Consider the following 57,671-nt stretch of genomic DNA (forward strand, 5'->3'; position numbering starts at 1 on the left):
CTTGAGCCACTAACTCTAACCATTTTTGAATCAAGTTAGCATTAGTGGCATCGCGTCTATAAGCACCAAATAGTGGACGCTTTAATCCTTCAGCCCCTAATTTTACCGAGGTCAGACTTAAGCCTTGGCTTTCTTTAATCGACCATGTCGGCAATGCGGCTACACCATCATTACATGCAACGCGCTGAAGCAGCATTGAAGTCAAATCACATTGCTTCTGCTCACCAATTTCAATGCCTGCGGGTTCTAAAAAGTGCTTGTAAATATCTAAACGAGTCAATGGCACTGGGTAAGTTAATAGCGTTTGCTTTGCCAGGTTTGCTGGCGTAATAAATGCCTGCGCTGCTAAGGCATTATCGTTAGCAACAACCAGCTTCACTTCAAAATCAAAAAGATGTTGATAGGCGAGTGTATGTCCTGGTACCGGATCTGAGGTTAACACTATGTCTAACCCACCTGTTTCAAGCGCATTTAACGAGTCGAAAAGATGGCGGCTAGAAATATCTATTTGAGCATCAGGCGCTTGTAGCTTAAATGCCTCAATTACTGGCATTAACCATCTAAAGCAACTGTGGCATTCAATACCTAATTTCAGCTGCTGGTTTTCACCTTCTAAACCACGCTTTAAATCAGATTCGGTGGCAATTACCTTCGGCAGAATTTCTTCAGCAAGATTAAGTAGGCGGGCACCTTCGTGAGTGAAGGTTAGCGGCTTACTTTTACGCACAAAGATAGCGGAGTTAATTCGGGTTTCTAATTCTTTAATCTGATGAGAAAGTGCCGATTGGGTTACAAAGCGTTTCTTAGCCGCTCCTGCTAAGCTGCCACTTTCCTTTAACGCCATTAAGGTGCGAAGGTGTCTAAGTTCTATCATTACTCACTCCACATGAAACTTACTCAACTTACCGATGAAATCAATTCGATTGCTTGGTTGCAGGTTAGCACAATAAACTTCTAGACGTCCAGACGCCTGTGTAATTTTTTTACACCAAGGTAACAACTATTTGCTCATTCACAAGGAAAGTAGTATGAAAATTACAAATCTCGGTTTCCCTCGCATCGGTCGTCAACGTGAACTTAAATTTGCTTTAGAGAAGTATTGGCGTGGTGAAATTAATCAAAGTCAGTTGGTTCAAGTAGCTGATGAGCTAAAAAAGCTGCATTGGGATTGGCAATCTCAGGCAGGAGTTGAATTATTGCCTGTGGGTGATTTTGCCTATTATGATCAGGTGCTTACCCTTAGTGCTACATTGAATGCAATACCTAAGCGTCATCGAGATTTTGACAGCCAAGGCAACGAAAACCCTATCGACTTAGATACATTGTTTCGCGTAGCGCGTGGCAGAGCGCCGAGCGGTCAGCATGCTTGTGCGGCAGAAATGACCAAGTTTTTTAATACCAATTATCATTATCAAGTGCCTGAACTGAGCCAAGACCAGCGGTTTAATATTGCCTATACGCAGATTTTTGATGAAGTGACTCAGGCGCAATCTCTCGGTTACCAAGCTAAGCCAGTTTTATTGGGGCCGGTCACTTATTTGTATTTATCTAAAACAGTGGGCGAATTTGACAAGTTAAGTTTATTGCCGCAATTACTGGAAACTTATCAAAACATTTTGGCGCGCTTCGCTGAGCAAGGTGTGAACTGGGTGCAGTTAGATGAACCTATTCTAGCCGCCGATTTATCGGCTGATTGGCAAGAAGCGATACGCCATAGTTATCAGGTTTTCGCGCAGCATAAACCGCAAACAGTCCGTTTATTATTGGCCAGTTATTATGGTTCTATCGCCCATCATCACGCTTTGGTCAGTGCTTTACCTGTTGAGGGGCTTCACTTAGATTTAATCAGTGATAAAAATCAACTTGGGTTATTTTCTGCCACCTTATCGACCGATCAAGTGCTGTCGCTAGGGGTCATTAATGGCCGCAATGTGTGGGCTGCAGATGTTGATGTGATCGCCGAGCAAATCCAAGCTGTGGCAACTGATTTGGGTGATAGATTATGGATTGCGCCTTCGTGTTCATTGCTGCACTCTCCGGTTGATTTAGACAGTGAGCAGCAATTAATACCTGAGTTACAGGGGCAGCTAGCGTTTGCTAAGCAAAAGCTTTTTGAGCTAAATGATTTACAGGTTTTATTGGGCCATGATGATCTGCGTGCCAAGCAATTGATTATTGCACGCTGCCAGTCTCGCCGTGCAGCTAAAGCGGCTAATGCTGATCAGCAAGTTATTGACCGCGTTGCAAAACTTAAAGCTAACGATTTTGAGCGTGATAGTGAATTTTCAAGCAGAATATTTGCCCAACATCAAAAACTAAAATTACCCTTATTACCTACGACGACTATTGGTTCTTTCCCACAAACCCCTGCTATACGAGGTCTACGAAGCCGTTGGCGTAAGGGCGAGGTGAGTGATCAACAATATCAAAGTCAACTGCAGTTGGTGACCAAAGACACAATCGAACGTCAGTTAAAGCTAGGCATTGATGTGCTAGTGCATGGTGAAGCTGAACGTAATGATATGGTGGAATATTTTGCAGAATACCTTGATGGTGTAGGTTTTACCCAATTCGGTTGGGTACAGAGTTACGGGTCTCGCTGTGTTAAACCGCCATTAATTTACGGTGATGTAAGCCGTCCTCGCGCCATGACGGTTGAATGGGCTACCTATGCGCAAAGTTTAACTGAAAAGCCAGTGAAGGGGATGTTAACAGGGCCTGTGACTATCTTACATTGGTCGTTTGCCCGTGAAGATATCAGCCGCGAAACGATTGCTAATCAAATCGCATTGGCTATTCGTGATGAAGTGGTTGATTTAGAGCAAGCTGGCATAGGGATTATTCAAATTGATGAACCCGCGTTTAGAGAAGGCTTACCGATAAAGAAAACCGAGTGGCAGACATATTTAAACTGGGCTGTAGATGCATTTAAACTGTCCGCTGCAGGTGTCGAAGACCAGACACAAATTCATACCCACATGTGTTACAGCGAGTTCAACGACACCATTGAAGCGATAGCAGCAATGGATGCTGATGTGATAACCATCGAAACATCACGCTCGCATATGGAGCTGTTAAATGCATTTGAAAGCTTCGCTTATCCGAATGATATTGGGCCTGGGGTATATGATATTCATTCACCTAACATCCCATCGGTTGAAGAAATTGTCACGTTAATGACTAAAGCGGCTGATAAAATTCCTGTTAAACAACTGTGGGTGAATCCCGACTGCGGCTTAAAAACCCGCACCTGGGATGAAGTAGAACCCGCACTGAAAAATCTGGTTGAAGCGACTAAAATTTTACGTCGTCAATTTTAACATAAGCTGATTTTTGGTGTGGTGATACTGTTAAGCCAACTGCACCAAGATCTCATCTAATGCAAATTTGCTAAAGGCTTACGCATCCCGTGGTAAGCCTTTTTGAATACTGCGAATAACTCGTTGGGTTTTTCGATTAACAGGCGCGTTCGATGCGGCGGTTTGTAACGCAAGTTTAGCTTGTTGTTGCACAATGGCCCATTCAATGTGTTCTAGTACTAACTTCCCAATATCGGCTTCAAGTGCTTTTTGCTGCAGCGCTTCAATGATAGTCAAATTGGCGGGGGCATTGCCTAATGCAACAGCAATGTTTCGTAGCCACTGTTTGTGGCCAATTCGGCGGATAGCACTGCCTTCAGTGAGACTTAAAAAGGTTTTTTCTGACCATGCAAACAGGCTGAGTAAATCCGGTTGAAGTAAGGCTGGTCTTGTATGGAAATCAGTTTCTTCAGTTAATGGTGCTTTGGCATTGACAGGGCAAACAAGTTGGCAATCATCACATCCGTAAATACGGTTACCAATTAGTGGGCGAAATTCTTCAGGTATGGCAGTTTGCAGCTCAATGGTTAAATAGGAAATACAGCGTCTAGCATCAACGACATACGGCGCGACGATAGCATCTGTAGGGCATGATTTTATGCACGCTACACAAGTGTTACAACCCTCGGCTATTGGGATATCTGTCGGTAATGGCAGATTAATTAATAACTCGCCTAAAAAAAACCAACTGCCAGCATCTGGGTGCAAAATCAAAGAATGTTTACCTGTCCAACCTAGTCCAGCTTTTGCGGCAAGAGGGCGCTCTAATATGGGCGCTGAGTCCACAAAAGGTCGAAAGTCTGTGTCGTTAACATCAAGTGCTTTACAGTGGGCATCGATTTTATCGCCGAGTTTCTTAAGGCGTTGACGCATAAGTTTATGGTAATCACGACCCCCTGCGTAACGTGAAATATAACCTAAATTAGGATCGGTTAAGTTACTTGCAAAGCCCGCATCAGGAGGTAAATAATCCATGCGAGCACTAATCACCCTAATGCAACCGGGATGAAGTTCAGCAGGCCTCGCACGCATCATACCGTGATTAGCCATGTACCCCATGTCGCCGTGATAACCTTTATCCAACCAGACTTGAAGTTCGGCTTCATGTTCAGATAGGTCGACATCGGTAATGCCAATATGCGCAAATCCCAACTCTTTTCCCCATTGCTTAATTTGTCGAGCAAGCTTGGCAAGTTGGTTTACACTTAATACTGAATGTGGCATTTGAGACGTCAACGAGGCGGTACTATCAGACATGATTTATCGTTCAGTTTGAGTGAGTTTTCCTGCTGATTATACGCTATCTCTAACGGACTATCGTTTTTTTTCATCAAACGGAGTGATGAGGTTTCTGTCTTACAGACTTTGGAGTGGTTATTGAAGCAACTTATTAATTCGTTAGGGTGTATGCTGGTTTTATTGCATAGCAATCAAACCATAGCAGAAGAACCCTTGATGGTCATTGCCGAAGATTGGGCACCTATGAGTTACCGTATTAATGATAAACCTACAGGCTATGCGATTGAGTTAACTCAGACCTTGCAGCAACAATTATCCCACACTGAGCCAATTGTATTTTTGCCTTGGGCACGGGCTAATCAACTCGGGCAATCACGTAAAAACGTTTTGTTAATTGCCATGTCTAAAAATCAACAACGGCTTAATCAATTTTCATTTGTGGGCCCGATTGCAGAAGGCAGTATGGGGATATTTGTACGAAAAGATGATGCTATTCAATTGCAAGATTTAAATGGTATGACTAATCAGGGCAGTATTGGAGTATATCGCGATGGTGATTGCCAGCAAACCTTAGGGCAAACACATCCTAAACAGTTGGCCGTGGCCAGTTATCCAGAGCAAACGGCAAAGCAGTTATTGTTATCTAGAGTGCGCTTTTGGTGTCAGGCAGATTTAGGCGTGCCTTATACTTTAAATCAAATAGGTAAAAATAAATCAGATGTCAGAATGGCATATCAAATTAAACCATTGGCAATTTATTTGGCATTTTCTGACGGTACCTCACCTGAGCTTGTTCAGCAATGGCACCAAGCTCTCGTCAAATATATGCAAACCCCTGAATATACCGCGCTATATCAAAAGTGGTTTGAAACCGACTTACACCCAAATGAGCCCAAATTATTTGCTGTGGGTCATTAAGCACTTTTTACGCAATTTCTACCAGCAGATTTAGCTTTGTACAAAGCGGTATCTGCTTTCAACAACAACGGCGATAACTCGGCTTCATTCTCAAGGCTAGCAACACCGGCACTCACTGTTTGATGTAGGTCTGGTGCAATATGACTCCAGTCATAATTAGCAATGCAGTCTAGTAAGCGTTGAGCTATTTCCATTGCGGTATTGTGGGTAATATTAGGTAACAGAACTAAAAACTCTTCACCACCCACACGACCGACGACATCGGTTTCTCGCATCATTCCCATAGTTAATGAAGCCAACTTCACTAGCACTTTGTCGCCTATATCGTGGCCAAATTTATCATTCACTTGTTTAAAATGATCCGCATCAAATAAGATAATCGAAAATGGCTGACGCGACAGTTTTGCATGTTTAATAAAATTGTCACTTTGGCTATAGATAGCACGGCGATTTGATAAGCTGGTTAACTCGTCTGTTAATGCTAAGTTTTGGTATTTGCGCTTACGTTTTAACTGCTTATATGCAAATACTGATACTATGATTAGAATTATTGCAACCAGAATGATAATCACTATCTGTAAACTTTCGTTGCGCTGCATTATTTGCAACTGCAACTCTTTATCTGTGGTGGCTTTTAGTAAGTTTTCATTTTCATCAAGCACTTTATCTGTGTTAAATCGGGTCTGCATTTCTGCATTTCTATCAGACATAATTTGTTTGTCTAATGAAAGGTGCATCTCTAAAAAGGCCGTTAAGCTTTTATAGGCATTTTCAATATCACCTTTAGCATAATAAATTTGGCTTTGTAGTCGCAGATTTTTACTTTCGCCTCGTCGATTCCCCCCTCGTTTGAAATCGATAGAGGCTTTCTTGCTGTGCTCAAGTGCGTTATCCAGCTCATTTTTTGTGAAATAAGCTTCGGCAAAAAATAAGCTCAAAAAGCTATGCTGACCATCATATTCCACAGGTATATGAGGTTCAGCCTCTTTTAGCAGTGTTAAGGCTTTGTCTACTTGTCCTTGCTTAATAAGGTTGCCTGCAATATTCACTTTGGTGCTAGCGACGGCATTAGTTTCTTTTTTAGATTGCCAAAATTTTAACGATTTATAAAAACGCTCGGTGGATTCTTGTAAACGTCCTAGTTCTTCTAGTGAAAAAGCAATTTGCACATTAACGTTGTCGGCTTCAAATAGCATGCCGGAGGTTAAGTATGTTTGTTCCAGTTTCATTTGATATTTTATTGCGGTTTCAGGATCGCCAAAGCGACGATAGCTGGCCGCGAGATTGTTTAAATTATCATTTGCCCAGTAGGTTACATTGAGCTTTTCATAAAGGTGCTGTGCGGTAATCAGGTCTTCTAAGGCGGTGGCGTAATCGCCTTGATATGATTGCATTGCTCCACGAATACTGCGTCCATCGACAATTAATCTGGGGCTTTCAAGTTCATAAGCATTACTGATCGCAGTTGACAGATCTTTTAACGCGCCATCTAATTGACCCGCATATTGTTTGTAATTGCCTAAACAGAGAAGTAAATCGGTATTGATTTCAGAGGGGTAGGGTTCTGCATAAATAAGTAACTGTTGCTCAGCATACTCAATCGCTTTAAGAAGTTCTTCAGGCGTCTCTGAAGGTTGATTCCAACAGGTTAAGCGGATTAATAGTTTTTGACGGACTTCATCATCATTGGCAATAATACTCTTGTATTCAGCTAATAAGGCATCAACTTCTTTTTCATTGTAATTTACAAGTTCAAATTTTTGATAAATTTCATCCGCCCGAGCATTGTCATAATACTCAGCATTAACAGCTTGAGATGATAATAAAGTGAATAGCAAGGCGATGCTAAAAATACTTGAGATTCGATTATTCAATATTATTGGCCACTTAATGATTTTTATTTTTATTTTTATAAAACAATCAAAATTGTTCAAACATATTTAATGTTTAGCCTAACAATTGTAACTGCTAACCTGATACTTAACAAATTTATTACAAATATTGCCCTAATGTAACTGGTTGTAAAGCTGTTCAGCCTTTTGGTATTAAGGCGTCTGTTTGCAATTTAAAGCGCTGAAGCGTATAACGTCGCGATTATCTTACCTGCTGTTAAAAGAATACTGCTATGAATTTTACAATTATTGTGCGCCTGATCTTGATGGCTTTTTGTTTTACCTCATTTTCAGGAGTGGCTAAAGGCAATCTTGAAACCTCAGGTGATGCGCTTCATATCGCATTACCCGCAGCTGCACTAGCAGCGGCTTTAACGGTAGAGGATGACTATCAAGGAACGTGGCAATTAGTGCAAGCTGGTGTGTCTAGTCGAGTGGTTGTTGAAGCATTAAAGTGGGGCGTTGATAAACAAAGGCCCGATGGCAGTGGCAATGACTCTTTCCCATCAGGCCATACAGCGGATAGTTTTGCGGCAGCAACTTTTATCAATCAACGTTATGGTTGGGAATACGGCGTACCATCTTATATTGCCGCATCTTATGTGGCTTACACTCGGGTGGCGAGTGATAAACATCACATTGAAGATGTGTTAGCTGGCGCTGCAATTGGTATGCTAGCAGGGTGGTATTTTACCGATCCTTATGAAGATATTAGTATTATCCCCTTGGCGAATAATGGCACGTATGGTGTGTTAATTAGCGGGCGTTTTTAATTGAAAGAAGGTGTAATCATGGTTGAGCAAACCTATAAAGAAACGGCAAAAACAGTGTGTTATAACGTGGCAAACAAAGTGCTGCCAATGGATCAACTGCCTGATGGTTTAAAAGAAGCTTACGAAGGCATGTTTGAAGAGTTGATTGCTGATAAGGCGCACGCATTTAGTCAGGCATGGAACAAACTTCCCCCAAGCGCACAAAAGCTTATATCTCAGGCCGAATTTCATGGGTTTTACATTGCCAATGCCTGGATGCAACTGAGCCGTGTTGCCCAAGAAATTGCCGATAGTAATGATACTGAAGAAGAAATGAACGATAAAGAATATGATGGCGTGTTTGGTCGTTTAGCTGAACAATCATTACGCGAGTGTTTGCGCAAATTGAAAAAAGCTCGCACCGACAGAGTAATGCTCAATAGCTTTAAAAAGGTCATGGCCAAATAAGCTCTTTTTTAATATCTTGGTTTAAATAAAAATCCCAGTAATCAATTACTGGGATTTTTTATATCGCTATGCAGGCATTTTGATTAGAAGGCTGTACGGCGGTAACGACGATACTCAGGTTGCCAGAAATTATTATCAATGGCTTGCTGTAATAGTTCATCGGTGCAAGGTAAGGCTAAGCCTTGCTCAATAGCCACTTTTGCCACCGCAAACGCAATGTATTTACTGACTTTGTGAATATCTTCTAGTTTAGGCAGTAACGAACCTTCACCCGTTGTCCCCAGTGGAGAACATTCAGATAAGGCACGGCTAGAAGCCATCAGCATTTCATCAGAAACTCGTGTAGCGCCGCAAGATAACACACCTAAGCCAATACCTGGGAAGATGAAGCTGTTATTACATTGAGCTATTTCGAAAGTTTCCCCATTCACCACCACAGGTTCAAATGGACTACCCGTGGCAACAAGTGCTTGGCCAGATGTCCAATGTAAAATGTCTTTTGGCGTGGCTTCAACACGGCTGGTTGGGTTTGATAATGGAAAGACAATAGGACGCGGGCAGTGGCTGTGCATTGCTCTAATAATGTCTTCAGTGAATAACCCAGGCGCACCAGAAACGCCAATTAATACGGTTGGTTTGGCATTATTGACGACATGTAATAACGATACGTTATCGCTATAATTATCCCACTTTTCTACGGTATCTAACTTCTGTGCTAAGTTAGTTTGAAATGGGAGTAGGTTAGGCATGTTGTCAAGTAATAAGCCCCAACGGTCTACCATAAAGACTTGTGAACGAGCTTGCTGATCACTAATGCCTTCAGACACCATCTGGGCGATAATCGCTTCTGCAATACCGCAACCGGCGCTACCCGCACCTAAAAATACAATGCGCTGTTTGCTTAATTGAGTATTAGCCGCTTTACTGGCGGCTAATAATGAGCCAACCGTTACGGCTGCCGTGCCTTGAATATCGTCGTTAAAACAACAATATTGGTCTTTGTATCGCTCAAGCAGTGGCATGGCATTTTTTTGGGCAAAATCTTCAAATTGAATCAATGCATCAGGCCATCTGCGGTTAACCGCTTGCATAAATGCTTCAACAAACTCTTTATATTCATCGCCGCCAATACGCTGATGACGCCAACCCATATACATAGGATCTTCTAGTAATTGTGGGTTATCGGTTCCGACATCTAAGGTTACCGCAAGGCAGTAGGCCGGACTGATCCCGCCACAGCTAGTATAAAGTGACAGTTTTCCAATCGGAATACCCATGCCACCAATGCCCTGATCACCTAAGCCTAAAATTCGCTCGCCATCGGTTACCACTATCACTTTAACTTTGTGACGGGTTGAGTTATTTAAAATGTCATCGATGCGGTCTTTGTTTGGGTATGAAATAAATAAGCCACGATTACGACGATAGTTTTTTGAAAAGCGCTCACATGCTAAACCTACGGTAGGCGTATAAATGATAGGCATCATTTCACTGATATTATTACGTACCAGTGAGTAAAACAGTGTTTCGTTGGTATCTTGAATATTACGCAGATAAATGTGTTTATCTAGGTCATTGGTAAAGTTAGTGAACTGCTGATACGCACGGGCGACTTGTTCGTCAATGGTTTCAATTACCCAAGGTAACAAGCCTTCAAGGTTAAACGAAATTCGTTCATCTTCTGTAAATGCAGTGCCTTTATTCAGTAGCGGAGATTCTAAAATGGCAGGGCCGGCAAAAGGAAGATAGAGGGGGCGTTTAGTATCGTCCATGGGTAACCTTTATTGTGAGTTGTTTGATAGGTTCAATAGAGAAGTAGATTAACATGACTAGCATTTATTGTGGTCTGTTAAGTGATGAATTTCACACTTTTTTTGATAGCAGATTGTTTGAATTTAATCCAAAAGACAAAAATGCACAGCTCTGGCTGTGCATTTTTGAGTAAAACCTATTTACCGCGATGTTTGATTGATAATCCCTTTAGGAAGTTTCTCAATATTTGATCGCCGCAGGCTTTGTAGTTTTTATGCTCAGGATTACGGAACAGTGCGCCTAATTCAGACTTAGTCATGCTGAAATCTGCTAACGTTAGCATTGCTAGAATATCTTCTTCACGTAGGGTAAGTGCTACACGTAATTTTTTGAACATCAAGTTGTTGGTCAAGTTTTTAACGGGCTTAGGAACTTCAGCACCTTCTTGTAAACCACGATTATGGATGATAAAACCATCTAAAAACTGACACATTAATGTGTCGTTAATTGCTTGATATCCTTCCTCTTCTTCTTTTTTAAGCATCGCAATCACTTTATCAGTGGCGACATCGGCATTGGCTTTAGCAAAAACACTGCTAACCTGAGCGTTAGACAAGTCGAAGATGAATCGAATACGGCGAAGAATATCGTTGTTTATCATAGTTCTCTCTGGCGCGGCTGCGCGAGTTATGTGGATGCACTAATTTGCCGCTATAGTATATCGCAATTTACCCAGCTTGCTTATGTATTATGCCAATTTCTCAATAGTCAGGATTATTTAGTTCAGGTAACCGCGTCAGCGCTAAAGGTATGCACTCAATCATGCAGCTAAAATGAATATTGGTACGCGCTATGTTGTTGATGACCAATACCAGTTCAATGTGAAGTGCTATACCAATAAATAAATACTAAGGCGAAACCGATTAAGTAGAGTAATCCTACCCATGACAGGATACGCATTTTTGCACCATAGCGTTGTGCTTCGGGTAAATGTTTTGACACCATCAGTTTGAAATTGAGTCCCGCAAAAATAATCGTGGTCATAAACGCCAGTATCATTACAAACTCTAATAACGGAAGTAACGCGCCCTTAAAAAACAAGATTAGCCCTAAACCTAACGCACTGACCGCTATCATAATTAGATTGAGTCTGTTTGGGTTGTCTGGCTGTTTGGCTAAGAGTTGCCAGCCCATATTCAGGGTGCGGCTGTAACCGTCTATTACGGTAACAGTGGTACTGAAAATACATAAAAAAGCCACAATGCCAATTAAGTAGCGTGTGTCTTCGCCCATCACCTGACTGTATAAATGGATTAATTGATTGGCAAATTGAGCGCCGGAATTTGAAAACTGTTCGCCAGAGCCATGCATAACCAAAGCGCCTAATGCCAAAAACACAATCGCTAGAATAGCGGTGGTGATATAGCCTAAATTGAAGTCAAATAACGCCTGCTCTGGTGTAACCCATTGCGTTTTTTTCTTTTCGAGCAACCATAAAGAATTCCATGCGCTAACCTCTATAGGGGCGGGCATCCAGCCCATCATCGCAACCAGAAAACCGACATTTGCCCATTGCCAGGCGTCTGCGGCTGAAGTTGGCGTAGGTTGTCCCCATTGGTTAGTGAACGCCAGTGAAACGGCGATTAATGTGGTTAGAGTTAAGATAAGCATGATCACTTTAGTGACACCATCTAACCATTTGTAATGGCCTAAGATGAGTAGCAGAAGTGAGCTAATCAATACCAAAAAGGCCAGAATATCAATTGAAAGGGGAATAAATTGCGTCAACATGGCTGCGGTTAACATACAAACCCCAGCGGTACTCGCGATAGCAGCAATCACATTGAGCCCAGTAAATAGCGCCAGATAACTCTTTCCTTGACGTAAATATCCATGCAGCAAACTTTCGCCGGTTGCCGCAGTATAGCGAGCCCCTGCGGCAAAAAAAGGATACTTGAGCAGATTAACCGCCAATACTAACCAAGCTAATTGCCAGCCGAACTCGGCTCCTGCTCTGGTTGATGCAACTAAATGAGATGCGCCAATGGCAGCGGCCGCCATCAAAATACCTGGTCCAAGCCCAGATACTAAATGTAACAATTTTGTTTCCTTTGCTGCACGGGTTGAAGGGTTTGGCATTTCTATTGTCTGCTGTCTCATTTATTAATATTAAATTATCTTTTATTTTATAGTGTTAGCTTGCCACAACAAGATGTTAAGTAAAACCTCGGTTTGATACAAAAAGGCAACAATTTCTGTTTTAGATGATTGACTTTTTACCATAACGCTCTAGTTTAGTGGTGGCTTGGATTTTTCAGCAAGCCTTCACTTTACATCGCATTTAAGTGCAAGAATAAAAATACTAAATTATATTAAGGAAGATTATGAAAAGACCTCAACTATTGCGCAGTGCATCCGCTGTTGCTATCTCTTTGGCGTTAATGCCCATCTCTATTGCCACTCAAGCCGCTGAAGCTCAAGAAGCTAAAGTTGAACGTATAGAAGTGACTGGCTCTCGCATTAAGCGTACTGATGTAGAAGGCCCATCTCCAGTACAATCGCTCAATAAAGATGACATTGCTAACATGGGGTTTGATAACCTACAACAATTATTAGAGCGTATGCCAGCCAATGGCTCTGGTGCTTTTTCTACTCGCGGCAACAGTCAAGATTCAACCGCAAATGGCGGTGCATCTATCAGCTTACGTGGCTTAGGTCCTGATGCAACATTAGTATTAATTAATGGCCGAAGAGTTGGCAATAGTGCGTTTGCTGAAGGGATCTCAAACTCCTTCGTAGACATTAATAACATTCCAGTCTCGGCTATCGAACGTATCGACATTTTAAAAGATGGTGCTTCAGCTATTTATGGTTCAGATGCGATTGCCGGTGTGGTCAATATTGTATTAAAGAAAGATATTGAAGGTATTGAAGTTAATTTAGGTTACGGCGATGACAGTGGCACAGGATATGATGAAACTACAGCTAGCTTAGTGTGGGGCGTTAAAGCGGATAAAGGTAGTGCATCGATTATTTTAGATTACTTTACTAACGGTACTTTATCTGCGGAAGATATGGGACGATTTGGTACAGCGAATCAATCGCCATACGGTGGTGAAGATTATCGCTCATCACGTGGTTACCCAGGATACTTTTATGTTAATGGCGTAAAAACCATAGACCCTGATTGTCCTCCTGAAAATGCGACCGCAAGTGGTAGCTGTTTATTTGATTATGGCCCTTACAATTTAACCATTCCAACCTCAGAGCGCGTTGGTGCGATAGGCCAGTTTGATTATATGTTAGGTGAGGATTTAACAGCATTTTTAGAATTATCTGTACAACATAATACTTCTGAAGCGGGTGGTGCACCAACGCCATTAGATGAAGATGCAGGCTTGACTGTACCAGGTTCACATCCTAATAATCCATTTGGACAAGATATTGAAATCGGTCGTTATCGTACCGTCGATGCTGGAGCGCGTCGCTGGGATATTGAGTCTGATACTATGCGAATTGTCGCTGGTCTTCGTGGTGTTGTGAATGATTGGGATTGGGAGGTTTCGGCTCAACGCGGTCGTAGTGAATCAACTCAATCAGGTGACCGTTCGCAAGGATGGGTAAGAACCGACTATTTACAAGCAGAAATTGATGCCGGAAATTATAACCCATTTGGGGCAACGGTTAATTCGCAAGATGTAATAGATCGCATTACCACCAGTTTAGTTAGACAAGGTAAGTCAAGTATCACAGCTTATGATGCGAGCATTACAGGCCAAGCATTCACGATCGCTGATCGCGATATTATGATGGCTGCTGGTGCTGAATACCGTGAAGAGAGTGTCAGTGATGTTCCTGATGAACAGTTCCGACGCGGTCTGATTTTTGGTACTGAAGCGGTTTCAGCTTATGGTTCACGAGATCAATATGCGGCATATGTGGAGTTTTCAATTCCGGTTGCGGATAATTTTGAATTACAGTTAGCCGGTCGCTATGACAATTACAGTGATTTTGGTTCAACCACCAACCCTAAAGTCGCCTTCCAATGGGGTATTCTTGATGAATTAACGGCGAGGGGATCATGGTCAACTGGATTCCGTGCACCTTCATTAGCCCAAATTGGCTTAGGCCCATCAGAAAAAAGTGATTTCTTAGTTGATAGTTATCGTTGTGCTGCTGATAACGTAGATTGTGAGTTATTGGACTATAATTTTGTGTTTGCGGGTAACCCTAACCTAGATGCTGAGGAATCAGAAACTTGGAACATAGGGATGATTTGGGCACCAAGCCAAGCATTTGATATTGGTTTCGATCTATTTAATATTGTTCAAGACAATAAGATTGACTCTCTACAAAACCAAGATCTTTACGATGAAAATTGTAATGATCAAAACAGTTCTATTTGTTTACGCAATACTCCACAAGCTGGCGAAACTTATGGTTCAATTGATGTCATTAAATCTGCTTTTGTGAATATTGGTTCTCAAGAAGTTCAAGGTGTGGATTTATCTACCCATTATAACCTTGGCTTAAATAGCTTCGGCGATATTAAATTTGGCGTAGAGTACAGCTATTTAATCAGTTTTGAAAAAGAAGTGGATAGCAACACCATAGATTACACTGGTCAGTATGAATATCCACAGCACCGTTGGTTAGCAACAACCAATTGGAACAAAGATGACTTTGCCGCTAACATCAATTTTAGCTACACAGGCGAGTTTGAAGATTATAATAAAACGCGTACTGTTGATTCACAGTTGTTAGTTGATATGTCAGGTTCATATCGTTTCAATGACATGTTTAAATTGTCAGTTGGCGTGAATAACGTATTTGACGAGTCGCCATCATTTGCCATTGGCGATGGTGATGCCGATTTATACGGTTATGCAATGGGAGTTCACAATCCATTAGGACGATTTGTTTACACTAAAGTCAGCATGAAGTTCTAGAATTAACCTTGTATGAAAACGATTGCCCACATTAGCTTAACTCAGTAATGTGGGTTTTTTATTAATTCGAAACTAGGTAGATAAAATGATCACTTTACATGGCACGCCACGCAGTCGTGCATTACGGGTTTCATGGTTACTTGAAGAGTTAAACGTTGAATGGCGGTTTAGGTTCATTAATTTTGCAAAGGGAGATAATCGCAGCAAGGATTTTCTTGCGTTAAATCCTAGTGGCAAAATGCCAGTGATTGAAGACGGGAATCTAGTATTAACCGAATCGGCAGCTATTTTACGTTATCTAGCTGAAAAATATGGTAAAGGACAATTTTTACCTCAACCAGGTACTGAGCAATCTGCGAAACATGAAGAGTGGGTCAGCTTTGTTATCTGCGAGCTTGAGCAAGCATTATGGAGTATGGGTAAACATCGCTTTGCCTTACCAGAAGAGCAGCGATTAACCACCATGTTGCCGGTGGCCACATTTGAATTTGACCGGGCAGCAAAGATAGCTGAATCTTGGGTGCCTGAGTCGGGGTATTTATTAGGTGAGCAATTTACCGTTGCGGATGTGCTATTAACACAAACATTAATGTGGGCAACCGCCTTTAAACAAACGATTCCACCTAAACTGAGTGCTTATCTGGCGCGAGTACAAACTCGTCCGGCATTGGTGGCGGTATTAGAAAAAACAGAAGCTATTGCCAAAGCAGAACAAGCTGAATAATCTGCATTAACAATAAACAAGGGAAGCAAACGCTTCCCTTTTTGGGTTTAAGCAAACAAGGTTGTCGCTTATTAAAGCTGGGTTGCGGCCCATTTAGCACGGCTTTCACGACTTTCGCTCATGCCATTATCTGCTCGGTAAGCTTTATAAGCTTCTGCATCTAATGCGATTAAACTTACATCGACTTCAAGGACTAATTTACATTCTTTTTTAATCCGCCAAGCTGCAGTGTTATATAACTCAGTTAATGGCAAAGAGCTTAAAAACTCAGGGTTATATTGGTTATAAAGCGCTTGCGTTGGGTAAACCACAAACGCTAAGCGGCGCTTAGGTTCTTTTTTAAATAACTCTTCAATGCCATCAGTGGTGTTAAGTACCTGCATTTCAATAATATCATCTATTTCGAGTAGCTTTTTTTGAGCAGGAACAGGCGCTGAGGTTTCACCAGCTTCCCAAGCCGTTACAGCTTCTGCTGTGGTTTTAGTGATAAGGGCAACTTGCTCGATGCTTAATCCAAATGATTGGCGTAAACATAACATTTCAATGGCATTTAAGCCTGATTCTTTAGACATGATATTTCCTACAAAATTTTTAACCTCAACTCGGGTAAAGAGATGAGTAAATGATATTTAAATCGCTAATATTCAATTTCTTACAATAGAAATTGAACTTTGCATTGATAACAAGGCGCATTTACGCGTCAATAGCGGGTCTATAGCAAATCAATTCAACGCAGTTAGCGCAGCAAAAAGCTGTTTGATATGCATTTTTATCCCAAGCTGAGGTTTAGCAAAACAACTTACTGAGCCAGCCAGACGTCGTCAACCCAATCCCAAAACGATTCCCAGACCTCATCGGTAAAGTCACCGTCTTGCCAAAATTGCACCTGACCATTCTCTTCAATGCAGTAAAAGCTATCACCGACTTGGCAAATTGGAATTTGCTCTCTCGGTAACCCGATAGACCACGCATAGCTGGCGACTTCCGGCAAAAAAGTATGCGAGTAGGGATCGGCAGCGGTTACAGGTTCATATGCGCTATAAATCACATTGCTGGCATGGAGTAAATATTCTTTTAATTCAGCAGGCAAGCCAATTAATATCTGTTCTTCAACTTCAACAAGTTGCTCAAAAGTAGGCAACTCTAGCGGAACAGGAACGGTTTCACTTAACTCTTGTAGTTGGTCAATAATTTCGTGCATTGGGGATCCTTAAGTCGCAATGGCGGTCAATGCGATATTGGCGCGATTATAGCAGAAATATTCCTCTATTCTGTACTCAGGTTTTTAAGTTACCTAACTATATGTAAAGTAATGGCTTTGAGCGTGATAGCTTTGATGGAATCATTGACTACTTTAGATAATGTCAATTTTAACGAGGACGATAGTGACTAGGCGAGTCATCACTTGATAGTTAATCGCAAAATACCCCATTGATATTAGTTTGCAATATGAACTCAATTGCTGGAATGAATGGCGGGATTTTAGGCAAAAAAATGCGCTCATAGGAGCGCAAAGGGTGGGTGGAAAGTCGCTGTAATTAGGCGGCTTGTTGAAAGCTCGCGGTTACCGCTTCGCGTTTGTAGACTAACCAAGCTTTGTGATATTGCTTATGAGATTGTTGACGGATTTGAGTAATTCTCTGCATCTCAAGTTCGCTTAGGGCGCGGTGTTCTAGATTCGCTCTGTTTTCAATGTTCTGAATTTGCTGGTAATCCTGATGATCTTGTCCACTTTTAATCGCGGCAATGGTTTGTAAATGTAATTGAACTTCAACAATCATCTGACTTTGTGGCAGTTTAATCAGCACATTCAAATCGCGGTAACCAGAGGCTTTTGGATTAGCAAAACGGTTTTTAATTTGAACGATTTCACTGTTTTCATGCAACATTTGATAACTCGCCATTAGATTCTCGACATTGTTGGCGACAATACTGCCGCGGGCAATATCGGTAATTAGGCGAGCATCACCATTAAACTTATTATCGACTTTTTGTAACGCACGGTCATAACTTTTAGTTAGCGGCAATAGCATATCCACTTCGGCATTAACGCTTATTGCCGATAAAAGCTGGCTTAATTCCTGCTGTGCGTATTCAGCTTGCAACATTAAATGATTTAAGTCGGCAGATTGTTGCATTGGCGCATACGCCTGGTAATCGGCAATAGCGTAAAGGTTGTCGAGTGCACTATCGGCACTCGGGGTGGTTCCACTTAGGTTTACGCCATATGGGACTTTATCTGTCGGCTCATTAACTGACACCTGTGGCTGTGCGGCAACCTGACGGGTCGTTAATAGAATCAAAAAGATAAACAGAGTACGAAAGAGTTTATTCAATGCTAAATTCTCCAAGCTGTTAGCCTAGAGTCACTGTAACTTGACTGAGCTGTACCAATACTGAATAAGTCTTTGGATTTGATGACAGAGGATAAAGAAAAGGGCGCCATAGGCGCCCTTGGTGATCTATAAGCGAATGCTTACCAAATTTTAACGCGTGATTCAGGTGCGATATACATTTTATCACCTTCTTTCACGTCATAGGTTTGGTAGAACTCTGGCATATTTGATAACGCGCCAAGTGCACGGAAGTGACCTGGTGAATGAGGATCAGTTGCTACGCGGTTACGCATGGCTTCTTCTTTCATTTTTACGCGCCAAATTTGGCTAAAGCCCATAAAGAAACGTTGATCGCCAGTTAGGCCATCGATAACCGGTGCTTCTTTACCGTTTAATGACATCTTGTAAGCTTTATAAGCAATCGTTACGCCTGATAAGTCACCGATGTTCTCACCTAAAGTAAGCTCACCATTGACATGTAAATCATCAAATACTTGGTAGCCATCATATTGAGCAACTAGTGCTTTACCTTTGGATTCAAACGCTTTTAAATCAGCTTCTGTCCACCAGTCGCGCATATTACCTTCACCGTCAAACTTAGCGCCCTGATCGTCAAAACCGTGGCCCATTTCATGACCGATAACCGCGCCAATACCGCCGTAGTTAACAGCATCATCAGCTTCTAAGTTAAAGAATGGTGGTTGTAAAATTGCCGCTGGGAACACAATTTCATTCATTGTAGGGTTGTAATAAGCGTTAACCGTTTGAGGAGTCATGTGCCACTCATCTTTATCGATAGGCTGACCTAACTTAGCCACATTACGGTTATGTTCCACTACAGATGCACGTTTAGCATTACCGACTAAATCGTCAGCTTTGATTGATAGCTTGCTGTAATCCGCCCAATTTTTTGGATAACCAATTTTCGGGTTGAATTTAGCCAGTTTATCCTTGGCAGCTACTTTTGTGCTGTCGCTCATCCAGTCAAGTGATTCGATACTTGAACCGTAAGCACTGCGAAGATTTTCAACTAAACCTTCCATACGATCTTTCGCTTCAGGTACGAAGTGACGTTTAACATACACTTTACCGACCACTTCACCTAAGGTATTGCTGACCGCAGTCACACCGCGCTTCCAACGAGGTTCTTGCTCGGCTTGACCGTTTAAGGTTTTAGAGAAAAATTCGAAGTTTTCAGTGTCTAAAGCTTCTGACAAGTTGCTTGCAGCATGTGTCAGCGCTTGCCATGTCATGTAGGTTTTCCACGTTGCTAGATCATTGGCTTTAAGCACATCATTTAAGCCTTGAATATAGCTAGGTTGATTAATAATGATATCTGCTTGCTTATCGCCACCTAAAGCTGCCAAGTAACCGTTCCAGTTAATATCTGGGGCTAAAGTTGCTAGCTCACTAACTTGATACTTGTTATAGGTTTTTGTGCTGTCGCGAGTTTCAACAACATCCCAATGCTTTTCCGCAATGGCCGTTTCAAGTGCTAATACAGTTTCAGCCGCCGCTTTACCATTTGGTAATCCAGCTAAAGTGAACATCTTTTCAATGTGTTCAACAAAGGCTTTACGGATGTTGACGAAGCGCTCACCTTCGTTAAAGTAATAATCTTTTTCTGGCAGGCTTAAACCGTATTGCCAAATGTGAGTCGCATAACGGGTTGAATCTTTTGCATCAACATTGATGTAGAAAGCCAGTGGCGTACCGCCGCCGTTGACTTGGTTTTCACCAAAAAATGTCACTAATTCATTTTTGTCTTTTAATGCAGCGATTTTATCGAATGTGGCTTGAAGAGGTGTAACACCTAATTTATTCAAGGTTTCAACATCCATGAATGAGCGATAAAGATCAGCAACCTTTTGCTCATCAGTGCCTTGTGTAAGTGAGTCAGATGCACTTACATCTTCAATAATCGCTTTTACGTCATCACGGGCATTTTCACGTAGGTCATAAAAAGCACCAATGTTAGTACGGTCGCCAGGGATCTCAGCGCTAGTCATCCAGCCGCCGTTAACATATAAATAAAAATCATCCTGTGGACGTACATTTTTATCCATATTGTCGAAAGTAATACCTGATGTTAGCGCTTTTTCTACTGCTGCGGCTGTGGCTGTTTTAGCCACATCAGCTGTTGCTACTGTTTCAGTGGTTGTTTTTGTATCGTTATTACAAGCGCTTAAGCCTGCGATTAGTGAAGCACACAGCCCACCAATAACCAGTTTTTTCATGTTATTTCCCTTGCATTTTAAGTTGCCCATCAATGGAGGCGAGGTGATTTATTATTTTTATCAAATTTTCATAATGAAAGATGACATTATTATTTTTGTAACGGCTATGTTAAGGGCTTGTCATCCCTTAACACAAGTGAGTTGCTGGTTTTTTATCGGTTTATTTTGTCACTAGGTGTAACGAAAAGTACGATTGTTGAAGCCGAGGAGCTTATTAGCACAAGATAATGTTTATCGATAAGTCACTGAATAAGCAAAAACGATATGCTCTGGAGATTGGTTACTTGCAGTGGATGTTAGCGAAAAATCGATGTTCGACGTTTAGTGTAAACATTTTTGATATAGGGCAATCGATTAATAACTTGGCATCATGACGCATTTTAAGCCGTATTTATTGCCTGGGTTCTCGCTTTGGTCGAGCGCTAGCTACTTTAATACTGCTTAGTATCATTTCAATTTTTCATTTAAGCCCTCATAATATAACCAAATTAAATGGTGGGTATGGATTGTGCGTTTAGACAAATTTATTTGTGAAAGTACCGAGTTGACTCGTTCAATGGCTAAAAAAGCTTTACATCGCAGTGATGTGACCTGTGATGGTGTGGTCGTTAAAGATTCTGGCTTCAAAGTGACAGACAACACGGTTGTTCGATTAGAGGGACAAGTGATCTCTTTAGTGGGTGAGCGCTACATTATGATGCACAAGCCAGTAGATACCATCTGTTCTACCATTGATGAGGTGTATCCTTCAGTGCTGAGTTTAATGGATATTGAGAAGGCCGATACATTACACATTGCAGGTCGACTAGATGCTGATACCACCGGGCTAGTGCTGATTACCAGTGACGGTCAATGGTCACACAAAATAACCTCACCTAAAAAAGATTGTGGCAAACGTTACTTAGTCGAGTTAGCCGAGCCCATTTCGGAGCAGTTAGTGTCGGTTTTTGCGCAAGGGATTGAACTACGTAACGAAGACGGATTAACCAAACCTGCAGTATTGTCTATTATTGATAACCATAATGCCCGACTGACTATTAGTGAAGGTAAATACCATCAGGTTAAGCGGATGTTTGCAGCCGTTGGTAATAAAGTGGTGACTTTGCATCGAGAATGTGTGGGTGAGATTGAGCTAGACCCCGACTTAGCACCAGGTGAATGGCGCCATTTAACCCAAGCTGAAATTAACTCTATTGCTTAAGGTTGAGTTATTTTAATTTGATGATAAATTGTACTGAGTGTTGTGATAATGTAAATATCAACATGAGTTTACAAAATAAAACTTAAAATTTTGATGTTGTTAGCGTTTTTGACATTATTTTTTGATATGTAGGCTAAAATAGTTATTAATAGATGGATTAAATGAGTGCAGTGAAGGTTGAGCTTTGGAACGCGTAATACTGACCTGCGCCTAAATGACTTAGGAGTATATATGAAATATTCAATCTTATTTGCTGCACTATTCTTTGCTGGTTCTGCTGCTGCTGTTGATTGTGTTGAATGTCACGAAAACGTAGACATTGCAGCACATACTGAAAATGAAGCAACTTTAGCTGTTTGTGCTGATTGCCACGCCATTGGCGACGCGCATGAAATCGATATGGAAATGCACAGCACTGAGTTGACAATCAAAGAGTGTACTGATTGTCACGAGATGGAAAAAAAGTAATTTCGTCTATTGCGGCTTAGTTAGCAATGATTAAAGGTCTTCTTAGGAAGGCCTTTTTTATTCATTAAAGTGAGCGAAAATATCTGCAATATACGACCGTCTAGAAAACTAAATGGTTTTAGCTGCTTTCTGATGGTCAGGAAGTTTGTTATGTAGATGATTTTATAAATAACCTTATCTCGGGATAATTCATCCATATCAAAAAACTCTTTTAACCGCTAACGGCGTTAAATTTACTTGTAGTCGATTCCCTATATAACGCGAAAATTCGCCTTGTTATCAGTATAAAGGGTTATTTCCTATAAGTTGTTGAAATTGAAGTTTAAAATTTATCCCCTTAACTCTGAACCCGAGTGGAGGTTAAATCTACTTTATCAACTGAACATAAAGTCATGAATAGCACAACCATACACATGGCTCCCTCTATTACTTATTTTTGAGTAGTGAAGCAATTAATTGCAGCTAGCATTGTTTAATCTTCAGTTTTAATTTTGTTTGCCGATATTACATTACAGGGCATTTTTTATAAGTCGCCGATAAACCTATTAATAATCGAAAAATATTCATAAATTTTTAATCTTAATATTCGCTTACACACCAAAAAACAACTATATATTAACTATTACATTTTAAAAAAATCCAGAAGAAGGATTAGAGTATGCAAATTCGTTCAAAGCTGATGTTGAGTGCTGTAGTGTCTATTTCAGCACTGGTAGCAATGTTTGCGTTACAACAGTACTCTGCAAATGTTCAGCAGAAATTGTCAATTGCGATCACAAGTGTGATGGAGATTGAAAAAGAAATATTCTCACTGAGAAAAGAAGAAAAAGATTTTCTTAGCCGACTTGATGTTAAATATATTGATAAACATCAACAGAATTCGGCCGATTTGTCGGTGCTATTTGACCATGTTGAACAGGTCTTAAACGATAGAAATATTCCTACCAATGCGCTCGACGGTTTGAGAAATAGCGTCAACCTTTACCTTGACGCATTCAATGATATTGTCAATTTGCAGAAAGAAATCGGCTTAACACCCAAAACAGGTTTATACGGGCAATTAAGAGAAGCCGTTCATAATGTTGAAACTATCTTGGATGCCAATGATGAAGATGCATTGTTGGTCATTATGTTGCAGCTTCGCCGTAATGAAAAAGACTTCATGCTTCGTAGCGACCTTAAGTACAACGACACCTTTAAAGAGAATATCGCTAAATTCAAGCAAGCCGTTAACAGCTCATATTTATCGTCGGATGTGAAGTCGCAGTTACAAAGCAATATTGATCAATACCAAAAAGATTTCCAGGCGTTGGTGAGTAAAAGAGAAGAGTTCGGGTTATCTGAATCCAGCGGTAAGATGAAGCAGCTTCGCGATGCAATTTATCAAACCGATACTGACAGAGAAGTACTACACGATCAAACCTTGGCTGAAATTCAAGAGGCTAAAGATAATGGTACTTATATCGGTGGGGGGATATTTTTACTGATTACTTTAGCCCTGTGTATTTTTACTTATTATATTATTCGTAGCATTATTGCCCCTGTTGAAAATATTACCCGAGTTATCTCAAGTATTGAGCAAACTAAGAATTTAACGATGCGTTGTGACACTTCCGGTGAGGATGAATTGTCACAAATAGCGGTGCATTTTAATAGCATGGTGGGATCGTTTCAGAACTTAATTGAGCAAGTGAATGAAGCCGTTGATGCTATGAATGACTCATGCCATGAGCTTTCAAAAAATGCCAATGTCGCTTCTGAAGGTGTGTTAAGGCAGTTGAATGAAACCGATATGGTGGCCACTGCGATAACGGAAATGGGCGCTACCATTGATGAAATTGCTAAAAATACTGAGTTGGCAGCTTTAAAAGCAAGTCAAACACATGATAATGCTCGAAGCGGGCAAACGGGTGTAGAAGAAACTATCGCTAAAATCGAATTATTAGCCAGTCAGTTAAATGACTCTTCTAAAGTTGTGTCTGAGTTAGAGCAAGACAGTAAAACCATTGGTAGTGTATTAGATGTGATCCGGGGTATTGCTGAGCAAACTAATTTGCTGGCACTAAATGCCGCAATTGAAGCAGCAAGAGCGGGTGAGCAAGGGCGAGGCTTTGCGGTGGTTGCAGATGAGGTGCGCAGTCTTGCAATGCGGACTCAAGAATCAACTGAAGAGATCGCAGGTATTATTAGTACCTTACAGACACGAACTCGTTCAATTGTGCAATTGATGGAAACCAGCCAAAGACAAGGTGCTGAAAGTGCTGAACAAGCAGCCAGTGCAGGTACATTGTTACGTCAAATAAACGATGATGTTACCAATATCATGGACATGAGTACTCAAATTGCTGCAGCAATTGAAGAGCAAAGCATGGTTGCAGCAGAGGTAAATAAAAACGTGGTAGTGATACGTGATATTGCCGATGAGTCATCGCATGCTTCTGAAGAGAATGCGGCGGCATCAGAAGATTTACGCATTCGTGCAGCAGGTTTACACAAGTCGGTAAGCATATTTAAAATCTAGCCTTAATGGATAGTAAAATAAAAACCTAACTCATAGAGTTAGGTTTTTTGTTTTTATTTCGGGCAGTGACTTAACTTAAACTTGGCTAAAGTGACGAATAATTTAGATTTAACTAGCTAATATTCAATTGCTTATAGCACAAACTTGAACTGTGCATTGATAACAAAATGAGTTTACGCGTTAATAGCTAAACTGTTACAAGTAAATTCAACATAGTATCGGTGCAAGATACTATTGAATAAGCATTTATTCACCGAGCATAGGTTACTTAGAGGTGACTGTTTTTACGCCTTCAGGTGTGCCGACAAGTAAAACATCTGCACCACGGTTAGCAAATAGACCGTTAGTTACTACGCCAACAATTGCATTGATCTTAGTTTCCATCACTTTGGGATCTAAGATTTTCATGTTGTGAACATCTAAAATAACATTACCATTATCTGTGATAACACCTTGACGATATTCAGGATCACCGCCTAACTTAACCAATTCACGGGCAACGTATGAGCGTGCCATTGGGATCACTTCAACAGGTAGCGGAAAATCACCTAAAATTGATACTTCTTTGGTGTTATCAACGATACAAATGAACTTTTTAGCCACGGCCGCAACGATTTTCTCACGGGTTAATGCCGCGCCACCGCCTTTAATCATATCCATACGGTCATTAATTTCATCAGCACCATCAACATAAACAGCAATTTCAGAAACATTATTTAAATCAAAAACTTCAATGCCCAATTGTTTCAGTTTGGCGGTTGATGCTTCAGAGCTTGATACCGCGCCTTGAATATCATCTTTTATTGTCGCTAAAGCATCAATAAAGTGGTTAACCGTTGACCCTGTACCCACGCCAACGATTGTGTCTCTTTCGACATATTTCAGTGCTGCCCATCCGGCTGCTTTTTTCATTTCATCTTGAGTCATTAGGCTATTCCATTGGTGGCTTTAAAAAGAAGACTTTAAAAATTAGCAAGATTATAACGCAACTTGTGGTTAAAACATTTGCTTGCTGTCATAAAATTGTGCATTTTTAAATGCATCTAATACCCGGACATTAATGTCACTAATAAATTTCTTTTCTAAACGCACATCCATCACATATGCCTTAACGGTAATGGTTTGTATATGCTGACCAAAACTGAATTCAGTTCCAAGAATGACATTAACGGGTTTATTCAAAAAGGTATAAGGCGAGCACTGGGTTGCTTCTTTAGCCAAAGCCATGGCTTTTTTATGATCAACATCTATGGGTAAGTTAAATTGAATTGCCACCATTTCATCAAGGGCACCGCTATTCGCGTTTGATACAGCCGTTTTCAGGGCTTCGGCATTAGGCACCATGATGGTGTTGTCATCAAAAGTGCGTAGCCAGGTGACACTCCATTCTAACTTAGTGACCTCGCCATAATGGCCACCTAAGGTGACCATGTCGCCAACACGATAGGGCGGGTTTAGCATAATAATAAAACCTGCAATCATGTTTTTTGCGGGCTCTTGGGTGGCTAAACCTATGACAATACTGACAGACCCTATCATGGCTAATACCACGTTTTGATGTGGAGCAATAATTCCAACTAGGGTGTATGTGATCACTCCACCCCAAATAAATAACCGAATAAATGGGTATAACCTGCCCCAGAGTAATCGGTATTTAGGCAACTTGATGGTTAGCTGATCTAAACTCATTTTTATGCCGATTAGCATTACCCAAGCAAGGCCACATATCAGCATAATAAGGGTCATTTTTTCAAATGAAATAATATTGATCAGTGATTGCAAAGCATCTGTGCTGGATTCCATTCTAACTCCCTTTACTGCTGGTTATAGACTAAATAGCTTGTTGTGATTAACCAAGTGGACTGCCACAATTTGGGTTAATGCAGGGGTAATTTGATAATAATGGCGCACAAAATCTTCTTCACAGTACTGAGGAATAATTAACCCTTGGCGACTTAAAAACTCTAATGTTAACGAACTCTTTTCAACAGAAATGTTGAAAATAATACTCAAATTTTCAACGGTTAACCCGCCGTGAATATAAATTTCGGCCAGTGCAAATAGTGACTCTTCATCTAAACAACTTAAAGCTTTGGTATCGACCGAAATAATATCAGTAGAGGGCAGCTTACTTAGCTGCTTGATGCCTTGGGTGGCAATCGATCGCTTTAATAGTAATAAGGCCAATTTCGGATGACCCTGACTATTTGCTACCAAGGTTTTACTGTGTTCTTCAATCGCCGTTAATTCAATATCTAATGGAGCAGCTTTCGCCGTATCATCCAAGGTTTTTATTGCGCTTTGTGCGGGTAACGTTATCCCTAAATCAGCTAAATGTAAGCTTAAAAGCGTATGCATGGCTGGTTGATTAAGATAAGCAAGATGTACCACCGTTTTAAAAAAATGGCTTATTTGGTATAGAGACGATAGTCGCTGCCAAACATATGTTTCACACCCCATAATCCAACAATGCTTTTGACGAGTTTCCATTAAAATCGTAGCTAAGGTGACTAATGCTTGATAGTTACCCATGCGCCTCAGCATTAACTTATGCATGTCATCAATAAAAATGATCTTTGCGGGTTGAGCATTAATCAAGCTTATTGCATCGGTAATTGACTGGGGATCATCATTAATATCAAAGCAACTAAATAAGCTAGATATCGCTTCTTTTGTGGATAAGGGGGCACGATAAAAACTTAGCCACAAAATAGGTTCAGCAGCTGCTTGGCTGTGAATAATGTTGTTAATGAAATGGCTTAGACCAGCACCAAATGGGGCTGTGATGGCACTCAGTTCACCTTGCTGTTTTCGCCATAATTCAATGGCATTGCTTATTTGCTCCATAGCGAGTTCACGCCCTAAAAGCGGACTGATGTTATCTTTATGTATTACATAGGGTTGCTGCTTTAATTGCCCCCTAGTGCCATGGTGTGAATAAGTTTGCGCAATCGCTTTTAAAGACAGCTTGTCACTGGGTTCTGTTTCAATTTGTTGTGGCGCGAACAGCGTTTTTATTTTGTTGATTAATTGCTGCCAGTGAGTCGTGATGGCATTGATCGTTACAGCCATAATATTATCCGTTTGATAAACTCATCCATGAAAAGACTTAAGTACTATATAAAGAATAGCAAATCAAATAAGTCAATTAAGTGTAATGGGCTAGATAAAATAGACACTATTACAATTAATTAGGTTAGTCATACTAAAGGGCGGAGGCAAATAGAATCGTCTTTTAATTAGCATAATTGCGTGTAAAAAAACAACGAATGTCGCTAAGTAAAGCTATTGTGATATTTAAGTAACATTTAAAGGTGTTTTTATGATTATTTGACTCGCTGAGTCATGATTACATAGCGTATACTTTATTTTATTTATTCATTAAATGTACTTTATTATGCCATTCAAAGCCGTTTTTTCGACAGTCATGTTACTTGCAAGCTTGTCTTCTACTCTAGTGGCTGCTAAGCCCGTGTCATCTACCGGCCTACAAGAGTTAGCGGCTGGAAGCGCGATGTTGGTTGATTTAAAAACCAATGAAGTGCTTTACTCAAGTAATATTAACCAACAAGTGCCTATAGCCTCTGTGACCAAACTGATGACTGCGATGGTTGTTTTAGACGCTAAGTTACCCTTAGATGAAATGATTACGGTCGACATCAGCGATGCTAAAATTATGCGCAATGTGCATTCGCGAGTACGTGTTGGCAGTGTGGTAAGTCGCGAAACCATGATGTTGCTAACCTTGATGTCTTCAGAAAACCGTGCAGCAACGGCATTGGCCCATCATTATCCTGGGGGATATTTCGCGTTCATTAAAGCCATGAACGCCAAAGCCAAAGCTCTCGGAATGAATCAAACTCGATATGCAGAACCAACGGGCTTATCGGCTGATAATGTCTCTAGTGCCAGAGATTTGATTATTTTACTGCAAGAAAGTCAAAAATACCCCTTACTTGGCAAGCTGAGTTCAACTAAGAAAAAACATGTTATTTTTAGTAGTCCAAAATATAAACTCGATTTTCACAACACCAATAAATTGGTATCAAAAGACAGTTGGAATATCGCGTTAACCAAAACCGGTTATACCAGTAAAGCTGGACATTGTTTAATCATGCTAACTGAAATGAATAAGCGGAAAGTGGCATTTGTAGTGCTAGACGCATTTGGTAAATATACCCATATGGCTGATGCGAACAGACTAAAGAAATGGCTTGAAACGGGCAAGGTTACGCCTATTCCTGCTTCAGCCAAAGCGTATAAAAGTCAGAAGCAAAGTAGTTAATTAAGCTACAAATATGGGTGTTTCGATTATTGATTAGCGGTTTGGTCGGTATTTGCTACGATAAAGCTATTTTTATCGCATAAAGTCAGCGTCATTCAGTGCTCTTACTCGTCCCAGTTATGTCAATAACTGGGATTTTTGTATCTGATTGAATCATGTCGATGTTAAGTGATCATTTTGTGTGTTTTCGCGGTATAACATCAGCAGTAAATCTTTGGAGATAAACATGCTTAATATGGATTTTCGTCTGCGGGTGCATATCAATACATTTGATGAGCAATGGCAACCAAGCCCCGCAGCGGGTGTGTGGCGTAAACGGCTTGCAAGAGAAGAGGCTGAACGAGGCCATGCAACCAGTATTGTAAAATATGATGCGGGTGCTAGCTTTGCGACTCATCCACACCCATTAGGGGAAGAGATACTCGTATTGTCAGGGGTGTTTTCCGATGAAACCGGTGATTACCCCGCCGGTAGCTACCTTCGTAATCCACAAGGTTTTAGCCATGCGCCTTTTAGCCTTCAAGGGTGCGAATTACTGGTAAAACTGCATCAGTTTCAAACTACAGATACCGAGCAAGTTCGAGTCGATACGCACAATACACCTTGGTTGCCAGGTTATGGCGACTTAAAGGTGATGCCATTGCATCAACATAATACAGAATCTACCGCACTTGTATTTTGGCCCGCTGGGGCAAAGTTTCAACCTCATCGTCATTTTGGTGGCGAAGAAATTTACGTCATAAGTGGTGTGTTTATGGATGAATTTGGTCAGTATCCAGCAGGCTCTTGGCTGCGAAGTCCACATTTAAGTCAACATAATCCTTATGTGGAACAAGATACGATTATTTGGGTTAAAACCGGCCACCTATAATTAAGTCGTTGTGTTATTGGACTTTTAAAAATTCAATTTTAACGATATATTAACCTTTCACCTATATCAGGATAAATATTAGCAATGGATGCTTTTACTTTACATATATCAACGGCGATTGTCAGTGCCATGATGGTCGTCAGTTTGCTCACCTTTTATTTTGTCGGTAATCGTGAGCGCAGTCTTATCGACTGGAGTATTGCTGGTGGATTATTCTTTTTTAGCAATGCCGTAGGTATTGCCTCTTATTTTTTAGATATTCCCTATTGGCTTGGTCCCGCATTAACTAATGCTTGTTATATTCTGGCTCATCTAGCATTGCTTGCAGGTATTAGGCGCCATCTTTTATTGCCAGCAAACTGGTCGCTAATGCTTTGGGTTGCCGTGGCGGTGTTTTTTGCTCATTACATACCAGGTTTATTAGAAACAATTACCCATAGATTACTTTATATTTATCCGTTATTAATGGCGATCAATGTTTTCACTGTGTTCACGATCGTCAAGGGCGTAAAATCGAAAAAACTTCACGTCATTTATTATCCCTTTATGTTTGCTGAGTTAATCTTTTTTGGTCAGCAATTAGTGCGATTTATCTTTATTGTGTTCGACAATCAATTGCCTTTAAGCATTTCGGGTGATCATTTGTTACAGACCTTGGGCACCTTAGCTGTGATGACTTTTTTATTACTGATGATTTTGTCCTGTTGTCTTATCGTTTACCGTCAACAGCAGCTTAAATTATTCGATGCACTTGCGGTTGATCCATTAACCGGCTTACTGAATAGCCAATCTTTACCAAAGCAAGCAAAACACATTTTTGCGCAATGTAATACTGCCAAGCCCTTAGGTATTATGGTGGTTGAGATAGCTGCATTACCTCAATTAAGTGGACAATATGGCTACGTGGCAAGTGATAGCGTGATAAAGCATATTGCCAATGTGTTGAAATTTACTACTCATATTGAAGGCGGTATTTTCCGAAGTCACACGAATAAATTTGCGTTGTTTATTACAGGTGCGAAGACCGAGCAATTGCAGCGTTTAAGTGAGCGCTTAGTTGAAAAAGTGGCCTTATCACAAATAAAGGGCTTGCCTGATAGCATTCAGCTTAATTTGCATGTCGGTTATTCGATACAAACTTCCGATGATCAAAGCTGGCAACTACTGCTGCAGCAGGCAGAGCAAAAATTAACGCAAACTAAGCCCACGGATCAGACACTAGACCAGAGGAATGATAAAAATATCATCTTTGATAGATTCGGTTTTATTGCTTGATGGCTGTGAATTAAATAGAGTGTGAATGGGTTTGTTATGTAAAAAAATGCGGCAATGAGCCGCGTTTTTCTGACAGCCAGCGCTAACGAGATCGCATTACAGTTTACTGACTTTGTACATCACTAGGCAGCGTGACAAAAATATCCCGCTAAATATGCCATATAACATACAAATAAAAGCAATATTTAACGTGTTATCAAGCATGGGTGAAGCACTCGCACTTGCAAAACCAACCAAATATTTAGTAAAGAAAATAGCCATCATTAAGAGTAGAGGAACCCAGCTTCCTGGAATGGTTAGAGTCTCTTGTTGTTTAGAGAACACCACCGACTTTGGAAAAGCGAGTTTTATTCCAACCGCTGTTGTTACAAAAAAACCAATCATCCAAAAGCCAATTGTCAGTAATGCTATGTCAAATGCAGAAATGACCCCCACTAATGAAAAGATAATCATAGCCAAAGGTAAAATGAAAATTGTTCTGAGTTTTACCACGCGCGGCTGACGCTGGGTTAATCCTAAAGCCAGCAGTGAAAAAAACACTGCAAATACCCAGACAGGGGTGTGAGTGATGACATCTTGCAAAACCAATATCCTTATTTTAATTGCTGCAGAATAATGCCTTTATTGCTTGGTTATCAGTTTACCTCGCACCTAAGACATTGAATGTGGTGAATATAGCGAATAATTGATAATAGGCATAGTTTATTTAACAATATTTTTACATGTGTGTTTTTGAAGTCAATTTGATGAAGTAAATATTTTGCTGGAGTGGGTTTTAGCCAATCATCCTAGGTCAGTTTTACTTGGTATGGCTTATCACCTCAGCTTGTCATATCAAACCGCTTTTACGCCCTTTAAGGTGGGGATTAGTCGCAATAGCCTAGGGCGTTTAGGCGTAATTGTGCGATTGTCAGTAGCAAGTGCAAATTTGGCGGCAAATACTTTGATGTTTATATTTCTGATTTAACTTCAATAGCTAATTGGCTTGCTGTTGAAATTAAGTCACATCAATTTTGTTGGGAATGTGCCATTAACGGAAGATAAACCTAGCATTCGTCTTCCGTTAATTCTTCAGCAGCAATAAAATAAATTGATAACAAAATCATTTATCATTCAGTACACAGGCTAATAGCGCCTTACTCTGGATCATAATCTAACACAGGAGCTAACCAACGCTCGGTTTCTGCTAGGGTCATGCCTTTACGTTTAGCATAGTCTTCAACCTGATCCTTACCCACATTCGTCACCCCAAAGTAGCGTGATTTAGGGTGGGCGAAATACCAGCCAGAGACTGCCGCTGTTGGGAACATGGCATAGCTTTCGGTAATATTTAAGCCAATGGTTTCATTTGGCTTTAATAGATCCCATAGTAAGCCTTTTTCGGTGTGATCTGGGCATGCAGGGTAACCCGGTGCAGGGCGAATACCTTTGTACTTTTCGCGAATTAAGGACTCATTATCCAGTGCTTCATCTGCAGCATAACCCCAAAACTCTTTACGCACTCTTTCATGCATGCGTTCGGCAAAAGCTTCAGCTAAACGGTCGGCAAGGCATTTCAGCATAATGGCATTATAGTCGTCATGATTGGCTTCAAAACGGGCAACGTGCTCATCAATACCGTGCCCAGCAGTGACTGCAAAGCCACCCATGTAGTCAGCCACGCCTGAGTCTTTGGGTGCTACGAAGTCTGATAAACAGAAGTTGTCATTGCCAACACGCTCAAGTTGCATCCGTAAATGGTGAGTGGTCATTTCTACCTGAGTTCGGCTTTCATCTGTGTAAAGCTCAATATCATCATGATTAACTGTGTTGGCTGGGAATAATCCCATTACCGCTTTTGCGGTTAACCATTTTTCACTGATGATGGTTTGCAGCATAGCTTTACCGTCGGCAAATAGTTTGCGCGCTTCTTCGCCAACGACGTTATCGTCTAAAATATCAGGGTAGCGGCCATGAAGCTCCCAGCTTCTAAAGAAAGGTGTCCAGTCAATCCGATCAACTAAATCTTCAAGCGGGTAATCATCGAATACTTGGCGCCCCAATACATTCGGTTTAAATGGGGTATAGTTTTCCCAATCATGTGTGCAGCGATTTTCGCGGGCAACCTCAATGGGGACAATGGTTTTACGCTTAGTTTGTGATAAACGTTTTTCACGCATAACATCATACTCAGCATATTCTTCGTCAATGGTCGCTTGGCGAGTGTCATTATTGATAAGCTTAGACACCATAGGTACTGCGCGTGAAGCATCGGCAATATAAATTGCCCCATGAGGGTAATGTGGTGCAATTTTCACTGCGGTATGAATTTTTGAACAGGTAGCCCCACCAATAATGGCTGGAATAGTCAGCCCTTCACGATGGAATGTTTTGACGTTATGCACCATTTCATCAAGGCTGGGTGTGATCAGTCCCGACATGCCAATAATATCAATGTTGTGCTCTTTTACTGCGTCAAGAATTTTATCAACCGATACCATTACACCTAAATCGACAACCTCGTAGCCATTACAAGCCAGTACCACGCCGACAATGTTTTTGCCGATATCGTGCACGTCACCTTTAACTGTGACCATTAAAATTCGCCCGTTTGATTGGCCTTCTACTTTTTCAAGTTCGATAAACGGGTTTAAATAGGCCACGGCTTTTTTCATTACTCGAGCCGATTTTACTACTTGAGGCAGGAACATTTTACCCGCACCAAATAAGTCGCCAACCACATTCATGCCATCCATCAACGGCCCTTCAATCACATCAAGCGGTCTTGTGGCTTGTAAGCGGGCTTCTTCCGTATCGACATCAATAAACTCAGTGATACCTTTAACGAGGGCGTGGGATAAACGTTCATTTACTGGCAAACTGCGCCATGCTAAATCTTCTTTTTTAGCCACTTGGCTGCCGTCACCACGATATTTTTCGGCGATATCGAGTAACTGTTCGGTGTTTGTTGAATCGGCAACGGGGCAGGGTAGATTCAATACCACGTTTTCGACTTTGTCTTTTAAATCGGCGTCAATGTCATCGTAAATAGCCAGCTGGCCAGCGTTTACAATACCCATGTCCATACCCGCTTGAATGGCATGGTATAAAAACACCGCATGGATAGCTTCACGTACCGGGTTGTTACCACGAAACGAGAAAGACACGTTTGATACGCCACCGGAAATCATCGCATAAGGTAAAGTAGATTTAATGTCTTTAATGGACTCGATAAAATCGACTGCGTAGTTGTCGTGCTCTTCAATACCTGTGGCTATCGCAAAAATGTTGGGGTCGAAAATAATGTCTTCTGGCGGAAAGCCAACCACGTCGACTAACAAACGGTAGGCTCGGGTACAAATTTCAGTTTTACGGGCGCGAGTATCAGCTTGGCCTTCTTCATCAAAAGCCATCACAATCGCAGCTGCACCATAACGTTTAACTAAGGTGGCTTGTTTAATAAAGGCTTCTTCGCCTTCTTTCATCGAAATCGAGTTGACAATCGACTTACCCTGTACGCATTTAAGGCCAGCTTCAATCACTTCCCATTTGGATGAGTCAATCATGATTGGCACCCGGGAGATATCAGGCTCTGAGGCGATCAAATTCAAAAACTTCTTCATCGACTCAGCACCATCAAGCATGCCTTCGTCCATGTTTACGTCGATGATTTGTGCGCCGTTCTCAACCTGCTCGCGGACAACATCGAGGGCTTCTTCAAATTTCTCTTCTTTAATAAGGCGTAAAAACTTTGCCGAACCTGTTACGTTAGCGCGTTCACCCACGTTAACGAATAAAGAGCTAGCATCAATGGTTAATGGCTCTAGTCCAGACAGGCGACATGCAACCGGAATATCAGGAATACTTCGCGGCTCATGATTGATCACAGATTCACGAATAGTTTCAATGTGTGCCGGCGTGCTACCACAACAGCCACCGACAATATTGAGCATACCTTCACGGGCCCAGTCGCTGATCACTTCTGCCATTTCTTCAGGCGTTTCATCGTAACCGCCAAACTCATTGGGCAAGCCAGCATTAGGATGAGCAGAAACATAACATTCGGCAATTCGAGAGAGTTCTTCAACGTAAGGACGAAGCTCTTTTGGGCCTAAAGCACAGTTAAGTCCAATGGATAATGGCTTGATGTGGCGCAGTGAGTTATAGAAACCTTCTGTTGTTTGCCCTGTAAGGGTACGTCCTGATGCATCTGTGATGGTACCTGAGATCATCACCGGCAAACGATCGCCTAGCTCGTCAAAGACTTTCTCAATAGCAAACAGTGCCGCTTTGGCGTTAAGCGTATCAAAAATGGTTTCAACCATGATGATATCAGCGCCGCCTTGAATCAGCGCAGTGGTTGATTCAACATAAGCTTCTACTAGCTCATCAAAGCTGACATTTCGAAAGCTTGGGTCGTTTACATCTGGACTGATGGAACAGGTGCGGTTGGTGGGGCCAAGTACCCCAGCAACGTAACGTGGATAGCCAGTTTGCGCGGCAACTTCATCGGCGGCTTCACGGGCAACTTGGGCACCTTGTAAATTGATTTCTGCCGACAACGACTGCATGTCGTAATCAGCCATAGCAATGGTGGTGGCATTAAAGGTATTGGTTTCAATAATGTCAGCACCTGCCAACAAATATTTAGTATGAATATCTTTGATAATTTGGCGTTGGCTCAGCACCAACATGTCGTTGTTACCTTTAACATCGCAATGCCAGTCTTTAAAACGCTCACCGCGATAGTCGGCTTCTTCCAATTTGTAGTCTTGGATCATGGTGCCCATTGCACCGTCGAGAATGACAATTCGCTCTTTCAGCGTAGTTGTAAGTTGTTCAAGAACCTGACTGTAGGAAGTCGACTTAAGCATAACTCATTACCTTTTAATGCGGTGGCGCTTAGCTAACAAGGCACCAAATTGTATCTAACTTATTATATTATCGAGTTTTAATTAATGCATCGTGAATAGCGGGCACTCGACAAGCAGAATTTTGTTTGGACATTTATACGTATAGACGTCCATAATACGCGAGTTGTTATCTTTAGGGCAAGGCAGAAATCCATGAAACATCTTCAATTGGTATTCCTGCGCCATGGTCACTGCCAAGGCGGAGACATTCTGCGTGGAAAAACCAATGTGCCTTTGTCAGAAAATGGCCTAATACAAATGCAGCAGGCTTTTGCTAGTTTGCTTACATTGCCTGATGTTGTGTATTCATCTTCACTTAAACGCTGCCTGCAGTTTAGTGACCTTATCGCAAAACAGCATCAATTGCCCATCAAGGTGTTGGACGGTTTACAAGAAATTGATTTTGGAGAATGGGATGGTCAAACATGGCAAACCCTGTATCAAAAGCATGAGCCACAGTTAACCGAATATTGGTCAAACCCTTGGGATATTAAGCACACACCGCCAAAGGCAGAGTATTTGGGTGATTTTAGTGCCAGAGTGCAAGCTGCTGTGTCGCAAATAATATGGCAGATGCTGCAGCGTTCAGCAGCAGAACCTGAGTCCTATAAAGAAGATTCGATCCCATCGGCATTAATAGTCACCCACGGTGGCGTGATGCGATGTATAATGGCTGCCATCTTGGGTGTTGAGCAAGCTGCAGGTATTTTTAGTCAGTTTCATTTACCTTATGCTGCGCTATTTCATGTTGATGTTTTTGTCGATGGGCAATACCTTGAAAATGTCGACCAAGATACATTCGCGTTTAAAAACCTTAGTGTGAGATTAAACTGGCCAGCGCTGAGTGATTCATCACAAGGTTAACGCCAATCGTAAAATATAGTCATGAGTATTGGGAATCGGGAAAGCCCGAACTGTACCCGCAACTGTGAATATGATGCCAGCCTTACTTGGTAAGCCATATAAGTCAGATACCAGCTTGAGACTATCCATTTTTGCCTGAGCGGGATAACTCAGTGGGGCATATATATGTTTGAAATTCTGTTTGCTTTTATAGTCGGTAACCTTGCTATAGGTGGTCTTATTTATCTAGCTGCAAGGCTATATTTGGGAGGCGATGTTTGATGTCTTCAAGTATTGATGCCGTTATCGTAACATCTCACTCTGATAATCTAGCCTTGTCTGTTAATGGTATTAGTTGGCATGTTGACGATGCCGCTATCTTAGCGGATATTTCCTTTGCGCTTCACAAAAAGCAAATGCTCGGGGTGATAGGGCCAAATGGTGCGGGTAAGTCGAGTTTACTTCGATGTCTTTATCGTTATATCACTCCCACACATGGGCAAATCCGCCTGTTTGATCAAGATATTAACCAATTTAGCGCCAAGGCATTTGCTACCCAAGTTGCCGTAGTACAGCAAGACACGCTACAATTTTTTGATATGAATACCAGCCAGCTGGTGGCCATGGGGTTAACGCCGCACAAAGGCATGTTCGATGGCCACACCACCGCTGATAATCAACTGATAAACGATGCCATTCAAAAAGTGGGTTTAACCGACAAGGCCTTTTTGCAATACAGTCAATTGTCAGGAGGTGAAAAACAGCGCGCATTAATCGCCAGAGCCATAGTGCAACGTCCTAAATTATTGATACTTGATGAGCCCACAAATCATTTAGATATTCGTTACCAGATCCAAATTCTAGAGTTGGTCAAAAGCTTAGGCATTACCGTTATCGCCTCTATCCATGATTTAAATTTAGCCAGCGCTATGTGTGATACTTTGGTATTGCTCAATAAAGGCCAGCTGGTGGCTCAAGGCACGCCTAGCGCGGTACTCACAGAGGCACAAATTGGTGAGGTATTTGAGGTATGTTGTGAGGTCAAGCCGCATCCGCAACATGCTAAACCCTTAGTGAATTACTTTTACGGTTATATGTCGCAACCTTTACCTCATTCGCCATATAAGCCGAGCCCTAAAGCCGAACAACATTCATCTTTGTGTGATATTGAGGTTCAGTCATGAGCCCAGTTAAAGATCAATACAGGTATCGACTATTTCTATGTTTTTTAGCCTTGTTTGCCACATTAAGCCCTATTGCAGCGGCAAGTTTTGGCGCTGCGAATATCAGCTTTAATGATGTGCTTCAGGCCCTAATGCAGCATCTTCCTTGGCAAGAGAGCGCGCAATCATCTGGCATAACCGAACGGATCGTATTTGAGCTGCGTTTTCCGCGCATTGTGCTTGCGTTTATTGCCGGAGCAGGCTTGGCGCTAGCGGGTAGCGTGTTACAAACTGTTACCCGTAATCCGTTGGCTGATCCCTATTTGTTTGGTATTAGTTCCGGAGCCTCTTTTGGCGCGGTATTAGTATTCAGCTTTTTGTCCAGTGGGCTGTTCGATCAAATTCAGGTAACGGCCATGTCTTCTGGGCGACTTGATTGGTGGAGTTGGCAAAACTTGTTATTACCCGTAGGGGCATTTGCTGGGGCCTGTTTATCGGTATTGTTGGTGTTGAGTTTGTCAGGTTTAGGACGAAGCAGCCAGGTTGAACGCATGTTGTTATCGGGTGTGGCAACCTCGTTTTTATTCGGGGCACTGACCAGTTTATTACTGTATTTTTCAAACCCACAAGCCACGGCATCAGTACTGTTTTGGTCATTAGGTAGCTTTGCTAAAGCTAACTGGGTTGGGGTGATTCTCCCCAGTGTTATTGTGCTAGGCAGTTTAGCGGTGATTGTTGTTTTTAAACGCCAAATTGTAGCACTGCAAGCGGGAGATGAAACAGCCCATACCCTAGGGGTCAATGTGGCTAAATTACGTCTTAATATGCTGTTGCTGTGCTCGTTAATTACCGCGGTATTAGTGGCTAGTTGTGGCGGAATTGGCTTTGTAGGGTTGATGATCCCCCATTGTGTTCGCCTACTGTTTCCTGGACGTCAGCCTATGATAGTGACCGCCATTGTGGGTGGGTTATTTATGGTGTGGATTGATGTTGTGGCGCGCTGCGTATTAGGTAATCAGGAGTTACCTGTCGGTATTATCACAGCGGCAATAGGCAGCGTGTTCTTCTTATTTATCTTAAGACATCGGCGTTAAATGCCTGTGTTGTTAATTTCTTTGTCATTGTTATCTTTGTGGAGCGTTTATGTTTGCAGTTGACCACGTTAGTCATAAATTCGACGACATCATCCAGCATAAAATTGATCAAAAAACCAAACCTAAAGGTGCGCTAGGTCAGTTGGAGTTATTGGCTAAACAGGTTGCACAAGTTCAGTTATCACGTGATCCAAAGGCTAAAAAACTGCATATAACTCAGCCAGGATTACTGGTGTTTGCAGCTGACCATGGCATCGCGCAATATGGTGTGTCGATTGCGCCAAGTGAAGTCACCAGCCAAATGGTCGCGAATTTTGTTAACGGTGGCGCAGCGGTTAATGTGTTCTGCCGTCAAATGGGTTTTAATCTGGAAGTGATAGATGCTGGAATACTTGCTCCGTTAGGCTTGGATGGTATTACTGAACACAGATTGGGTAATGGTACTGCGGCAATGCATCTAGCGCCAGCAATGAGCCTTGAGCAAGTTAAACAAGGTTTTGAGGCGGCTCATGAAGTTGTTGAACGTCATGTATTGTCGGGGTGTAACCTTATCGCGTTAGGTGAAATGGGGATAGGTAACACCTCTTCAGCGGCTGCAATTATGGCTGCTTTGTTGGAGCTTGACGTGACTAGTTGTGTCGGCAGAGGTACTGGCATAGATGATAAAACCTTGGCTTTGAAAACAGCGTTGCTTAATGAAGCATTGAAATTACATCGACCCAAATTGACTTCGCCAGTGCATATATTGGCTTATTTAGGTGGCTTTGAAATTGTGCAAATGACGGGGGCAATTTTAGCCGCAGCAGAACAGAAAATATTAGTGTTAATAGATGGGTTTATCTCTACCGCAGCGGCTCTTGTCGCTGTAAGATTACACCCTGCAGCAAGAGACTATTTAGTGTTTGCCCATGAGTCGGAAGAGCAGGGGCATAAATTGATGTTAAGCCATCTAGGGGCACAGCCAATTTTATCTTTGGGCTTACGCCTAGGTGAAGGAACCGGAGCCGCATTAGCGTTACCAATAGTTCAAGCCGCAGTGAATTTTTATAATGAGATGGCCAGCTTTGAAGATGCTGGCGTCGAGAATGTGGTCTAAGGAAAGTATGTTCAATCTATACCGTGGTTTAAGACAGTTAAATTTATTTTTTGTCGCGTTGAGCTTTTTTACGCGCCTGCCCATTCCATCTTGGGTGGTCATTGATGCTGAAAAACTCAATCAATCAAGCCGATATTTTGGGGTAGTAGGATTAGCTATTGGCTTAATCAGCGGGTTAATTTTTTGGCTAGCTCAGTTGGTGCTGCCAGCCAATATTGCTGTGCTACTAGCCATGGTTGCCGGAGTGTTAGCAACAGGTGCTTTCCATGAAGATGGCTTAGCGGATACCGCCGATGGCTTTGGTGGCGGCTGGAGCGTTGAAGATAAGCTGCGCATTATGAAAGACTCACGTCTTGGCAGCTATGGTGCATTAGCCATTGGTTTAGCATTATTATTAAAGTGGCAGTTGTTGGTTGAGTTGGCGTTATACAGCCCAATGGCAGCCATTAGCGGTTTTGTGGTGGCGCATACATTAAGTCGTGTGTTAGCCGCGAGCCTAATTTTTAGTGAAAAATATGTCCGTGATGACAGCGGTAAATCTAAACCATTAGCACAGCAACAATCATTTAATGATCTGTTAATTTTATTAGCCAGCGGTTTGTTTGTTTTACTCTGGTTAAACGGCGTGGCCGCTTTTGCTTTGTTTATTATTCTGTGGTGTGTCAGGTTTTTATTGGGCAGCTTATTTAGGCGACAAATTGGTGGCTATACCGGTGATACTTTGGGTGCTGCGCAACAAGTCAGTGAAATAGTATGTTACCTGGTAATCTTGGTGGTTGGATTAAGTTAATGATCCATTTAGTGCTTGGGGGCGCCAGAAGCGGTAAAAGCCGATTTGCTGAAAACTGGGTCGCCCAGATGACAGCCTCAATCCCCCAAGCTTGCCCCCCTGTGTACATTGCAACCGCCACCATAGGCAATGATGACGAGATGGCAAACAGAATTGCTCGTCATCAAGGCGATAGAAGAACCAGTGCTTTAGCCTGGATAACTTTAGAGACACCATTGGCATTAGCCGAGTGTTTAACGCGAATAGATAAAGCTAATCAAGTTATTCTGGTTGATTGCCTAACCCTCTACTTAACCAATCACCTATTGCGCGCTAGTCTCAATACCACAGCTGAAACCTTGCGCAGAATGTCGGCAACAAATTTAGCCTCTCACGACTGGCAAACAGAAAAAAATCATCTTCTAGCGGTATTGCCGACACTTAAATCACATGTGGTTTTGGTCAGTAACGAAGTGGGCTCAGGTATTGTGCCTATGGGCGAACTGAGTAGAGAGTTTGTCGATCAAGCCGGATGGCTAAATCAAGCAATTGCCGCGCTGGCGGATGAGGTTAGTCTTGTCGTGGCAGGATTACCACTTATGTTAAAAACAGCTATCAATTCATGATCATAAATAACCCTCAAGTATCAAATATTACTTTAATGACTCAATTTAGCCGATTGCAAGGCAGCTTAATGGTGCAAGGCACCACCTCCGATGCAGGAAAAAGTACCTTAGTCGCGGGGTTGTGTCGGTTGTTTGCGCGTAAAGGCATTAATGTTGCGCCATTTAAACCACAGAATATGGCATTAAACAGCGCTGTCACCGAAGATGGCGGGGAAATTGGCCGAGCCCAAGCGCTGCAGGCGGTGGCATGTCATCTTAAACCCCATACCGATTTTAATCCTGTATTGCTCAAGCCTAGCTCAGACACAGGTGCGCAAGTGATTATTCACGGTAAAGCGTTAACCAACCTTGAAGCTAAAGCTTTTTTCGGGCCCCAAAGTCAAGGTTATAAGACCATGGCGCTTAATGCCGTTATGACATCCTTTAATCGCCTACAGCAAAGGTATGATTTGGTGATTATTGAAGGTGCAGGCAGCCCGGCAGAAATCAATTTACGCCAAGGTGATATCGCCAATATGGGGTTTGCTGAAGAGGCCGATTGTCCGGTGATTATTATTGCCGATATTGATAAAGGCGGCGTATTTGCCCACCTTGTGGGTACACTGGCTTTATTAAGTCCGTCAGAACAAGCTAGGGTAAAAGGATTTGTGATAAACCGTTTTAGGGGAGATATCAGCCTACTGCAATCTGGCATAGATTGGCTAGAAAACTATACCCAAAAACCGGTGCTAGGAGTCTTGCCTTATTTACACGATCTACATTTAGACGCCGAAGACAGTTTAATCGCATCACCTGCTTCAACCCAGTGCAATGCTTCACAACAAAAGCTGGTGGTTTTAGTGTTAGTGTTTCCGCGGATCAGTAATCATACTGATTTTGATCCGTTAAGGCTGCACCCTCAGGTGGAGTTTCGATATATCAGTATGGCGGAACAACATAAACCCTTTCCTGCTGCCGATTTAATCATTCTACCTGGCAGTAAAAATGTACGTGCAGATCTGAATTTCATGCGGCAACAGGGCTGGGATAAAGCCATTTTTAAGCATTTACGCTATGGCGGCAAAGTGATGGGGATTTGCGGTGGTTATCAAATGCTTGGGAAAATGATTGCTGATCCCTTAGGTATTGAAGATGTCGCTGGCAGCACTCCAGGGTTAGGCCTATTAGATATCGTTACCGAATTGACAGCCAAAAAAGTGCTTACTCAGGTGAGCGGCCAGTTACAACTTAATCAACAACAGGTGCGTTTTGACGGCTATGAAATTCATTGTGGGATATCAAATTTTACCGCGACAACCGTGACTCACCCCGTCACTATTTCAACGCCTACGGGGCAAAACGATGGGCAAGTAAGCCAAGATAATCGGATCCTCGGTACCTATATTCATGGATTATTAGATAACCCATCAGCGTGCCAGCTGCTTTTAGATTGGGCAGGGCTTGAGCAAGCTCAAGTTATCGACATCAACCAAATCCGCGAACAACAATTGAACCGCCTAGCCGATGTACTTGAAGAACATTTAGATTTGAAAAAGTTAATAGGAGTGATTGGATGATGGATAGCAACAAAGACGAAAACCACATTGACGAACAAAAAGCCCAACGTCATAAGGCTCGCCAACAAAAAGTAAAACAAGGTGTGGATGCAAAGATTGCCGCAGCACAGGAAGAAAAAGGTATTTTACTGGTGTTAACGGGTAACGGTAAGGGCAAGTCAACCTCAGGTTTTGGCTCGGTTGCTCGCGCCGTCGGCCATGGTCAAAAAGCTGCTGTGGTGCAGTTTATCAAAGGCACTTGGGCTTGTGGTGAACGTAATTTACTGGAAGGGGCAGGTGTTGAATTTCATGTCATGGGCACAGGTTTTACCTGGGAAACCCAAGACAAAGAAAAAGACACTAAAGCGGCCATGGAAGCCTGGGAACACGCCGAGAAACTATTGCAGGATGAGTCAGTTAACTTATTGTTGTTAGATGAATTAACTTACATGGTTAGCTACCATTATATTGAACTTGAACGCGTATTAACGGCTTTAAAAAACAGACCCGCAATGCAACATGTGATTATTACCGGCCGAGCTTGTCATCGAGAAATTATTGAGCTTGCGGATACCGTCAGCGAAGTGCAACCCATCAAACACGCGTTTAATGCAGGTATCAAAGCCCAGTTAGGGTTTGATTATTAATCTTATTATTTGTCGCTAAAAGCATAATATGCTTCTAGCGGCATTATTTATTGGCGCAAATCCAATTCACTACTTTCTGCTGCATTTTGATTTGTAGAGACAGATATTAACGACAGATTCAAGTTCATCACAACTAACTCCCACCCAGCTAACGTATGCTTGTCTAAGCACAAAAACATTTTCAAGATCTTAACAGCTTAGGTTGTCGATATTTGACCACATCAATTCATTCAAATTTAAAATAACCGCCTTGTTTAAATAAGGATGGGCTTGACCACTTTACTCTGCACTACTTATTTTTTGAATAATAAAATGCCGACTGAAAGACTATTGGCGACTAGACTAAATAATGATTTTCCCTCAAGTAAAGCTGAAGATTAATTGAGTATCTTTTTCATAAACTCGCTATTTATGATTTGGTGTCTAAGCTTAAAAAAAAGGAGCCGCCATGTTTAAAAGTATCCGTATCAAGTTCTCGTTAATGTTTATAGCCATTGTCATTGTGTTAATTTCAGTGACGATATTTGATGCTAGCAGAATCAATAACACATTAGCGCAGTTACAAGAGTTCAGCCAACAGTTCAATCCGGCCACTTCTGCGATTTTGAACGCTGATAGAGATTTATATCAGGCACAATTAAGTGCAGTAAGTTTGCTGGATAAAGATCTGAGTGATAGTCAACGACAAAAAGAAATACAAAATTGGCAAGATAATGTTGATCAGGCTAAAGACAGAATGTTGCAATTTAGACAACTGTTAACCGGCCACCCCATGGTCACAGGTGCCACCAAGGATTTCGACAGACAATTTACTACTTGGTATCAAGCTTCAAGCCGTGTCATTGAAGCCGTTAAAAAGCAAGACTTTGTCAATGCCAAAAAAATTCATAATGAGGTTGCAGAAAAAGAGTTTGGCACCTTAAGAGATATTTATAACGCCGCAGGTGAAGCCGCTGACAATAGGGTTAAAGAGCTTGATGACATAATCAGCGAACGTACGGCAACTGAGAACACTATGTCGATTGTTATCTCATTGATTGTGGTGATTTTCGCGTTAGTTGTAGCCTATTATGGCCCGAAAACTATTGTGGATGCGATTAATGACATTACCCACAGAATTAATGATATTGCAAATGGTGATGGCAACCTCACGCAGCGGATCAAAATTAGTCGAGAGGATGAAATTAGTAGTTTAGCAAGAGCATTTAATCTGTTTGTTGAGCAATTACAAAACATGATAATCAGTATTAACTCGCACTCCAATGAAGTGAATCTTTCCGTCGAAAAACTATCCCAAAAATCTAGCGAGACATTAGATATTAGTACAGATCAATCGCAATTTGTGGAAACCATTGTTACAGCTGTGAATGAGATGAGTGCAGCAGTAAGAGAAGTGGCATCAAATGCAATGGACACAGCGACTGAAATCAATAAGGTTAACGATCAAACTATCGAAGGGAAAAGAGTCTTAGGATTATCGATTGATCAAATTGATGAGCTTTCCTCTTCAGTTAGCCAAGCGGTAAAAGTGATAGAAAAATTATCAGAAAACTCATCTAGTATTGCTTCTGTACTGGATGTCATACGCGGTATTGCTGAGCAAACAAACCTATTGGCTTTGAACGCAGCGATCGAAGCAGCAAGGGCTGGCGAACAAGGCCGAGGGTTTGCTGTTGTAGCTGATGAAGTGAGAACCTTAGCCAGCAGAACGGAAACTTCCACCCAAGATATTCAAAAAATGATTGAGATATTGCAGCAAGGGGTTTCTGATGCTGTCAAAACCATCGAAGCTGGGGCGGCATTAACTGACTCAACAGTTGCACTAACAGCACAAACACAAACCGCTTTGGATGAGATTTTATCTTCAACATCTAGAGTGAGTGATATGTCGAGTCAAACAGCCACAGCAACCGAGGAGCAAACTCATGTATCTGAGGAAATTAACCGTAATCTCACTGAACTTTCGGACAAAACGATACATTGCCATGATGTGATTAATGAAACCCAATCGATTGTGAAAGCAACTCGAACAATATGCAATAAACTACAACGCGAGGTATCTCGTTTTAAAGTTGCCTAAATATAGTGTTACCACGTTATTGTTGTGAGTTGTTGATTTGTCATTCTTTAATCTAAAATCTTGATTATAAATGAATATAAAACAACTGGTTATACCGATGTTTTGGTTGAAATTACCTGCGATAGACTAACTAATGACGCCTAACTTCGACTTGTTATCAGTGCAAAGTTTAAGTTTTACTGTAAGTCTATTGATTAATAGTGTTTTTAAATATGGTTTATTCATCTATTAATCCGATTTGAGGTTATTAGCATAATAAATATGCAATGTGATCTTTTATAAAAATCGTTAGTTGCCTGTGCTTGAATATTTGATTTATCTGTTTATCTTTGCAGCAATAAGTGAATGTGTTTCACCCAATAAAAAGGCCAACTTAGATTAAGTTGGCCTTTCATTTTTATTTTAACAGCCTAGCGGCGTCTTCTACTACGACGGCGCATACGGCCTTCTTTGTCGGCTGAGGTATCACCTGTGGTGCCATTTTTCTCTTCATGGTGATCGTCATGTTCGTCGTGATCATCATCTAAGTTGTCGTTACTGTGGGCTAAAGTAACTGGAGAATCCAATTTTACTTCTTGCTTAGGTTCAACTTTCTTGTCGCCTCTGAATACTGATTTCAAAATGCTGGTGACACCTTGTAGCTTTGCCGGTGCTTCTGTTTTGGTTTTTTCAGTATCAGATTTTTTGCTGGTTTTTTCAGTCGGCACAGCAGGGCTTTCTTCAAAAACTTTTTCCAGTTTTTGTTCTATATTGTTTTTAAGTTCTTCAGAAAATTGAATATTATCAATTTTCTCTTGCGACTTTTTTGGCGCGATGTCATCAATCGATTCCCCCGGCTTTAAGCGCACTGCAACATTATCTAAGCTTGCTGAAGGACGAATAGGCTGTGGGTCTAAAGATGCAGTTCTTGGTCTGATTTCGGCGACGTTATCTAAGTTTGTTGCTTTAACGGCAACGGGATCTAAAGATAGCGATTTTGTCGGAATGGGATCTAGGCTCAAACTTGGGCTAGCTATTGGATCTAATGCAGATCTTGGCGTTGCTATCGGATCTAGAGATAGCGATTTTGTTGCTACAGGATCTAAAGATGATGTTATAGCCTCAGAAAGCGATTTTGTGGCTACAGGATCTAAAGATGATGTTATAGCCTCAGAAAGTGATTTTGTGGCTACAGGATCTAAAGATGATGTTATAGCCTCAGAAAGTGATTTTGTGGCTACAGGATCTAAAGACGCAGATATAGGATCATGAGCAGGTTTAGTCACAACAGGATCTAAAGACGCAGCGATAGGTTCAGAAGTAGGTTTAGCAACAACAGGGTCTAAAGATACATTAGGTGTGCTGTCTAATATCGCTTGAGGAGGCGTAGGAACAGATGCTTGATCTTGTGCTCGCTCAACAACACGCTTGTCAAACTCGCTGGTCACTTCGGTGATTTCAGATTTGGCAATGCTAACGGCATCAACCAATTCTTCTAATATCTTTTGATAGCCTTCGTACTTGTTTTCAATGGTATTGATGTTGTTTTTCACATCATCACTTAGCTTGCTAGTAAGGCGCTTGTAGATATTAATCTCTTGTTCTAGCTCATAAAGATATGTTTTAGAATACTTTACAGACTCATCCATCTCATTGATTTTTTCATGTAGTTCATTACGTTTGGTATTGAATTCATTAATCAATTCGGTAGGAATTTCAGCTGGTGATGTTGGCGGCGGAACAACGCCCGCAAACTCGCCAATGTGGCTAACCGGTAGCCATTGGGTAAATGAAGGGTGCCAGCCATAGCAGTCAGGCTCATTTTGTAAAAATGCAATAGCCTCACTTTGAGTTAATGGCCCTGAAACATCGCCATCATGTGAAAAAAACCATTTTTTCATAGTTATCATTCTTATTTAGTCGTTATCAACAGTGGTTGTGATCGCAATCAGATCAAAAACATTAATTCGCTACGCCAGCCAGCTTACGTTGTAAAGCTTCATACTGTTCATTTACACTGCGAATTGTTGCTTTCACTTCTTGATTCAAATTCTGGGTGACCGTTTTGGTTTTATTGGTATCGCGATCAAAATCAGCAAAAGCACTTGTAATGGCTTTTAATGTGGTTTCAATGCGGCTTAATTCAGTATTAAGCTCTTGTTCTTTAGCAATAAAACGCTCAACTAGTTTTTTAGGGATCGCTTGGGGAGGCGGTGGTGGTGTGATAACAATATCAAACTCATCAACGTGGCTCACCGGTATCCATTGCGCATAAGAAGGATGCCAAGCATAGGTATGCGGATTTTTTTCGATAAACTTGTTGGACTCTGCCAGACCTAAAGGTCCGCTAACTTCACCATTATTTGAGAAATACCACTCTTTCATAGTTCCACTCTTATCCTTAATAGTGTTAAGCTTATAATTATATGTTAATCAGGGTCTTAGCTGTTTTTTGTTACTGCATTTAAGGTGTTTTTATTCAAATCACCTCATTTTTTTGTTGATTTTTTAAGCAAAAAAAATCATTGGCGTAGCAGTAAAATTATAAATATTTGCTTACATTAACCTATATTTTTTAACATGACCACTATTAATCAATGATCGATCCTTTCAAAGTGTCAGCTGAATTTAACACTCTTTTATAAAAGTAAGATTTGATTGATTTTTAGCCGAGTAGAATAAGTGGCATTCAGTGTTGTTTTTGAATTTGCTTATTCAAAATCCGCTAGCACAGTAAACTCAACCCATTGGCCGCTAGAGGGGTGGATAAAACCAATATAGGCCGCATGCAGGTGTAACCGCTTGGCTTGCTGACCATACAAATCATCCCCCACGATCGGTAAACCTAAGCCCAAATGATGCGCACAATGCACCCTAAGTTGATGGGTACGGCCGGTTTTAGGATAGAGGTGTAATAGGGTGGTTTCACCTTTGCTTTTATAAACTTCCCAGAAGGTTTCAGCATTTTTTCCATGCTCATAACACACTAATTGCTTTGGTCGATCATTTAAGTCGACACGCAGCGGTAAAGTGATGCGGCCTTGTTTTTGGCTAGGCCTACCCGCTACTAGGGCGATATAGCGTTTTGTCACAGTACGATTGATAAATTGCTGTTGTAAGGCTTTATTCGCTTCTTTTGTTAATGCGATGACCATTAAGCCTGATGTCGACATATCAAGCCGATGCACGATCAAAGGCCCTGTCGCTTGTGGGAAACGTTGCTGCATACGGGTTTGCACCGAGTCGGTGACATTTTTACCCGCAACAGATAGCATTTCAGCTGGCTTATTAATGATGGCAAAATCCGCATCCTGATAAACAATGTCTATGTGTTTATCTTCAGCGGTGTTGATGATTAATGGGTCTGGGTCGACCTGCATATCGGATAACATATGCCCCAAAATTGGCCGGCATTTACTGTGGCATGCAGGGTAGTAATTTTGATGTTGTTTGATCTCTGACTTGGGGGATTGTCCCCACCAAAACTCAGCCATGGCTATCGGGGTTAATTGCTGCTTAAAAGCATATTGCAATAATTTGGGGGCGGCACATTCTCCAGCCCCCGCGGGTGACAGATGATTTGGCGCATCAAAAAATAGGCTATTTAAATCACGGGTAAGCCCGGTAATGTTTAAAAACTGGTATTGATTGAACAGCTTCTGTTGTAATTGGTTAGACAGTTGCTTACGGTGTTTTTTAAGTTGTTTAATCTGATGCAGGTGCTTATCGACTTGTCGTTGTGTGTGCTCAATTTTTGCCATCCAGTGTTGTTTTAACTCGGCTAATTGATATTTTTGCTGCACACTTTGACGGCTAAGCTCAATTGACAAGCTTTTAAATGCTTCAGCACTGAGCTTACCCTCAGTTAAATCGATATAGGCTTGTTCGCGTTGATCTTTTCTGTGTTTACGGTTTTCGATTATGCTTGAACGTAATAAAGCTAATGCCGTATCAGCCTGTTGCTGTTGCTTCGCGAGCAAGTTTTGTAAAAGTGCCAATTCTGGTTCAGATTCATGCTGAATAATTGACTGATTGATATCATTAATTTGTTTGTTTTCTGCGCTAAAGAAACTGTCTTTTGTCAGCATATCAAAAACAGGTGGCACAAAAGGTGGCAGAATATTTTGATCGGCAAGCTTGCCTGAAAATGCCGCTAAAAACCCCACTTTTCCCTGTTGATCTTTTACCACTAACACCCCAAACATTTTTCCAATGATCATGCCACGATCATTTTCAGGGTCTAAACCAAAGTTATGCTGCCAAGGATTTTTTATTAATAACTCTTGCTGTAATTGCTGTGCGGCTTGTAAACATATTGGGTGTGGCTGGTAGTAAAACGGAAATGTAAAAGAGGCTGGTAAACTGTGTTGGGCAATACTGTCACTGAATTGAATAAAGCAGGGATCGATATCAGACATGGTAAAAGGCCACTCACAGCATAAAAAGGACTGGCATTTTACCTTGTTGGTTTAGGGGATGCATCATTAACTGAGGTTATTTATGCGTTCGCTTCAAATGCTGATGACATCCTATGGCTATCTGAGTGACGTTGCTGCAACACCCTATAAGGTTGGCGCAAGGGGAGATGGATTTACTCCAATGGTAGTTCAGCCATTAAGCCGATTAAATTGTTATCCGGGTCTCGTAAAAAGCCAATCCATAAATGGTGGTCGGTCATTTTGGCTGCCAGCTGCGGCTCGCGTTCAAAGGTCATGCCTTTCGCTTTTAGTTGGGCTGCGGCGTCGTGGATATCTGACATCTGATAATAAATTACTGAGGTTTTATGGTCTTCACTTTTTCCCTGCAAGGTGGTGAGCATTAAGCGTGTTTCACCACAGTTAAAAAACGCTAACCCCGATGGGACTTCAAATAATAAGCTTAAGCCAAGCATATCGCGATAAAAGGCGACGGATTTACTGATGTCGGTAACGGCAATAGCAATTTGGCCAATTTTTTCAATCTGAAAACTCATGTTGGTCAAGTTCCTTATAAATAATGGGGCTGGGGTAAGCAATTAGATCTAAGTCATTAAGTATGTATCAATTTTGAGTTGATGCCACAATTATGCCTTGGGGATGACTTATCAATGGTGGAGTGATGGAAATAAGGACTGACTAAGGATGCGTAATAGTTAGCGGACTGATAGGTTAAACCTTTGTGCTTAACTGAATTTAAATTCAAATTCAAATCTTAGCCAAAGTCTAAGTCTGAGAATATAGCGTTTGCAAATTATTGCTTTTAGGCAACATTGGGGTTATTCAAAATAGTGTCTCACTCAACATTTATTGAGTGAGACACAGTGGCGATTAAGTCGCCTTTATACTCGGTGCAGAGCGCACAGTTTGTTACCATCTGGGTCACGCAAATAGGCTAGGTATAATTGAAAGCCTGGGCCTTGACGAATACCGGGGGCATCTTCACAGGCGGTGCCGCCATTGTTAACTCCAGCGGCTTCCCAAGCATTGGCAAGTTCTGGCGTTGCTGCAGCAAAACCTATGGTTGTGCCATTACCGTGACAAGCGGGTTCACCATTAATCGGTTTGGTTAATGCAAAAATACCCGTAGGGGTGAAGTAGAAACAACGCCCCTTTTCGTCGATAGTACCCGGTGCGTGACCTAATTCGCCTAAAATAGCATCGTAAAACTTTTTCGATTTTTCAATATCGTTAACACCGATCATAACGTGACTAAACATGGTGACTCTCCTTGTAACAACTCTTGCCGAGTTGATTTTATTAATGGTTTTTACTGCAGGTATAGTTAAAAACTTATTGTAATTGCTGACTATTATATTTTTCTATTAGGTTTATGGTGTGATTGAGTAAAGTGCTATCGCCTAGTGCCCCATGGCCTGGAATAACTTGATTAATATGCGGAAATTGTTGGATGACTTTTTTCACTGTCAATGGCCAAGCTTGCATATCGGCTTCTGCTATATATCCCATGCTTGTTGAGTTAAGTGATTTAATCAGGCAGCCGCCAAAAAGTATTTGCTGTTTGGGTAACCATACCACAAGGTTATCTTGGGTGTGCCCAGCGCCCATGTCATACACCTCGATAAGATCAGTTTGCATAATATAACGCTTATCTTTGAATATTTTTTGTGCTTGGGGTTTGTGGGCCTTAGCTAAAATTTGTTGGGTGGTTTCAGAGACTATGGTGTTAATGCCCTGACGGTTTAAATAGCCAATGCCGCCAGCACGATCCTGATGTGAATGGGTTGAAACACTGGCTACCGCGGTAAAACCTTGTTGATTTATCCAATCAAGTAGCTTTGCTGTGTCCTTGTCAGTCCATGGTGTATCAATGATATACGCCAGCTTATTTTGCACAACGACTAGGCCATTAGCGTCAACCATACCAAAATTGGGGACATTTAAATATGAACTATGCTGATAAACCCCCTCGGCAATTTGAGTAATAAGCAGCTGTTCAGCCTCGCGTGCAAGGTTACTGCTAGTTGCTATTTGGCTTTTTGAGCCAGTAGTGGGTATTGATAGCTGTTTTATATCTGCATTCGGTGTGACAGTTTGTGCTTGGTTTGTATGGTTAACCAATAACATCAACACACATAAACTTTTCAAGCTAATTGATATCGCAAGGTTCATATTTATTCCAGATGACATTTGGCAGTGGTGGGTAATGAAGCTGTTGCCATCACCGGCATAATAGACCGATTATGTTACGCTTTTCTTGCATCATCGCTAGGTTGATGAACAGAAAATAATGCGCTTACATTCACCTTTGCTTTAATTTTGGTCGCTAATAAATAAATCCCTGCTAACTTGCGATGAATAAAAATAGCATCCATAGGTGGCGTGTGCCATTCATCTTGTTGAGTGCTCATCACTTTTGCCGCATCAGTAATACGTTTCGCTAGCTGACTTTGCGCAAAATCATACTCGCCATCGCAGCGTAATGGCTCACAGGCTTGGTGAAATATATCCACAATCAGCTGTTGTTGGTGGGGGGTAATATTATCTTGAAAAAAGCCAATATCAGCTGCAGCGCGGGTAATTAATTCATAGTCACTGGTCATTGCCCCTAGCATTAATTGCTTGTAACCATTAGACAAATATTCAGGAACAGCGCGGGTCGCACCAAAATCTAACAGGACAATTTTTCCGGTATCAGCTTGGTATTGAAAATTGCCAAAATTAGGATCGGTTTGCACTAACTTAAAGGTAAATAACTCATCTAAAAATAGTTGTAATAATTGACGGGCAATTTTATTTCGGCTGCTTTGGTCAAGTGATATTACGGATTCTATTGGCGCACCTTCGACAAATTCCATGCTCAAGATGCTGTCATTACTTAACTGCGGATAGACTTTAGGTACCACAAAGTGAGTTTGTTGCTTAACCCAGTTTTGGTATTGATTGAGTAAGGCCGCTTCGTGAATGTAATCAGCTTCGTGGTGCAACTGTTGTTTGGCCTGCAGCAGAAGCTGGTCAAGTTTGACATTATCCGGCACAAGCCCCGACATTTTTAATAACGTGGCCACGTTATCTATGTCGCTGTCGATACTGTCTTTAATCCCAGGATATTGAATTTTGACGGCAAGTTTTTCGCCTGTGGCTAAATAGGCTAAATGTACCTGACCAATGGATGCAGCAGCAAATGGGCGTAATTCAAACTGACCAAATGCATCAAGCCAGTGCTCGCCCCATTGGCTTTTTAAAACGCCAACAAGTTGTTTGTGAGGCATAAAGTTAGCTTCAGAACGTAATTTGGCTAAAACCTCTGACAGCTCAGGTGGCAATAATTCTCCCGCATCCATAGACAGCATCTGGCCTACTTTCATTGCCGCGCCACGAAGCTGAGCCAATTTGTCGGCGACGTGACCCATATTCGTTGGCGTCATGATCAGTTGTTGTAGTTTAGGTGATTGTCCTTGGCTGTATTGCTTCATCCCTTCTTTAATCACATTACCCACAAGGCGAGTGGCTAAACCGCCAAAGGCTGAAAAGCGTGAAAGTCGGCTGCTAGGAATTTTTGCGCTTTTTAAAGGATCGGATTGTTTATTCATAACCAGCTAACAGGATCAAAAACATAATTGATGATACGCCGATTAGCGCGAAAAGATCATTTAATCAGTTTTAATAATGCTTTAAATCGATCACCTTCAGCCTGATGTTGCAGTTCAAATAATAACGACTCCACATTGGTGAGTTGTGCGCCAAGGTTTAACATCATTTGAATACCTAGCACCTTGTTGTCGATTGACCGCGAAGACAGCGCATCGGCGACTATGTGAACATCAAAATCATGTTGTAGTAAATCTTTGCACGTTTGATAAACGCAGACATGGGTTTCAATACCACATAAAATCACTTGTTTACGGCCTTTTTTGGCGAGCAAGGTTTGTACTTGTTCCGATTGCCAGCCGCTAAAATGCTGTTTTGCAATAGGCTGGCAAATGGGGGAAAGTATTTCAGCAAGTTCAGCTGAGGTGGTGCCAAGCTTGTCGGGCAACTGCTCTAGCCAAATTACCGGCATACCAAATAGCGCAGTGCCCTTAATCAGGGTCGCTATATGGTGATGCAATTGGGCGGAATGTTGCATCACTTGTGCAAGCTTATCTTGAACATCAACGACCATTAGTACGCAATCTGCCGGATTTATCATATTCGGACTCGCTTTAGTGTAAGTGGTAAGAATGGAATAATGCTGCAACAACTATGACAGTAGATGGTTTTTTAGACAAGTTTCCAATAGGGCCTTAGTCTAAAGGGAGTAATGGTAAAAGGATTTATAACGATGAATAAAAGAATTGTAGTGTGTGCCGATGGCACCTGGAATCGTCCAGAGCTTGATGTAGCAAAGGATTATGCCACCAATGTGCTGAAAATTGCCCGCGCTATTCAGCCGATTGCCGCTGACGGTAAGCCGCAGCAAGTATTTTATGATTGGGGAATAGGTTCGTATCATGACGCCTTAGTTGGCGGCGCGACGGGACGCGGATTACATAAAAACATTGTCGACGGTTATCGTTACATTGTGCAAAATTATTCGCCTGGAGATGAGATTTGGCTGTTCGGTTTTAGTCGTGGCGCTTACACGGTGCGCTGTTTATCTGGCTTAATTAATAATTGCGGCATTATTAAACGCCCCGAAGCAAAATATATTCAGCAGGCATTTGAGCATTACAAAACCCAGGATGTGAAATATGCCCCAGATGGCAGTAAATCGATTGACTTTAGAAAACAATTTTCACACCCCTCAAGAGATGTGGCCTTTATTGGTGTGTGGGACACAGTAGGCGCTATGGGGATCCCATTTTCATTTCTAGGGTTGTTTGAGGACAAAGATGAGTTTTATGACACCAAAATTGGCGGCAATGTCAAAGTGGCGCGTCATGCTTTAGCGATTGATGAACACCGTGAAGACTTTGCACCGACATTATGGTCACCCAAAGATGGGGTGAGTATCGAACAAATGTGGTTTGCCGGTGCACACAGTAATGTGGGAGGCAGTTATGCCCCAGATGCTGATGGCACAGCGTTATCAGATATCCCGTTACAATGGATGATGCAACAAGCTCAGTTAAGTGGGTTAAATATTGAAAATCATTTATTGAATGGTATTGTGCTTAACCCGTTAGCCAAGATGATGAACTCTAGACGTAAGTTTTATCGCTTAAAGCAAAAAACGTTACGCCCAATTGACACCACAGATACCATCAAAGTGCATGATTCAGTTAAGCTGCGTTGGCAGCAAAATGAGCAATATCGTCCAGAAAATCTCATCGAATTTGCAAAATTGCAGGCTTGGTAAGGGGGGCATTTAACCTTTCAAACCTGAGGATATTGAATAGTACCAGATGTTTTTTCACTTTTACTCCATGTTAATTTTTTATGATAAGGATTTTCGTTTGCCACATTTTATTGTTAACCAATTGATCCGAGTAGTTATTTTGTTTGTGACCCTAACGGGCGGTGCCGTTTTAGCGGCTGATAATCAGCCAAGTGATAACCATGCGGTAAAACGGATTGTGGCATTGTCGCCCCATGGGGTAGAAATGCTATTTGCGATAGGTGCTGGCGAAAAGATTGTCGCCACCACAGATCATGCCGATTACCCTGAAGCGGCAAAATCTATCCCTCGCATCGGCGGGTATTACGGTATTCAAATTGAGCGCATTATTGAGCTAAATCCGGATTTGGTGGTGGTGTGGCAAAGTGGTAATAAACTGGAAGACATTAATCAAATTAAGCAGTTAGGTTTTAAGGTGTTCAATAGCGATCCCAAGTCATTAGATGATGTAGCGAGTGAGTTAGAACACTTAGGACAGCTGACAGGTTTGCAAACACAGGCTTATCAGGTTGCCGCAGATTATCGAACGCAATTGGCCGATATTCGTCAGCACAATAGCAGTAAGCCGTCAGTTAAAGTGTTTTATCAACTCTGGTCAACGCCTTTGATGACAGTGGCGAAAGGCAGCTGGATACAGCACAGTATTTCGGCATGTCATGGCGATAACGTGTTTTACGATGCCGCCAGTGAGTATCCACAAATCAGTATCGAGAATGTATTACTCACCCAAGCACAAGTGATATTACAAAGCCAGGATAAGGGTAATATTTTAGGTGTTGATTGGTCGGCATGGCCAGAATTACCTGCGGTAAAAAACAAGCATATTTACCAACTCAATGCAGATTTACTGCACCGAGCTTCTCCCAGAGCACTATTAGGTGTAAAAGCTTTATGTGAGGCCTTAGACAAGGCACGCCAGTCAAGTTACTAAAACGCCAGGCATATGTTGAGTGTCATCTTGTAGTAAATGCAATTGGCTGACACTCAAACAGTGTGACGATATATTGTCATAGCTAATATCACCGCAAGATAAATTGAAATTTTAGCCAGCCATGGAACACTGGCTGTTTAGCGTTTCTGGTTCGGGGCATTTTATTTAAACACTATTCATTTATGGCGTGATGATAAGCGCTATTTTAGAGGCGTATTAACCCTAATTATCAAGCTAAGATAAGTGTTCCTAGAGTTGATATTAGTGCTGTGAATGCTCAACAAAGCCTTCTTGATAACCCTATGCCGTTTCTATTCCAACAGGCTCTATGCTAAACAACGTTTTATTCATTTTCATCTACCCCTGAATATTCAATATGACAGAAATAAAGTGTCCGTTCGGACACTTTATTTATTTTCGGACAGTTTTGTGAGTGTCCGCGGACACTTCCAAGGTGTTTTATACGAACGAGTTTGTTATATGTTGTTGTTTTTGTTTTATAAAATAATTTTGGCACGAGCTGTGCTTTATCTTGGTTAGTTAGCATTGTTGTGGTCTCTCTTGAATACAGCAAATTGCATTAAGGAATTGACAATGATTAAAGATACCAGCGGCCAAGACAGAGTTGTAGCACCTCAATTGAAGCACAAATTGAGAGTGCCTTTAATTTTAGCAGTCTTAACTATTTCTGTCAGTGCTTTGGTATGGGTAAGTTTGCAGTACGACGGCAATATCCGTTCCATAGAGTCCAAAGACTTACGATTAGCAACGTTAACTCGTGGCACCTTAGTGAGAGATATTGCCACAACGGGGAAGATTGTAGCGGCAAATGCGCCGATTCTATACAGCACCGAAGAAGGTGTGGTCACGTTATTAAGTTTACCTGGTGATGAAGTCGAACAAGGGCAAGTTGTGGCACAAATAGAAAGCCATAAATTACAAAGTAGTTTTGA

47 protein-coding genes and 1 riboswitch (2 of these 48 running past the window's edge) are annotated in these 57,671 nt (G+C 41.6%); of the genes, 24 read left to right on the forward strand and 23 right to left on the reverse strand.

What is annotated here, in order from left to right; genetic code table 11:
- Positions 1 to 874, reverse strand: the 5' portion of a protein-coding gene (locus IEY03_RS05640) for a LysR family transcriptional regulator (protein WP_188840373.1). 29 nt of this gene lie to the left of the window's left edge; the window shows 874 of its 903 coding nt (coding positions 1–874); it begins with the start codon at positions 872 to 874; its stop codon lies beyond the left edge, outside the window.
- A 154-nt stretch (positions 875 to 1,028) separates the two neighbouring features.
- On the opposite strand from IEY03_RS05640, the gene metE reads away from it, so the two are divergent.
- Positions 1,029 to 3,320 (forward strand): 5-methyltetrahydropteroyltriglutamate--homocysteine S-methyltransferase, encoded by a 2,292-nt coding sequence (metE, locus tag IEY03_RS05645; RefSeq protein WP_188840374.1) that lies wholly within the window; start codon positions 1,029 to 1,031, stop codon positions 3,318 to 3,320.
- 78 nt (positions 3,321 to 3,398) lie between these two features.
- Here metE and queG read toward each other — a convergent pair whose 3' ends face one another.
- Entirely contained in the window at positions 3,399 to 4,616 is a 1,218-nt protein-coding gene (gene queG, locus IEY03_RS05650) for a tRNA epoxyqueuosine(34) reductase QueG (protein ID WP_188840375.1), read from the reverse strand.
- A 120-nt stretch (positions 4,617 to 4,736) separates the two neighbouring features.
- Between queG and IEY03_RS05655 the strand changes: the two genes are divergently transcribed.
- Positions 4,737 to 5,516 (forward strand): substrate-binding periplasmic protein, encoded by a 780-nt coding sequence (locus IEY03_RS05655; protein WP_188840376.1) that lies wholly within the window; start codon positions 4,737 to 4,739, stop codon positions 5,514 to 5,516.
- Here IEY03_RS05655 and IEY03_RS05660 read toward each other — a convergent pair.
- Complete coding sequence (locus IEY03_RS05660) at positions 5,513 to 7,390, reverse strand: tetratricopeptide repeat-containing diguanylate cyclase (protein ID WP_188840377.1); 1,878 nt, start codon at positions 7,388 to 7,390, stop codon at positions 5,513 to 5,515. The genes IEY03_RS05655 and IEY03_RS05660 overlap by 4 nt on opposite strands.
- A 284-nt stretch (positions 7,391 to 7,674) precedes the next feature.
- On the opposite strand from IEY03_RS05660, the gene IEY03_RS05665 reads away from it, so the two are divergent.
- Positions 7,675 to 8,181: a phosphatase PAP2 family protein gene (locus tag IEY03_RS05665; RefSeq protein WP_188840448.1), complete on the forward strand. Its 507-nt coding sequence runs from the start codon at positions 7,675 to 7,677 to the stop codon at positions 8,179 to 8,181.
- 18 nt (positions 8,182 to 8,199) lie between these two features.
- Positions 8,200 to 8,628 carry a DUF3069 domain-containing protein gene (locus tag IEY03_RS05670; protein ID WP_188840378.1) on the forward strand — a complete coding sequence of 143 codons (429 nt, stop codon included), beginning with the start codon at positions 8,200 to 8,202 and terminating at the stop codon, positions 8,626 to 8,628.
- 83 nt (positions 8,629 to 8,711) lie between these two features.
- Here IEY03_RS05670 and IEY03_RS05675 read toward each other — a convergent pair whose 3' ends face one another.
- The 3 genes from IEY03_RS05675 to IEY03_RS05685 form a co-directional block, all read right to left on the reverse strand.
- Positions 8,712 to 10,400, reverse strand: coding sequence for an NAD-dependent malic enzyme (locus IEY03_RS05675; RefSeq protein WP_188840379.1), 1,689 nt, complete (start codon positions 10,398 to 10,400; stop codon positions 8,712 to 8,714).
- Positions 10,401 to 10,576: 176 nt separating this feature from the next.
- A complete protein-coding gene (locus IEY03_RS05680) occupies positions 10,577 to 11,041 on the reverse strand; it encodes a YehS family protein (protein WP_188840380.1) in 465 nt (154 codons plus the stop codon).
- A gap of 215 nt (positions 11,042 to 11,256) precedes the next feature.
- Entirely contained in the window at positions 11,257 to 12,519 is a 1,263-nt protein-coding gene (locus IEY03_RS05685; RefSeq protein WP_346055924.1) for an Nramp family divalent metal transporter, read from the reverse strand.
- A 245-nt stretch (positions 12,520 to 12,764) separates the two neighbouring features.
- Between IEY03_RS05685 and IEY03_RS05690 the strand changes: the two genes are divergently transcribed.
- Entirely contained in the window at positions 12,765 to 15,329 is a 2,565-nt protein-coding gene (locus tag IEY03_RS05690; protein WP_188840381.1) for a TonB-dependent receptor, read from the forward strand.
- A gap of 85 nt (positions 15,330 to 15,414) precedes the next feature.
- Entirely contained in the window at positions 15,415 to 16,053 is a 639-nt protein-coding gene (locus tag IEY03_RS05695) for a glutathione S-transferase family protein (RefSeq protein WP_188840382.1), read from the forward strand.
- Positions 16,054 to 16,124: 71 nt separating this feature from the next.
- Here the strand turns inward: IEY03_RS05695 and IEY03_RS05700 are convergent, their stop codons facing one another.
- From IEY03_RS05700 to IEY03_RS05715, 4 genes are all read right to left on the reverse strand, one after another.
- On the reverse strand, positions 16,125 to 16,625 hold the full coding sequence (locus tag IEY03_RS05700; RefSeq protein ID WP_188840383.1) for a DUF4447 family protein: 501 nt from the start codon (positions 16,623 to 16,625) through the stop codon (positions 16,125 to 16,127).
- 227 nt (positions 16,626 to 16,852) lie between these two features.
- On the reverse strand, positions 16,853 to 17,254 hold the full coding sequence (locus IEY03_RS05705; RefSeq protein WP_188840384.1) for an SMI1/KNR4 family protein: 402 nt from the start codon (positions 17,252 to 17,254) through the stop codon (positions 16,853 to 16,855).
- 337 nt (positions 17,255 to 17,591) lie between these two features.
- A complete protein-coding gene (locus IEY03_RS05710) occupies positions 17,592 to 18,389 on the reverse strand; it encodes a RelA/SpoT domain-containing protein (protein ID WP_188840385.1) in 798 nt (265 codons plus the stop codon).
- Between the two features lie 140 nt (positions 18,390 to 18,529).
- Positions 18,530 to 20,626, reverse strand: a complete 2,097-nt coding sequence (locus tag IEY03_RS05715; protein WP_188840386.1) for a M13 family metallopeptidase — start codon at positions 20,624 to 20,626, stop codon at positions 18,530 to 18,532.
- 508 nt (positions 20,627 to 21,134) lie between these two features.
- On the opposite strand from IEY03_RS05715, the gene rsuA reads away from it, so the two are divergent.
- From rsuA to IEY03_RS05730, 3 genes are all read left to right on the forward strand, one after another.
- Positions 21,135 to 21,827 carry a 16S rRNA pseudouridine(516) synthase RsuA gene (gene rsuA, locus IEY03_RS05720; protein ID WP_188840387.1) on the forward strand — a complete coding sequence of 231 codons (693 nt, stop codon included), beginning with the start codon at positions 21,135 to 21,137 and terminating at the stop codon, positions 21,825 to 21,827.
- Between the two features lie 231 nt (positions 21,828 to 22,058).
- Positions 22,059 to 22,295, forward strand: coding sequence for a cytochrome c3 family protein (locus IEY03_RS05725; RefSeq protein WP_188840388.1), 237 nt, complete (start codon positions 22,059 to 22,061; stop codon positions 22,293 to 22,295).
- Between the two features lie 658 nt (positions 22,296 to 22,953).
- Entirely contained in the window at positions 22,954 to 24,816 is a 1,863-nt protein-coding gene (locus tag IEY03_RS05730; RefSeq protein WP_188840389.1) for a methyl-accepting chemotaxis protein, read from the forward strand.
- 264 nt (positions 24,817 to 25,080) lie between these two features.
- Here the strand turns inward: IEY03_RS05730 and rpiA are convergent, their stop codons facing one another.
- The 3 genes from rpiA to IEY03_RS05745 form a co-directional block, all read right to left on the reverse strand.
- On the reverse strand, positions 25,081 to 25,743 hold the full coding sequence (gene rpiA / locus IEY03_RS05735; RefSeq protein ID WP_188840390.1) for a ribose-5-phosphate isomerase RpiA: 663 nt from the start codon (positions 25,741 to 25,743) through the stop codon (positions 25,081 to 25,083).
- A 69-nt stretch (positions 25,744 to 25,812) separates the two neighbouring features.
- Positions 25,813 to 26,619 carry a mechanosensitive ion channel family protein gene (locus IEY03_RS05740; protein WP_188840391.1) on the reverse strand — a complete coding sequence of 269 codons (807 nt, stop codon included), beginning with the start codon at positions 26,617 to 26,619 and terminating at the stop codon, positions 25,813 to 25,815.
- Positions 26,620 to 26,640: 21 nt separating this feature from the next.
- Positions 26,641 to 27,888: a hypothetical protein gene (locus IEY03_RS05745; RefSeq protein ID WP_188840392.1), complete on the reverse strand. Its 1,248-nt coding sequence runs from the start codon at positions 27,886 to 27,888 to the stop codon at positions 26,641 to 26,643.
- Between the two features lie 325 nt (positions 27,889 to 28,213).
- Between IEY03_RS05745 and pbpG the strand changes: the two genes are divergently transcribed.
- The 3 genes from pbpG (at position 28,214) to IEY03_RS05760 (ending at position 31,247) form a co-directional block, all read left to right on the forward strand.
- A complete protein-coding gene (pbpG, locus tag IEY03_RS05750; RefSeq protein ID WP_188840393.1) occupies positions 28,214 to 29,101 on the forward strand; it encodes a D-alanyl-D-alanine endopeptidase in 888 nt (295 codons plus the stop codon).
- A gap of 226 nt (positions 29,102 to 29,327) precedes the next feature.
- Positions 29,328 to 29,972, forward strand: coding sequence for a cupin domain-containing protein (locus IEY03_RS05755; RefSeq protein WP_188840394.1), 645 nt, complete (start codon positions 29,328 to 29,330; stop codon positions 29,970 to 29,972).
- 84 nt (positions 29,973 to 30,056) lie between these two features.
- Positions 30,057 to 31,247, forward strand: a complete 1,191-nt coding sequence (locus tag IEY03_RS05760; RefSeq protein WP_188840395.1) for a GGDEF domain-containing protein — start codon at positions 30,057 to 30,059, stop codon at positions 31,245 to 31,247.
- A 96-nt stretch (positions 31,248 to 31,343) separates the two neighbouring features.
- Here the strand turns inward: IEY03_RS05760 and IEY03_RS05765 are convergent, their stop codons facing one another.
- Both IEY03_RS05765 and metH read right to left on the reverse strand, forming a co-directional pair.
- A complete protein-coding gene (locus IEY03_RS05765) occupies positions 31,344 to 31,829 on the reverse strand; it encodes a DUF6622 family protein (RefSeq protein ID WP_188840396.1) in 486 nt (161 codons plus the stop codon).
- 554 nt (positions 31,830 to 32,383) lie between these two features.
- Positions 32,384 to 36,100 (reverse strand): methionine synthase, encoded by a 3,717-nt coding sequence (gene metH / locus IEY03_RS05770; RefSeq protein WP_188840397.1) that lies wholly within the window; start codon positions 36,098 to 36,100, stop codon positions 32,384 to 32,386.
- A gap of 192 nt (positions 36,101 to 36,292) precedes the next feature.
- Between metH and IEY03_RS05775 the strand changes: the two genes are divergently transcribed.
- From IEY03_RS05775 to IEY03_RS05815, 9 genes are all read left to right on the forward strand, one after another.
- Complete coding sequence (locus tag IEY03_RS05775) at positions 36,293 to 37,003, forward strand: histidine phosphatase family protein (protein ID WP_188840398.1); 711 nt, start codon at positions 36,293 to 36,295, stop codon at positions 37,001 to 37,003.
- A 6-nt stretch (positions 37,004 to 37,009) separates the two neighbouring features.
- Positions 37,010 to 37,136, forward strand: a riboswitch (cobalamin riboswitch).
- A gap of 127 nt (positions 37,137 to 37,263) precedes the next feature.
- The gene (locus IEY03_RS05780; RefSeq protein ID WP_188840399.1) at positions 37,264 to 38,166 is read left to right on the forward strand and encodes an ABC transporter ATP-binding protein; all 903 of its coding nucleotides are present in this window, start codon (positions 37,264 to 37,266) and stop codon (positions 38,164 to 38,166) included.
- Entirely contained in the window at positions 38,163 to 39,239 is a 1,077-nt protein-coding gene (locus tag IEY03_RS05785) for a FecCD family ABC transporter permease (protein ID WP_188840400.1), read from the forward strand. The genes IEY03_RS05780 and IEY03_RS05785 overlap by 4 nt, the downstream gene beginning before the upstream one ends.
- 49 nt (positions 39,240 to 39,288) lie before the next feature.
- The gene (gene cobT, locus IEY03_RS05790; RefSeq protein ID WP_188840401.1) at positions 39,289 to 40,335 is read left to right on the forward strand and encodes a nicotinate-nucleotide--dimethylbenzimidazole phosphoribosyltransferase; all 1,047 of its coding nucleotides are present in this window, start codon (positions 39,289 to 39,291) and stop codon (positions 40,333 to 40,335) included.
- Between the two features lie 7 nt (positions 40,336 to 40,342).
- Positions 40,343 to 41,125: an adenosylcobinamide-GDP ribazoletransferase gene (locus IEY03_RS05795; protein ID WP_188840402.1), complete on the forward strand. Its 783-nt coding sequence runs from the start codon at positions 40,343 to 40,345 to the stop codon at positions 41,123 to 41,125.
- Positions 41,125 to 41,730, forward strand: a complete 606-nt coding sequence (gene cobU, locus IEY03_RS05800; RefSeq protein ID WP_188840450.1) for a bifunctional adenosylcobinamide kinase/adenosylcobinamide-phosphate guanylyltransferase — start codon at positions 41,125 to 41,127, stop codon at positions 41,728 to 41,730. The genes IEY03_RS05795 and cobU overlap by 1 nt, the downstream gene beginning before the upstream one ends.
- A gap of 35 nt (positions 41,731 to 41,765) precedes the next feature.
- Positions 41,766 to 43,286 (forward strand): cobyric acid synthase, encoded by a 1,521-nt coding sequence (locus IEY03_RS05805; RefSeq protein WP_229778214.1) that lies wholly within the window; start codon positions 41,766 to 41,768, stop codon positions 43,284 to 43,286.
- Positions 43,283 to 43,912, forward strand: coding sequence for a cob(I)yrinic acid a,c-diamide adenosyltransferase (cobO, locus tag IEY03_RS05810; protein WP_188840404.1), 630 nt, complete (start codon positions 43,283 to 43,285; stop codon positions 43,910 to 43,912). Before IEY03_RS05805 ends, cobO begins: the two co-directional genes overlap by 4 nt.
- Before the next feature lie 448 nt (positions 43,913 to 44,360).
- Entirely contained in the window at positions 44,361 to 45,992 is a 1,632-nt protein-coding gene (locus tag IEY03_RS05815) for a methyl-accepting chemotaxis protein (protein WP_188840405.1), read from the forward strand.
- A 410-nt stretch (positions 45,993 to 46,402) separates the two neighbouring features.
- On the opposite strand, the gene IEY03_RS05820 is transcribed toward IEY03_RS05815, so the two are convergent.
- The 8 genes from IEY03_RS05820 to IEY03_RS05855 all read right to left on the reverse strand — a co-directional run bounded on the left by IEY03_RS05820 (position 46,403) and on the right by IEY03_RS05855 (position 54,599).
- A complete protein-coding gene (locus IEY03_RS05820; protein WP_188840406.1) occupies positions 46,403 to 47,872 on the reverse strand; it encodes a DUF4339 domain-containing protein in 1,470 nt (489 codons plus the stop codon).
- 61 nt (positions 47,873 to 47,933) lie between these two features.
- On the reverse strand, positions 47,934 to 48,356 hold the full coding sequence (locus tag IEY03_RS05825) for a DUF4339 domain-containing protein (protein WP_188840407.1): 423 nt from the start codon (positions 48,354 to 48,356) through the stop codon (positions 47,934 to 47,936).
- A gap of 326 nt (positions 48,357 to 48,682) precedes the next feature.
- Positions 48,683 to 50,389 (reverse strand): RluA family pseudouridine synthase, encoded by a 1,707-nt coding sequence (locus IEY03_RS05830; protein WP_188840408.1) that lies wholly within the window; start codon positions 50,387 to 50,389, stop codon positions 48,683 to 48,685.
- Positions 50,390 to 50,562: 173 nt separating this feature from the next.
- Positions 50,563 to 50,943: a VOC family protein gene (locus IEY03_RS05835; RefSeq protein WP_188840409.1), complete on the reverse strand. Its 381-nt coding sequence runs from the start codon at positions 50,941 to 50,943 to the stop codon at positions 50,563 to 50,565.
- A 345-nt stretch (positions 50,944 to 51,288) separates the two neighbouring features.
- Positions 51,289 to 51,666, reverse strand: a complete 378-nt coding sequence (locus tag IEY03_RS05840) for a VOC family protein (RefSeq protein ID WP_188840410.1) — start codon at positions 51,664 to 51,666, stop codon at positions 51,289 to 51,291.
- Positions 51,667 to 51,739: 73 nt separating this feature from the next.
- A complete protein-coding gene (blaDIM, locus tag IEY03_RS05845; protein ID WP_188840411.1) occupies positions 51,740 to 52,579 on the reverse strand; it encodes a DIM/SIM/IMP family subclass B1 metallo-beta-lactamase in 840 nt (279 codons plus the stop codon).
- A 74-nt stretch (positions 52,580 to 52,653) separates the two neighbouring features.
- A complete protein-coding gene (locus tag IEY03_RS05850) occupies positions 52,654 to 54,000 on the reverse strand; it encodes an ABC1 kinase family protein (protein ID WP_188840412.1) in 1,347 nt (448 codons plus the stop codon).
- A 56-nt stretch (positions 54,001 to 54,056) separates the two neighbouring features.
- Complete coding sequence (locus IEY03_RS05855; protein ID WP_188840413.1) at positions 54,057 to 54,599, reverse strand: hydrolase; 543 nt, start codon at positions 54,597 to 54,599, stop codon at positions 54,057 to 54,059.
- A 132-nt stretch (positions 54,600 to 54,731) separates the two neighbouring features.
- On the opposite strand from IEY03_RS05855, the gene IEY03_RS05860 reads away from it, so the two are divergent.
- The 3 genes from IEY03_RS05860 to IEY03_RS05870 all read left to right on the forward strand — a co-directional run.
- Complete coding sequence (locus tag IEY03_RS05860; RefSeq protein WP_188840414.1) at positions 54,732 to 55,748, forward strand: T6SS phospholipase effector Tle1-like catalytic domain-containing protein; 1,017 nt, start codon at positions 54,732 to 54,734, stop codon at positions 55,746 to 55,748.
- A gap of 97 nt (positions 55,749 to 55,845) precedes the next feature.
- Positions 55,846 to 56,718: a cobalamin-binding protein gene (locus IEY03_RS05865; RefSeq protein WP_229778202.1), complete on the forward strand. Its 873-nt coding sequence runs from the start codon at positions 55,846 to 55,848 to the stop codon at positions 56,716 to 56,718.
- A 594-nt stretch (positions 56,719 to 57,312) separates the two neighbouring features.
- On the forward strand, positions 57,313 to 57,671 hold the 5' portion of the coding sequence (locus tag IEY03_RS05870; protein WP_188840416.1) for an efflux RND transporter periplasmic adaptor subunit. 901 nt of this gene lie beyond the right edge of the window; the window shows 359 of its 1,260 coding nt (coding positions 1–359); its start codon is at positions 57,313 to 57,315; its stop codon lies beyond the right edge, outside the window.

The organism is Shewanella aestuarii, assembly GCF_014647215.1.
In the GTDB taxonomy this organism is placed as follows: Bacteria; Pseudomonadota; Gammaproteobacteria; order Enterobacterales; family Shewanellaceae; genus Shewanella; species Shewanella aestuarii.

Bases quoted from the DNA above. Each gene is read 5' to 3' on its own strand.
- metE (WP_188840374.1), top strand. From the start codon at position 1,029: ATGAAAATTACAAATCTCGGTTTCCCTCGCATCGGTCGTCAACGTGAA.
- queG (WP_188840375.1), bottom strand. From the start codon at position 4,616: ATGTCTGATAGTACCGCCTCGTTGACGTCTCAAATGCCACATTCAGTA.
- IEY03_RS05665 (WP_188840448.1), top strand. From the start codon at position 7,675: ATGGCTTTTTGTTTTACCTCATTTTCAGGAGTGGCTAAAGGCAATCTT.
- IEY03_RS05670 (WP_188840378.1), top strand. From the start codon at position 8,200: ATGGTTGAGCAAACCTATAAAGAAACGGCAAAAACAGTGTGTTATAAC.
- IEY03_RS05675 (WP_188840379.1), bottom strand. From the start codon at position 10,400: ATGGACGATACTAAACGCCCCCTCTATCTTCCTTTTGCCGGCCCTGCC.
- IEY03_RS05680 (WP_188840380.1), bottom strand. From the start codon at position 11,041: ATGATAAACAACGATATTCTTCGCCGTATTCGATTCATCTTCGACTTG.
- IEY03_RS05685 (WP_346055924.1), bottom strand. From the start codon at position 12,519: ATGCCAAACCCTTCAACCCGTGCAGCAAAGGAAACAAAATTGTTACAT.
- IEY03_RS05690 (WP_188840381.1), top strand. From the start codon at position 12,765: ATGAAAAGACCTCAACTATTGCGCAGTGCATCCGCTGTTGCTATCTCT.
- IEY03_RS05695 (WP_188840382.1), top strand. From the start codon at position 15,415: ATGATCACTTTACATGGCACGCCACGCAGTCGTGCATTACGGGTTTCA.
- IEY03_RS05700 (WP_188840383.1), bottom strand. From the start codon at position 16,625: ATGTCTAAAGAATCAGGCTTAAATGCCATTGAAATGTTATGTTTACGC.
- IEY03_RS05705 (WP_188840384.1), bottom strand. From the start codon at position 17,254: ATGCACGAAATTATTGACCAACTACAAGAGTTAAGTGAAACCGTTCCT.
- IEY03_RS05715 (WP_188840386.1), bottom strand. From the start codon at position 20,626: ATGAAAAAACTGGTTATTGGTGGGCTGTGTGCTTCACTAATCGCAGGC.
- IEY03_RS05725 (WP_188840388.1), top strand. From the start codon at position 22,059: ATGAAATATTCAATCTTATTTGCTGCACTATTCTTTGCTGGTTCTGCT.
- IEY03_RS05730 (WP_188840389.1), top strand. From the start codon at position 22,954: ATGCAAATTCGTTCAAAGCTGATGTTGAGTGCTGTAGTGTCTATTTCA.
- rpiA (WP_188840390.1), bottom strand. From the start codon at position 25,743: ATGACTCAAGATGAAATGAAAAAAGCAGCCGGATGGGCAGCACTGAAA.
- IEY03_RS05740 (WP_188840391.1), bottom strand. From the start codon at position 26,619: ATGGAATCCAGCACAGATGCTTTGCAATCACTGATCAATATTATTTCA.
- IEY03_RS05745 (WP_188840392.1), bottom strand. From the start codon at position 27,888: ATGGCTGTAACGATCAATGCCATCACGACTCACTGGCAGCAATTAATC.
- pbpG (WP_188840393.1), top strand. From the start codon at position 28,214: ATGCCATTCAAAGCCGTTTTTTCGACAGTCATGTTACTTGCAAGCTTG.
- IEY03_RS05755 (WP_188840394.1), top strand. From the start codon at position 29,328: ATGCTTAATATGGATTTTCGTCTGCGGGTGCATATCAATACATTTGAT.
- IEY03_RS05760 (WP_188840395.1), top strand. From the start codon at position 30,057: ATGGATGCTTTTACTTTACATATATCAACGGCGATTGTCAGTGCCATG.
- metH (WP_188840397.1), bottom strand. From the start codon at position 36,100: ATGCTTAAGTCGACTTCCTACAGTCAGGTTCTTGAACAACTTACAACT.
- IEY03_RS05775 (WP_188840398.1), top strand. From the start codon at position 36,293: ATGAAACATCTTCAATTGGTATTCCTGCGCCATGGTCACTGCCAAGGC.
- IEY03_RS05780 (WP_188840399.1), top strand. From the start codon at position 37,264: ATGTCTTCAAGTATTGATGCCGTTATCGTAACATCTCACTCTGATAAT.
- IEY03_RS05785 (WP_188840400.1), top strand. From the start codon at position 38,163: ATGAGCCCAGTTAAAGATCAATACAGGTATCGACTATTTCTATGTTTT.
- cobT (WP_188840401.1), top strand. From the start codon at position 39,289: ATGTTTGCAGTTGACCACGTTAGTCATAAATTCGACGACATCATCCAG.
- IEY03_RS05795 (WP_188840402.1), top strand. From the start codon at position 40,343: ATGTTCAATCTATACCGTGGTTTAAGACAGTTAAATTTATTTTTTGTC.
- cobU (WP_188840450.1), top strand. From the start codon at position 41,125: ATGATCCATTTAGTGCTTGGGGGCGCCAGAAGCGGTAAAAGCCGATTT.
- IEY03_RS05805 (WP_229778214.1), top strand. From the start codon at position 41,766: ATGACTCAATTTAGCCGATTGCAAGGCAGCTTAATGGTGCAAGGCACC.
- cobO (WP_188840404.1), top strand. From the start codon at position 43,283: ATGATGGATAGCAACAAAGACGAAAACCACATTGACGAACAAAAAGCC.
- IEY03_RS05815 (WP_188840405.1), top strand. From the start codon at position 44,361: ATGTTTAAAAGTATCCGTATCAAGTTCTCGTTAATGTTTATAGCCATT.
- IEY03_RS05820 (WP_188840406.1), bottom strand. From the start codon at position 47,872: ATGAAAAAATGGTTTTTTTCACATGATGGCGATGTTTCAGGGCCATTA.
- IEY03_RS05825 (WP_188840407.1), bottom strand. From the start codon at position 48,356: ATGAAAGAGTGGTATTTCTCAAATAATGGTGAAGTTAGCGGACCTTTA.
- IEY03_RS05830 (WP_188840408.1), bottom strand. From the start codon at position 50,389: ATGTCTGATATCGATCCCTGCTTTATTCAATTCAGTGACAGTATTGCC.
- IEY03_RS05835 (WP_188840409.1), bottom strand. From the start codon at position 50,943: ATGAGTTTTCAGATTGAAAAAATTGGCCAAATTGCTATTGCCGTTACC.
- IEY03_RS05840 (WP_188840410.1), bottom strand. From the start codon at position 51,666: ATGTTTAGTCACGTTATGATCGGTGTTAACGATATTGAAAAATCGAAA.
- blaDIM (WP_188840411.1), bottom strand. From the start codon at position 52,579: ATGAACCTTGCGATATCAATTAGCTTGAAAAGTTTATGTGTGTTGATG.
- IEY03_RS05850 (WP_188840412.1), bottom strand. From the start codon at position 54,000: ATGAATAAACAATCCGATCCTTTAAAAAGCGCAAAAATTCCTAGCAGC.
- IEY03_RS05855 (WP_188840413.1), bottom strand. From the start codon at position 54,599: ATGATAAATCCGGCAGATTGCGTACTAATGGTCGTTGATGTTCAAGAT.
- IEY03_RS05860 (WP_188840414.1), top strand. From the start codon at position 54,732: ATGAATAAAAGAATTGTAGTGTGTGCCGATGGCACCTGGAATCGTCCA.